53 protein-coding genes (2 of these 53 only partly in view) are annotated in these 57671 nt (G+C 67.2%); 24 read left to right on the top strand and 29 right to left on the bottom strand.

The window, feature by feature from the left end; genetic code table 11:
- Positions 1 to 885: the 3' portion of an HNH endonuclease signature motif containing protein gene (locus tag P3L18_RS03270; protein WP_276113224.1), read on the top strand. 489 nt of this gene lie to the left of the window's left edge; 885 of the gene's 1374 nt are visible here — the last part of the coding sequence; the start codon falls outside the window, past its left edge; it ends in the stop codon at positions 883 to 885.
- Here the strand turns inward: P3L18_RS03270 and glp are convergent.
- Positions 841 to 2082, bottom strand: a complete 1242-nt coding sequence (gene glp / locus P3L18_RS03275) for a gephyrin-like molybdotransferase Glp (protein ID WP_276113225.1) — start codon at positions 2080 to 2082, stop codon at positions 841 to 843. The genes P3L18_RS03270 and glp overlap by 45 nt on opposite strands.
- A gap of 80 nt (positions 2083 to 2162) precedes the next feature.
- On the opposite strand from glp, the gene P3L18_RS03280 reads away from it, so the two are divergent.
- Positions 2163 to 2960 carry an HAD-IIA family hydrolase gene (locus tag P3L18_RS03280; protein WP_006372440.1) on the top strand — a complete coding sequence of 266 codons (798 nt, stop codon included), beginning with the start codon at positions 2163 to 2165 and terminating at the stop codon, positions 2958 to 2960.
- 9 nt (positions 2961 to 2969) lie between these two features.
- On the opposite strand, the gene P3L18_RS03285 is transcribed toward P3L18_RS03280, so the two are convergent.
- The 5 genes from P3L18_RS03285 to P3L18_RS03305 all read right to left on the bottom strand — a co-directional run bounded on the left by P3L18_RS03285 (position 2970) and on the right by P3L18_RS03305 (position 7849).
- A complete protein-coding gene (locus P3L18_RS03285; RefSeq protein WP_020172411.1) occupies positions 2970 to 3425 on the bottom strand; it encodes an SRPBCC family protein in 456 nt (151 codons plus the stop codon).
- Positions 3426 to 3544: 119 nt separating this feature from the next.
- Complete coding sequence (locus P3L18_RS03290) at positions 3545 to 3976, bottom strand: DUF350 domain-containing protein (RefSeq protein WP_276113226.1); 432 nt, start codon at positions 3974 to 3976, stop codon at positions 3545 to 3547.
- Between the two features lie 271 nt (positions 3977 to 4247).
- Complete coding sequence (locus P3L18_RS03295) at positions 4248 to 5360, bottom strand: acyl-CoA dehydrogenase family protein (RefSeq protein WP_276113227.1); 1113 nt, start codon at positions 5358 to 5360, stop codon at positions 4248 to 4250.
- Between the two features lie 49 nt (positions 5361 to 5409).
- A complete protein-coding gene (locus P3L18_RS03300) occupies positions 5410 to 6609 on the bottom strand; it encodes an acyl-CoA dehydrogenase family protein (protein ID WP_006372444.1) in 1200 nt (399 codons plus the stop codon).
- Positions 6584 to 7849 (bottom strand): MFS transporter, encoded by a 1266-nt coding sequence (locus tag P3L18_RS03305; protein WP_006372445.1) that lies wholly within the window; start codon positions 7847 to 7849, stop codon positions 6584 to 6586. The genes P3L18_RS03300 and P3L18_RS03305 overlap by 26 nt, the downstream gene beginning before the upstream one ends.
- A 104-nt stretch (positions 7850 to 7953) precedes the next feature.
- Between P3L18_RS03305 and P3L18_RS03310 the strand changes: the two genes are divergently transcribed.
- A complete protein-coding gene (locus P3L18_RS03310; RefSeq protein WP_079931240.1) occupies positions 7954 to 8547 on the top strand; it encodes a TetR/AcrR family transcriptional regulator in 594 nt (197 codons plus the stop codon).
- Here the strand turns inward: P3L18_RS03310 and P3L18_RS03315 are convergent, their stop codons facing one another.
- A complete protein-coding gene (locus P3L18_RS03315; protein WP_276113228.1) occupies positions 8548 to 9537 on the bottom strand; it encodes an alpha/beta hydrolase family protein in 990 nt (329 codons plus the stop codon). It abuts the gene before it with no gap.
- A 73-nt stretch (positions 9538 to 9610) separates the two neighbouring features.
- On the opposite strand from P3L18_RS03315, the gene P3L18_RS03320 reads away from it, so the two are divergent.
- Together P3L18_RS03320 and P3L18_RS03325 are read left to right on the top strand one after the other, a co-directional pair.
- Positions 9611 to 11026, top strand: coding sequence for an amidase (locus P3L18_RS03320; protein WP_276113229.1), 1416 nt, complete (start codon positions 9611 to 9613; stop codon positions 11024 to 11026).
- 92 nt (positions 11027 to 11118) lie between these two features.
- Positions 11119 to 12789, top strand: coding sequence for a PQQ-binding-like beta-propeller repeat protein (locus tag P3L18_RS03325; protein WP_276113230.1), 1671 nt, complete (start codon positions 11119 to 11121; stop codon positions 12787 to 12789).
- 26 nt (positions 12790 to 12815) lie between these two features.
- Here the strand turns inward: P3L18_RS03325 and P3L18_RS03330 are convergent, their stop codons facing one another.
- From P3L18_RS03330 to P3L18_RS03345, 4 genes are all read right to left on the bottom strand, one after another.
- Entirely contained in the window at positions 12816 to 13241 is a 426-nt protein-coding gene (locus P3L18_RS03330) for an HIT family protein (RefSeq protein ID WP_006372449.1), read from the bottom strand.
- Between the two features lie 70 nt (positions 13242 to 13311).
- Complete coding sequence (locus P3L18_RS03335; protein ID WP_276113231.1) at positions 13312 to 14943, bottom strand: cation acetate symporter; 1632 nt, start codon at positions 14941 to 14943, stop codon at positions 13312 to 13314.
- Complete coding sequence (locus P3L18_RS03340) at positions 14940 to 15323, bottom strand: DUF485 domain-containing protein (protein ID WP_276113232.1); 384 nt, start codon at positions 15321 to 15323, stop codon at positions 14940 to 14942. Before P3L18_RS03340 ends, P3L18_RS03335 begins: the two co-directional genes overlap by 4 nt.
- Positions 15324 to 15517: 194 nt before the next feature.
- On the bottom strand, positions 15518 to 16456 hold the full coding sequence (locus tag P3L18_RS03345; protein ID WP_276113233.1) for an SDR family oxidoreductase: 939 nt from the start codon (positions 16454 to 16456) through the stop codon (positions 15518 to 15520).
- A gap of 192 nt (positions 16457 to 16648) precedes the next feature.
- Between P3L18_RS03345 and P3L18_RS03350 the strand changes: the two genes are divergently transcribed.
- Together P3L18_RS03350 and P3L18_RS03355 are read left to right on the top strand one after the other, a co-directional pair.
- Positions 16649 to 17491: a helix-turn-helix transcriptional regulator gene (locus P3L18_RS03350; RefSeq protein ID WP_276113234.1), complete on the top strand. Its 843-nt coding sequence runs from the start codon at positions 16649 to 16651 to the stop codon at positions 17489 to 17491.
- 68 nt (positions 17492 to 17559) lie between these two features.
- Positions 17560 to 18507, top strand: a complete 948-nt coding sequence (locus tag P3L18_RS03355) for a membrane dipeptidase (RefSeq protein ID WP_276113235.1) — start codon at positions 17560 to 17562, stop codon at positions 18505 to 18507.
- A gap of 12 nt (positions 18508 to 18519) precedes the next feature.
- On the opposite strand, the gene P3L18_RS03360 is transcribed toward P3L18_RS03355, so the two are convergent.
- Genes P3L18_RS03360 through P3L18_RS03375 form a run of 4 tightly spaced genes read right to left on the bottom strand, consistent with a single transcriptional unit; the run spans position 18520 to position 22674 of the window.
- Positions 18520 to 20268 carry a cation acetate symporter gene (locus P3L18_RS03360; protein WP_276113236.1) on the bottom strand — a complete coding sequence of 583 codons (1749 nt, stop codon included), beginning with the start codon at positions 20266 to 20268 and terminating at the stop codon, positions 18520 to 18522.
- Positions 20268 to 20693: a hypothetical protein gene (locus P3L18_RS03365; protein WP_276113237.1), complete on the bottom strand. Its 426-nt coding sequence runs from the start codon at positions 20691 to 20693 to the stop codon at positions 20268 to 20270. The genes P3L18_RS03360 and P3L18_RS03365 overlap by 1 nt, the downstream gene beginning before the upstream one ends.
- Positions 20690 to 21475 (bottom strand): LytTR family DNA-binding domain-containing protein, encoded by a 786-nt coding sequence (locus tag P3L18_RS03370; protein WP_276113238.1) that lies wholly within the window; start codon positions 21473 to 21475, stop codon positions 20690 to 20692. Before P3L18_RS03370 ends, P3L18_RS03365 begins: the two co-directional genes overlap by 4 nt.
- On the bottom strand, positions 21472 to 22674 hold the full coding sequence (locus tag P3L18_RS03375) for a histidine kinase (protein ID WP_276113239.1): 1203 nt from the start codon (positions 22672 to 22674) through the stop codon (positions 21472 to 21474). The genes P3L18_RS03370 and P3L18_RS03375 overlap by 4 nt, the downstream gene beginning before the upstream one ends.
- A gap of 116 nt (positions 22675 to 22790) precedes the next feature.
- Here P3L18_RS03375 and P3L18_RS03380 point away from each other — a divergent pair, with 116 nt between their 5' ends.
- On the top strand, positions 22791 to 23351 hold the full coding sequence (locus tag P3L18_RS03380) for a hypothetical protein (protein ID WP_271354876.1): 561 nt from the start codon (positions 22791 to 22793) through the stop codon (positions 23349 to 23351).
- A gap of 188 nt (positions 23352 to 23539) precedes the next feature.
- Here P3L18_RS03380 and P3L18_RS03385 read toward each other — a convergent pair whose 3' ends face one another.
- The 3 genes from P3L18_RS03385 to P3L18_RS03395 all read right to left on the bottom strand — a co-directional run bounded on the left by P3L18_RS03385 (position 23540) and on the right by P3L18_RS03395 (position 27155).
- Positions 23540 to 25207 carry an AMP-binding protein gene (locus P3L18_RS03385; protein WP_276113240.1) on the bottom strand — a complete coding sequence of 556 codons (1668 nt, stop codon included), beginning with the start codon at positions 25205 to 25207 and terminating at the stop codon, positions 23540 to 23542.
- Positions 25204 to 26169, bottom strand: a complete 966-nt coding sequence (locus tag P3L18_RS03390; RefSeq protein WP_094601839.1) for a cyclase family protein — start codon at positions 26167 to 26169, stop codon at positions 25204 to 25206. Before P3L18_RS03390 ends, P3L18_RS03385 begins: the two co-directional genes overlap by 4 nt.
- A gap of 149 nt (positions 26170 to 26318) precedes the next feature.
- Complete coding sequence (locus tag P3L18_RS03395) at positions 26319 to 27155, bottom strand: TetR family transcriptional regulator (protein ID WP_276113241.1); 837 nt, start codon at positions 27153 to 27155, stop codon at positions 26319 to 26321.
- A 91-nt stretch (positions 27156 to 27246) separates the two neighbouring features.
- Between P3L18_RS03395 and P3L18_RS03400 the strand changes: the two genes are divergently transcribed.
- Positions 27247 to 29001 carry an AMP-binding protein gene (locus P3L18_RS03400; RefSeq protein ID WP_276113242.1) on the top strand — a complete coding sequence of 585 codons (1755 nt, stop codon included), beginning with the start codon at positions 27247 to 27249 and terminating at the stop codon, positions 28999 to 29001.
- Between the two features lie 33 nt (positions 29002 to 29034).
- Here P3L18_RS03400 and P3L18_RS03405 read toward each other — a convergent pair whose 3' ends face one another.
- A complete protein-coding gene (locus tag P3L18_RS03405) occupies positions 29035 to 30417 on the bottom strand; it encodes an aminotransferase class I/II-fold pyridoxal phosphate-dependent enzyme (RefSeq protein WP_276113243.1) in 1383 nt (460 codons plus the stop codon).
- Between the two features lie 194 nt (positions 30418 to 30611).
- Between P3L18_RS03405 and P3L18_RS03410 the strand changes: the two genes are divergently transcribed.
- The 6 genes from P3L18_RS03410 to P3L18_RS03435 are packed head-to-tail and all read left to right on the top strand — an operon-like array spanning position 30612 to position 38300.
- Positions 30612 to 31460 carry a nitrilase-related carbon-nitrogen hydrolase gene (locus P3L18_RS03410; protein WP_006372472.1) on the top strand — a complete coding sequence of 283 codons (849 nt, stop codon included), beginning with the start codon at positions 30612 to 30614 and terminating at the stop codon, positions 31458 to 31460.
- A 26-nt stretch (positions 31461 to 31486) separates the two neighbouring features.
- Positions 31487 to 32908: a dihydropyrimidinase gene (gene hydA, locus P3L18_RS03415; protein ID WP_006372473.1), complete on the top strand. Its 1422-nt coding sequence runs from the start codon at positions 31487 to 31489 to the stop codon at positions 32906 to 32908.
- 7 nt (positions 32909 to 32915) lie between these two features.
- Entirely contained in the window at positions 32916 to 33941 is a 1026-nt protein-coding gene (locus tag P3L18_RS03420) for a TIGR03842 family LLM class F420-dependent oxidoreductase (RefSeq protein WP_079931255.1), read from the top strand.
- 1 nt (position 33942) lies between these two features.
- Positions 33943 to 35274: an aspartate aminotransferase family protein gene (locus P3L18_RS03425; RefSeq protein WP_276113244.1), complete on the top strand. Its 1332-nt coding sequence runs from the start codon at positions 33943 to 33945 to the stop codon at positions 35272 to 35274.
- Positions 35271 to 36767 (top strand): CoA-acylating methylmalonate-semialdehyde dehydrogenase, encoded by a 1497-nt coding sequence (locus P3L18_RS03430; protein ID WP_020172379.1) that lies wholly within the window; start codon positions 35271 to 35273, stop codon positions 36765 to 36767. Before P3L18_RS03425 ends, P3L18_RS03430 begins: the two co-directional genes overlap by 4 nt.
- Before the next feature lie 24 nt (positions 36768 to 36791).
- The gene (locus P3L18_RS03435; RefSeq protein ID WP_276113245.1) at positions 36792 to 38300 is read left to right on the top strand and encodes an NCS1 family nucleobase:cation symporter-1; all 1509 of its coding nucleotides are present in this window, start codon (positions 36792 to 36794) and stop codon (positions 38298 to 38300) included.
- Between the two features lie 21 nt (positions 38301 to 38321).
- Here P3L18_RS03435 and P3L18_RS03440 read toward each other — a convergent pair whose 3' ends face one another.
- The 3 genes from P3L18_RS03440 to P3L18_RS03450 form a co-directional block, all read right to left on the bottom strand.
- A complete protein-coding gene (locus tag P3L18_RS03440) occupies positions 38322 to 40034 on the bottom strand; it encodes a protein kinase (protein WP_253194115.1) in 1713 nt (570 codons plus the stop codon).
- 213 nt (positions 40035 to 40247) lie between these two features.
- The gene (locus tag P3L18_RS03445; RefSeq protein ID WP_276113246.1) at positions 40248 to 40730 is read right to left on the bottom strand and encodes an Hsp20/alpha crystallin family protein; all 483 of its coding nucleotides are present in this window, start codon (positions 40728 to 40730) and stop codon (positions 40248 to 40250) included.
- Positions 40731 to 40839: 109 nt separating this feature from the next.
- Positions 40840 to 42009 carry a nitrate ABC transporter substrate-binding protein gene (locus tag P3L18_RS03450; RefSeq protein WP_276113247.1) on the bottom strand — a complete coding sequence of 390 codons (1170 nt, stop codon included), beginning with the start codon at positions 42007 to 42009 and terminating at the stop codon, positions 40840 to 40842.
- Between the two features lie 340 nt (positions 42010 to 42349).
- Between P3L18_RS03450 and P3L18_RS03455 the strand changes: the two genes are divergently transcribed.
- The 8 genes from P3L18_RS03455 (at position 42350) to P3L18_RS03490 (ending at position 49780) form a co-directional block, all read left to right on the top strand.
- Positions 42350 to 43126, top strand: a complete 777-nt coding sequence (locus P3L18_RS03455; protein ID WP_276113248.1) for an ABC transporter ATP-binding protein — start codon at positions 42350 to 42352, stop codon at positions 43124 to 43126.
- A 149-nt stretch (positions 43127 to 43275) separates the two neighbouring features.
- On the top strand, positions 43276 to 44025 hold the full coding sequence (locus P3L18_RS03460; protein WP_253194116.1) for an ABC transporter permease: 750 nt from the start codon (positions 43276 to 43278) through the stop codon (positions 44023 to 44025).
- A 39-nt stretch (positions 44026 to 44064) separates the two neighbouring features.
- Entirely contained in the window at positions 44065 to 45105 is a 1041-nt protein-coding gene (locus P3L18_RS03465) for a 2-oxoglutarate and iron-dependent oxygenase domain-containing protein (protein ID WP_276113249.1), read from the top strand.
- Between the two features lie 22 nt (positions 45106 to 45127).
- On the top strand, positions 45128 to 45778 hold the full coding sequence (locus P3L18_RS03470; RefSeq protein WP_006372488.1) for a GntR family transcriptional regulator: 651 nt from the start codon (positions 45128 to 45130) through the stop codon (positions 45776 to 45778).
- Positions 45779 to 45809: 31 nt separating this feature from the next.
- A complete protein-coding gene (locus P3L18_RS03475) occupies positions 45810 to 47015 on the top strand; it encodes a nucleotide pyrophosphatase/phosphodiesterase family protein (RefSeq protein ID WP_276113250.1) in 1206 nt (401 codons plus the stop codon).
- Between the two features lie 184 nt (positions 47016 to 47199).
- A complete protein-coding gene (gene groL / locus P3L18_RS03480; protein WP_006372490.1) occupies positions 47200 to 48825 on the top strand; it encodes a chaperonin GroEL in 1626 nt (541 codons plus the stop codon).
- A 102-nt stretch (positions 48826 to 48927) separates the two neighbouring features.
- Entirely contained in the window at positions 48928 to 49605 is a 678-nt protein-coding gene (locus tag P3L18_RS03485; protein WP_276113252.1) for a DsbA family oxidoreductase, read from the top strand.
- Complete coding sequence (locus P3L18_RS03490; protein ID WP_276113253.1) at positions 49598 to 49780, top strand: hypothetical protein; 183 nt, start codon at positions 49598 to 49600, stop codon at positions 49778 to 49780. The genes P3L18_RS03485 and P3L18_RS03490 overlap by 8 nt, the downstream gene beginning before the upstream one ends.
- Before the next feature lie 3 nt (positions 49781 to 49783).
- Here the strand turns inward: P3L18_RS03490 and P3L18_RS03495 are convergent, their stop codons facing one another.
- The 7 genes from P3L18_RS03495 to P3L18_RS03525 all read right to left on the bottom strand — a co-directional run bounded on the left by P3L18_RS03495 (position 49784) and on the right by P3L18_RS03525 (position 57068).
- The gene (locus P3L18_RS03495) at positions 49784 to 50824 is read right to left on the bottom strand and encodes a 2,3-butanediol dehydrogenase (protein ID WP_276113254.1); all 1041 of its coding nucleotides are present in this window, start codon (positions 50822 to 50824) and stop codon (positions 49784 to 49786) included.
- 48 nt (positions 50825 to 50872) lie between these two features.
- The gene (locus P3L18_RS03500; protein WP_079931266.1) at positions 50873 to 51346 is read right to left on the bottom strand and encodes a flavin reductase family protein; all 474 of its coding nucleotides are present in this window, start codon (positions 51344 to 51346) and stop codon (positions 50873 to 50875) included.
- Positions 51343 to 52872, bottom strand: coding sequence for a fatty acyl-CoA synthetase (locus P3L18_RS03505; RefSeq protein WP_276113255.1), 1530 nt, complete (start codon positions 52870 to 52872; stop codon positions 51343 to 51345). The genes P3L18_RS03500 and P3L18_RS03505 overlap by 4 nt, the downstream gene beginning before the upstream one ends.
- A gap of 67 nt (positions 52873 to 52939) precedes the next feature.
- On the bottom strand, positions 52940 to 54097 hold the full coding sequence (locus P3L18_RS03510) for an LLM class flavin-dependent oxidoreductase (RefSeq protein WP_276113256.1): 1158 nt from the start codon (positions 54095 to 54097) through the stop codon (positions 52940 to 52942).
- 218 nt (positions 54098 to 54315) lie between these two features.
- A complete protein-coding gene (locus P3L18_RS03515) occupies positions 54316 to 55062 on the bottom strand; it encodes a helix-turn-helix transcriptional regulator (protein ID WP_020172368.1) in 747 nt (248 codons plus the stop codon).
- Between the two features lie 91 nt (positions 55063 to 55153).
- Positions 55154 to 55999, bottom strand: coding sequence for an NAD(P)-dependent oxidoreductase (locus P3L18_RS03520; RefSeq protein WP_006372497.1), 846 nt, complete (start codon positions 55997 to 55999; stop codon positions 55154 to 55156).
- Positions 56000 to 56198: 199 nt separating this feature from the next.
- Positions 56199 to 57068, bottom strand: coding sequence for a TetR family transcriptional regulator (locus P3L18_RS03525; RefSeq protein ID WP_079931270.1), 870 nt, complete (start codon positions 57066 to 57068; stop codon positions 56199 to 56201).
- Positions 57069 to 57150: 82 nt separating this feature from the next.
- Here P3L18_RS03525 and P3L18_RS03530 point away from each other — a divergent pair, with 82 nt between their 5' ends.
- Positions 57151 to 57671, top strand: partial view of a tyrosine-protein phosphatase gene (locus P3L18_RS03530; protein ID WP_276113257.1) — the 5' portion only. Its footprint extends 286 nt past the window's final position; 521 of the gene's 807 nt are visible here — the first part of the coding sequence; its start codon is at positions 57151 to 57153; its stop codon lies off the right edge, out of view.

A 57671-nucleotide genomic window follows, 5' to 3' on the forward strand; every position in this document is an offset into this window, starting at 1 on the left:
TTGGCCTACGAGCTCGAACCCCGCGCCGTCGTCGACCGCAAGGCGAAGGCCGAGCGTGATCGTCGGGTTTCGGTGCGCCCCGCGCCGGATCTGATGGCGCAGGTGTCGGCGCTGGTGCCGATGGCACAGGGGGTCGCGGTGTTCGCCGCGCTCAAACGCCACGCCGATGCAATTGTCGGGTCCGACGGACGCACGCGGGACCAGATCATGGCCGACACCCTGGTCGAGCGGGTCACCGGTCAGGCGAGCGCCACCGCAGTGCCGGTCGCGGTGAACCTGGTGCTCTCGGCCGAAACGATGCTCGGCGGGGATGCGTCGGCGGAGATCCCCGGATTCGGGCCGATCCCTGCCGAGATGGCGCGGCAGCTCATTGCCGACGGTGTCGGCCCCGACGGCGAGACCGCCTCGACGATCCGGCGACTGTACGTGCGGCCTGCGGAAGGCACGCTGGTGGCTGCCGACGCGCGGTCGCGGTGCTTCCCGTCGAGCCTCGCGCACTTCGTCCGCATGCGCGACCGGCGCTGTCGGGTTCCGTTCTGCGATGCGCCGATCGCCGAGATCGATCACGCCCAGCCGCACCGGCACGGTGGTCCCACCTCGCTCGCCAACGCCGACGGCACCTGCGTGGCGCACAACCGCGCCAAGGAGGCCGACGGCTGGACCTACACACCCATCGACACCGAATACGGGCACATCCTCGACGTCACGACGCCGACCGGCGCCTGGCATCGGAGCCGGGCGCCGCATCTGGTTGGCCGGCAGCCCCGCGCGTCGATGACGTCGACGTGGCGAAAACCCAAACATCCCAATCGGATACGCCCTGCGCGTCGGCCGCGCCGGTCACGTCAGCCGAACCACGTCCACCAGGTCGCCGGCCGCCAGTGACACGGTCTCGGCGGGGATGTCGACCAGCGCGTCGGCGTGGGCGAGGTTGCTCAGATGATGTGATGCCGGCGGCCCGACGGTCGTGACGGCCGGTCCGTCGGGGTGACGGACGAAGACCGCACGCTGGAACTGACGTTTGCCCGCCGGTGAGGTCAAGGCGGTGGTCAGTTGTGCGCGCAGCCGTTGTCGGCGCAGATGCAGGCCCATCGCGGCACGCAGCGGGTCCCGGATGAACACCTCGAAGGACACCAGCGAACTCACCGGATTGCCGGGCAGGGTCACGATCGGCACGGACCGTCCGGCCGGACCGCGATAGTGCCCGCAGCCCTGGGGCATCCCCGGCTGCATTGCGACCTTCACGAACTCCACCCCGCCGGTCATGCCCAGCGCTTCCTTGACCACCTCGAAGGCGCCGGCACTGACCCCGCCGGAGGTGAGGATGAGGTCGGCGTCGGCGGCGATCTCGTCGAGGCGATGCAAGAACTGGGTCGTGTCGTCGGGGACGAAATGCACGTGCCTGGCCTCGGCGCCGGCCTCGATGGCCGCCGCGGTCAGCATGGCGCCGTTGGATTCGTAGATCTGTCCGTGCCGCAACGGAATTCCCGGCGCCACCAGCTCGGAGCCGGTGGACAACACGGCCACCCGCATCGGCCGGAACACGCTCACCGTCGAGAACCCGAGCCCACACAGCAGCCCGATTTGCGCGGCACCGATACGGGTACCGGCCGGCAGCGCGGGCTGCCCGGCGACGATGTCGGAGCCCGCCGGGCGAATGTGCTTACCGGTCGGCACCGCGGTGGTGATGCCCACCTGCGTGCCCTCGACGGGTTCGGCGCCGCTGAACACGGCGGTGGTCAGTTCCACCGGCACCACCGCGTCGGCACCGGCCGGCATCGGTGCGCCGGTCATGATGCGGTGCGCAGTTCCCGGTGCCAGCGGCGGTGGGTCGACGCGGCCGGCCGGGATGTCGGCGTCGACGCGAAGGTGCACCGGCTGCGCCGGCGTGGCCGCGGCGACGTCAGCCGCGCGGACCGCGAAGCCGTCCATCGCGGAGTTGTCGAAGCCGGGTAACGAGATCGGGGCGACGACGTCGGCGGCGAGCACCCGGCCCAGTGCGGCAGTGACGGGCATGGTGACCGGCTCGGGCGGGCCGAACAGACTGGCGACGACCTGCTGGTGTTCGGTGACCGTACGCATGGCCCCAGCATGCCATCGCCCCCACGGCGCGCACGCACCGCCGACGCGCAGGTTCTCCCCACACACCCTAGATTTGTAGGATGACGCTCGGGTTGCTGATGGACATCGACGGTGTGATGGTCACGTCGTGGAAGGCGCTGCCCGGCGCGGTCGAGGCGGTCCGCATCCTCGCCGATCGCGGCCTGCCGCGGATGTTCTTGACCAACACGACGTCCCGTTCGCGCGGTCAGATCGCCGACGCCCTCAACAGCTGCGGGTTCGAGGTGTCGGCCGAGGAAATCCTCACCGCCGCCAAACTCACCGCCGAATACCTCGCTCAGACCTATCCGGGCAAGAAGGCGTGGGTACTCAACGAGGGCCCGATCGCTGACGACATGACCGGCATCGCCCTCACCGACGACCCGGCCCAGGCGCAGGTCGTGGTGCTCGGCGGCGCCGGACCGGTGTTCACCCATCGAGCGTTGTCGATCGTGCTCGAGTTGATGTTGGCCGGAGTGCCGGTGGTGGCGATGCACCGATCGATGATCTGGTCGACCGCCCAGGGACTGGCCATCGACACCGGCGTCTACCTCGAGGGCCTGGAGAAGGCGTCGGGTCGCAAGATCCGCGCCATCGGCAAACCGTCACCACTCGGCTTCCGTGCTGCAGTCGAGATGATGAATCTCGAGCCGACCCAGGTGGTGATGGTCGGCGACGACATGCACAACGACGTCCTCGGCGCGCAGGCGTCGGCGCTGATCGGGGTGCTCGTGCGGACCGGCAAGTTCCGCGAGGAGGCACTCGTCGCCCTGCAACGCGACGAGTTCGGGCCGGTCCCCGACCACGTCATCGACTCGATCGCCGACCTGCCCGCCCTCATCGAGAAACTCGACGGCTGAGGGCGCTACTCAGCCCTCGACGGCGCGCTTGATCTTGCCGAGCGTCTCGGCCATACCGAGTTTCAGCTCGGCCTCGAAGTTCTCGGTGCCGCCCATCAACTTGTCGACGAGCACCGACGACACCGTCGACGTGGTCCCGCCCGGCACCTCGCGACGCTCGGTCACGGTGACCCCGCTCGCCGTCGGCGTGATCGTGTAGCTCCACACGGTGCGGTTCTCGGCGACGCGGAAACCGAGTTCCTGGTTGGGGGAGAAGCGGACGATCTTCGACGTCGTCGGCCACACCAGCGGTCCGCGGCGGTTGACGTTGATCGTCTTGGTGCCCAGGCCCACCGGGCCGCGGACGATCATCTTCACGCACTGCGGACTCCATTCGCCCATGCGCTTGAGGTCGGAGATGACCTCCCACACCTGTTCGGGTGTGGCGTCGATGTCGATGGACTCCTCGATGAGTGGTGCGGCCATGCGGTGATCCCCCTGAGTGGTGTCGGTCCGGCCGGACGGCGCGCGCCGTCCTCTCTGGGGACACTAGGGCACTTATTGAGCAAGCGTCAATAAGCTCATGCGTCAACAAGCCCGGGGCGTCAGGCCAGCAGAACCGCCGCGATCACCGCGCCGATACCGAGGAACACCGTCGCGGTCACCCAGATCGCCGGATGCTCGCCGTCGTCGTCGAGCAGCAGGGTGCCGAGCTTGCCGGGGGTGAGCCAGTCGATCAGGACGAACGACCACATCATCACCGCGATGGTCAGCGCGACGTAGACTATGGTGTCGACCAGCCCGCGCCACAGCTCGAGATAGGCGGTGTCGATCACTGAACAGACCATCACCGCTGCCAGTCCGATCACCATCGAGACGGTCAGGATCGTGGCGTTGCGGTTGTGGTCGACCCAGACCAGCTGCCGCAGCCGGCCCGGGGTCACCAGATCGAGGGCGACGAAGCCGACGATCAGCAGCGCGATCCCCACCAGGGAGAACGACGCACCATGTGCCAGGTTGTCCCGCAAGATCTCCACTGAAACCCTCCCGTTCTCGCACGTCAGCGGCGAACCGCATCCCTGCGGAGAACCCTAGGCCATCACCGGCGCCCGATCGGGCAAGAAGATCAAACCCTGGATGGGCCAAACCCTTCCGCGGGTAGCGGGTCGGTTGTGTACTCCCACACCATGACCTGGTTGTTGCGCCTGCTCGAATCCGAGCACCGGCATCTGCTGAGGGGTGTGGAGAGTTTGTGCCCGGAGGGGGTCGGCGCCACCGATCTCGGCACCGACCCCGTCCGGGTCGAGATCAGGACAGGGCGACCAGATCGTAGGAGTTGACGTTGCGTGCCAGGCTCTGCACGTGCTCGGTCGCGTCGCCGAGGGTGTGGCTGATCGCGGTCAATCGGCTCGTGTAATGGCCGACCGGGTACTCGGCGGTCATCCCGATACCGCCGTGCATCTGGATCGCCTCCTGGCCGATGTGACGGCCTGAGCGGCAGATCTGCAGCTTGGCGCGTGAGGCGATCACCGGGTCGGAGATGCCGTCGGCGAGCGCGGTCGTCGCATACAGGCTCATCGACCGTGCCAGCTCGAGCTGCACGTACATGTCGGCCGCCCGGTGCGTCAGCGCTTGGAAGGTCGCCAGTGTCACCCCGAACTGCTTGCGCGTCTTGAGGTAATCGACGGTCAGGTCGAGTGCGCGTTCCATCGCCCCGACTGCCTCCGCGCACAGCGCGGTCTGGATGCCGACCTCGACGTCGGCGAGCTGTGCCGAGGCGTCGCCGGAACCGAGGCGGGTGGCCGGGGCGCCGTCGAAGACGATCTGAGCGCCTCGACGCCGATCGTGGGTCCGGTAGGCGGTTCGGGTGACGCCCTCGGCGTCGGCGTCGACGAGGTACAGGCCGACCTCGCCGTTCTCGCGCGCCGACACGATCAGCTTGTCCGCGCAATCACCGTGCGGCACCAGCGATTTGGTTCCGGTGAGCTTCCCGTCGGCGGCGGTGGTGGCCACCGCGGCCGCAGGCCAGCGGTCGCCGGCCTCCTGATGGGCGAAGGCCAGGAGCAACTCGCCGCCGGCCAGGCCGCCGAGGAGTTCCTCGCGCAGGTCGCCTTCGGCGGTCGCGACGATCAGCGAGCCCGGGACCAACGCCGCGTCCAGGTACGGCTCGGGTGCCAGCGCTCGGCCGATCTCACCCATGACCGAGGCGAACTCGACGGGGCCCGCTCCGGCGCCGCCGTCTTCCTCGGGAATGGTCAGGCCGAGGATGCCGATGTCGGCCAACGACTTCCAGACGTCGCGGCTCCAGCCCAGCTCGGTGTCGGTGACCTTGCGCAGCGTCTCGACGTCGTAGGTCTTGCTCAGCACGTCGCGGACGGTGTCGCGCAACATCGTCTGTTCTTCGGACAGTTCGAAATCCATGTGTGTTCCTCGTGTGTCGGGAGGTCGAATGGTCGTGTGTGCGGCGCGATTACAGGCCGAGCACGGCCTTGTCGATGATCTGGCGCTGGACCTCCGACGAACCGCCGTAGATGGTCACCTTGCGGTAGTTCAGATAGGTCGGCACCGACAGCTGCGCCCATTCCGGGGCCTCGATGTCGGCCGATCCGTTGGGCGCGGCCGGGTCGAGGCCGGCGACCGGAAGTGAATCCGGGCCCGCGATGTCGGCGAGCAACTCCATCGCCTCCTGCTGCAGCTGGCTTCCGCGGAGCTTGAGCAGCGACGACGCGGGGTTGGGCTTGCCGTCGGCCGACGATGCGACCACACGCAGCTGGGTCAGTTCCAGGGCGAGGATCTCGTTCTCGAGTTCGGCGAGGCGAGCGGCGAGGAACGGGTCCTCGATCAGTGGCTTGCCGTCGGCCGCGGTGATCTCACGGGCGAGTTCCTTGGCGCGGGCCAGTTTGGTCTTGGTGTAACCGACGCGCGCGATGCCGCTGCGCTCGTTGCCCAGCAAGAACTTCGCCTGCGTCCACCCCTGGTTCTCCTCGCCGACGAGGTTCTCCACCGGAACCCGCACGTCGTTGAAGAAGACCTCATTGACCTCGTAACCGCCGTCGATCAACTGGATCGGACGCAGTTCGACGCCGGGGGTGTCCATCGGGAACAGCAGCATCGAGATGCCGGCCTGCTTCTTGACGTCGGGGTCGGTGCGGCACAGGCAGAAGATCCAGTCGGCGAACTGGCCGAGGGTGGTCCAGGTCTTCTGGCCGTTGACGACGTAGTGGTCGCCGTCGCGCACCGCGCGGGTCTTCAGCGACGCGAGGTCCGAGCCCGCCTCGGGCTCGGAAAAGCCCTGGCACCACCAGATGTCGAGATTGGCGGTCTTGGGCAGAAAGCGTTCCTTCATCTCCTGCGACCCGAACTGGGCGATGACGGGCCCGATCATGCCCGCGTTGAACGGCAGCATGTCGGGCACCGACGCGAGGCTCATCTCCTCGCGGTAGATGTGGTGCTGGATCGGGGTCCAGTCCTGGCCGCCCCATTCGGTCGGCCAGTGCGGTACGGCGTAGCCCGCCTCGTTCATGATGCGGGTGGTGGTGACGATGTCCTCGGGGTAGTTCAGCTTCCCGGCGGCCGAGCGTTCGCGCAGGTCCTTGGGGATCGCGGTGGTGAAAAATGTCCGAAGTTCGTCGCGGAAGGCTTCTTCACTTGAACTGAATTTCAGGTGCATGCCTACCTTCATACTCTCCGAGGTCGCGGGCGCAAACCCGGGCCCGGAGATTCGCCCGCCGGCGGGTGCGCGCCGACGCCAGTCCGCCGAGGACGGCGAGTGCGAGCACGTACCCGACGTAGATCGCGACGGTGGCGCGCAGACCGAGGTGGCCGACAACGAGTCCGGCGATCACCGCGGGCACGCTGAAGGCCACGTAGCTGACGATGAAGACCGCCGAGAAGACCTGGCCCCGCGCAGGAGCGGGTGTCTGCGCGCTGATCGAGTCCAATGCACCGAGGAAGGTCCCGGCGAATCCGGATCCGGCGATCAGCGAGCCGACGATGTACACCGGCAGTGACTCGGTGAGCACGCCGGCCAGCGAGATGACCGCACCACCGGCGAGCGCCGGATAGCCGAAGGCCAGTTTGGCCTGCGGCGCCCACGACGTGACCAGCAACGAGGTCAGCGCGCCGGCGGCGAAGAAGGCGAACAGCAGTAGGCCCGCTTCGGCGTGATTGGCGACGCCGAACACGCGCGCCACCACCGATGAGCCGAGCGAGAGGTAGAGGCCACCGAGCGACCATGTGGCCACGAACGCGGGGATGGCCGCCCAGAACAGCGGGCGCACCGCGGCGGGCACCGACGCCTGCGGTGCCAGGGTGCCGAGCAGGTGACGTCGTGACGAGAAGCCCACGCGCTCAGACGTTTCCGGCACGATCAGCAGTGCGATCAGGAGGACGGCGTAGAGGGCGAGGACGATCTCGTAGACCAGGAAGCGAGGGTGGGGAGCGTACTGAACGAGAACGCCGGCCACCGCGACCCCGCCGGCGAGACCGATGGTCGGCCCCGCCCCGGTGATCGCCGACGACAGGCGGGGGCTCGGTGCCATGTCGACGACGGTCGCCGTCAGGGTGCCGATCGCAGCACCGGTCGCCAATCCCTGCAGCGCACGGGCCGCCATCAGGGTGCCGACGCCGTCGGCGACGAGGAACAGCGCCATGCTCGCGATCAGTAGCACGAGGGCAACCGCGAGGACGGGCCGTCGGCCGATGTGATCGGAGAGCGATCCCACCGACAGCAGGCTGATCAGCATCGTGACGACGTAGATCGCGAAGACGCCGGTCAGGGTGAACGACGAGAAACCCCATAGCTGTTGGTAGACGGGATAGAGGGGTGAGGGCGCCGCCGACGCGAACAGCACCATCACCACCGTGGCGGTGACCACCCAGAACGCGCGGTGCGGATGTAGTCGCGACACGGGAACCTCCGAAGTTGACGAGCCGGCAAAAGCAAAGACGTTTGCGTTAGTCAAACTAGCCGGGATGGACCCCTAAAGCAACGCAGTTTGCAATAATCGATTCCATGAGTGCGACAACGGCGACGAATGTGCAGGTGGACGAGGGGCAACACCCACGACGGCCCGGTGGACGCAGTGCTCGCGTGCAGCAGGCCGTCTACCGCGCCGTGGGACAACTCGTCGGTGCCGGCGAGCGCGAGACCATGACCATCCCGCAGGTCGCCGAGCTCGCCGGGGTCAATCCGACGTCGATCTACCGGCGCTGGGGATCGATCACCGCACTCGTCGAGGAGGTGGCGGTCGCCGCCCTCACCCAGGGGGAAGATCTCCCCGATACCGGCAGTCTGCGTGGCGATCTCACCGACTGGGCACAGATCATCGCCGCCGACATCGGGCGGCCCAAACGTCGTTCTTACCTACGGGCGATGATCGTCGCGCGCGATGAACTCGTCGACGAATGCCCGTGCTGGGAGATCCGGCGCGACCAGGCGCAGCAGATGGTGGCCCGCGCCACCGACCGCGGCGAGCCGACGCCGACCGTCGAGCAGATCCTCGACCACATCATCGCGCCGCTCTATCACCACGCGGTGTTCGGCAAGGCCATCGACGACGCGTTCGCCGCGCGACTGGCCGGCGATGTGATGGCGATGATCGCCTGATCAGCCGCCGATCGCGCGTCGGAAGAACGGCCACGACCGGTGGAGCTGATCCTGCCAGTAGCCCCATGAGTGGGTGCCCGGCCGGCCGACGTCGGCGGTGTAGGGGATGCGCAGTCCGTTGAGGCGTCCGAGGAGTTGCTGGGTGCAGATGCTGGTCGCCGCCTCGATCCCGCCGCCGAGCACCACCTGATCGGTCAGCGTGATCGGGTCGCGCACCGCCTGCGGGTTGTCGTGCGGACCGGGCAGACCACTGGAGTTCGAGATGTAGAGCGCGGTGCCGCGCAGCTTGCCCGCATTGAGGACGGGATCGTTGGCACGCCACAGCGGACCGTTGTCGGGGCCCCACATGTTCACGGTGTTGCCACCGCCGCGACCGTCGACGACGAGCTTGATGTACTGCTGCCCCAACGGGTCCGACGTCGAGGCGCAACCGCTGTAGGACGCTGCCGCCCGATAGAGCCCGCGATGAGCGATCGCCAGATTGAGCACCGAGGTCCCCGACGACGAGATGCCGCCGATCGCGTTGCGTCCGCTCGTGCGGTAGGTCGAGTCGATGACCGCGGGCAACTCCGAGCCGAGGAACGTCGACCACTTGTTGACGCCGAGCGTCGGATCACGACGAATCCAGTCGGTGTAGTAACTGAATGCGCCCTGCTCGGGGATGACGACGTAGACGTTCTTGTCGGCGAAGAACGACTCGATGTCGGTCCGCGCGAGCCAGGAGGCGCTGTCCTCACCGCCGCCGGCGCCGTTGAGCAGATACAGCACGCCTCGCGGCTGCGACGGATCGCGCGGCTTGATCACCGTCAGCGGGATGTCGCGGTCCATCGCATCGGAGTGCACGACGATGGTGGTGAGCTTCTCCGACGGCGAGCCCGCCGACACCATGTGCCCGGCCGCATGGGCGTCGGGAGCCACACCGACCGGAACGAGTAGCGCTGCGATGGCCAGCACCGCGATCAGCAATCCACGTCGTGCTCGTCGCGTCATCCCCGGGCCCCGTTTCGTGTCTTGTGGATGGAGTGGACGCTATCAGGGTCGACGCCCGCTAGGGTGGGCCCGCATGAGGCATGTGCATGCATTCGGTGACGACGCACTCGGGCAGTCCGACGCACTCGGCGTGGCGGAGGCCATCGCCGCGGGGGAGATCTCGGCGACCGAAGCCGTCGACGCCGCGCTCGAGCGGATCGACCGGGTCAACCCGCAGATCAACGCGATCGCCGTCGACGACAGGGAACGTGCCCGCAAGCGCGCCGCCGACGACGATTTCGGTGGTGGCGTGTTCGCCGGCGTGCCTTCGGTCATCAAGAACAACACCCTGATGGCGGGTATCCCGACGACCCACGGGTCCGCGGCGGTCCCCGTGCGGGTGGCCACCGCCAACGAGCCGTTCACCGATCAACTGCTCGCCACCGGACTGAACATCGTCGGGGCATCGACGCTGCCGGCGTTCGGTCTGACCGCGACGACCGAATTCGTCGACCGGGACCCCACCCGCAATCCCTGGGACACCGACTACTCCTCGGGTGCGTCCTCCGGCGGATCGGCCGCACTCGTCGCATCGGGGGCGTTGCCGATCGCGCACGGCAACGACGGCGGCGGATCGATCCGGATCCCGGCCGCCGCGTGCGGACTCGTGGGACTCAAACCCAGCCGCGACCGGGTGGTGGCCTCGCCCGAGGGTAAGGCGATGCCCATCGACCTCATCTCCAACGGGGTCATCAGTCGTAGTGTGCGCGATACCGCCCACTTCCTCGCCGATGCCGAGAAGTTCTGTCCGGCACCGGGTCTCCCACCCGTGGGTCTCGTCCAGGGGCCGTCGGAGCGGCGCCTGCGCATCGCCATGCTCACCGAGCCACTGACCGGACAGTTGCTCGACGACGACACCCAGGCCGGCCTGACCGCCACCGCCGAACTCCTCGAAAGCCTGGGCCACCGCACCGAATTCATCCCGGTGCCTGTCGACCGTGCGTATGTCACCCAGTTCACCGATTACTGGGCGATGCTGGCGTTCTCGCTGGACCGATTCGGAAAACGGATGATCGACAAGGGGTTCGATCGCAGCAAGCTCGACCCGTTCACCCGCGGGCTCTCGCGCCTGTACCTGCGCCGCATGTGGCGTACGCCGTCGGTGATCCGCGGACTCAAACAGTCGACCGTCCGTTTCCGGGAGACCTTCGCCCGCTTCGACGCGGTCCTCTCACCGACGCTGGCGCACACCACCCCGAAGATCGGATACCTCGATCCCGCAGGCGATTTCGACGAAATCTTCGACCGGCTGACCCGCTACGTCGCGTTCACCCCGGCCAACAACACCTCCGGCGCGCCGGGTATCAGCCTGCCGCTCGCGCAGACCTCGCAGGGCCTGCCCCTCGGCATGCACTTCACCACCGACTTCGGTGACGAGCGCACGCTGCTCGAACTCGCCTACGAACTCGAGGCGGCACAACCGTTCGCACGAATCAACGACGCCGGCTGACGCCGGGAACTCGGGGGAGATGTCGGATGGGTGTAGAGCTGTGTGGTCGAGCCGTGTCGAAGGGGGCCGCGCTCCTGGCAGCGGGAGGCGGGATGGGCGCGGCTGTGATGGCTGTCGTGGCCTTCTTCAGTCGGCGGCCCGCCACGCTGATCGGAGGTGACTTCGGTTCTGTCACCTCCTTTCTCGGCACGGTAGTCGGAATGGCCATCGTGCAGGCGGTGGTGGTGGTCGCGGCCGTGACCGGGGTGATGGTGAGACGTGTCCGGCGTCGAATCGCGTTCTTGGTGACCCCGGCGATCTCCGTGTTTCTCGCGGCCTCGATGGCAGTGGCCGCATGGGCGTGGCGTGGATCGCCGTCGAACGACGCCGACGACGAGTTGTTGGGCTTCGACGTTGCGCCCGTCATTGCGATCGCGCGGTGGGCGTTGACGTTGATGGCGGCGTCGGTGGCGGTGCTGTTGGTTGGCGCGGTCCGCGCGGGCGGACCGGCGGCCACGACCGGCACCCGAGCCGTGCTCGTCGGCGCGCTTGCCGGCGGTCTGGTCGTCGTGTGCGCCGCTGTCGGCTCGATCGTCGTGGCGACACCTTGGCCGTCCGTAAAATCCGTTGCAGCGGTTCCTATTCCATCGATTCCGGCAAGCCTGGGAACCCGCATCGCCTACACCGTACCTGCACTCGGTCCGTTCTCGGTGACCCCGGCCGGACCGGGTTTCGTTGTGCTGGGCCGGGATTCGGTGGCCGCCTACCACGGTGAGACCGGGCAGCGGCGGTGGGTCCGATCGTTCGCAGATCTACCGTTCGGCTGCCGCACGGTGGGGATATGGGCTGCAGGGCCGGCCGGGCACGAGGTCGTCCTGGTCACCTGTTCGGACGGGGGGTACCGGAATGCCCTCGTCGGGATCGATGCCGTGTCGGGAGAGCGCCTGTGGACCAACGCCGAAGGTTGGCGAGTTCGGGTACCCGGGGCCACCAGGGCGTCGATCGTGGGGGTGATCGCTTACGACCGCAACGACCGCCCAACGACCATCGGAGCGCTCGATGTCCGCACCGGCCACACGCGATGGACGACGTCGACCCGTGAGTGTTTCGGTGGCTTCAGGGTGTCGACGACGTCATCGGCGGTGGTGGCCATCTCGACCTGCGGGGAGCGACCATCGCTCGTGACATTCCATGCGACATCGGGAGTCGCGCGTACGATCGGACTCCCGTCGTCGCCGGACTCCGAGGCGTCGATCATCGCGGTGGACGGCGATCGCGTGGCGATAGTGTTGGAGCGCCAGTTGATCCACGAGCGAAAGTTGGCGATTGTCGATGTGTCACAGAAAGATTCGGTCACGACAGTGCCCGGCGCGACCGATCCACCCGGTCCGGGGTTGTTGATGAGGGCCGGAGACCAAGCCCGTTACCTGCAATCCGACTGGTATGGCACCGACGGCCGAACCATGAGCGGGATGGTCGATCTGCGAAGCGCGTCGTTCTCGACCATCCGTGGTGCCGATCTCTACCCGAACGGGATACCCGACGAGATTCCGGTCGGACAACGACTCGCCGCCGTCGGCGATGGCATCGTGAGCGGGGTGGTGGCCACGACCGGACCGAATGTCGTGGCGGTGATCGCCGCCGATGGGCAGGCAACGACGCGACCCGCGCCTTGCGACAAGCTATCCGGGGTCCTGCCGGTACCCGGCGCCATCCTGATGACCTGCTTCCGCCACGATCGACCGAACACCGTGAACGACGTCGTCGTGCTGGGTATTCGGTAACCCCGGCCGAGGGGCGCGCAGGCCCCTCAGCCCAGCGCGACCGACAGCCGATCCGCGAAGTCCGTCATCACCTGTCGATCTCCCGGGACACCCGGCTGCCAGGGCAGTCGCAGGCGGTCCCGATCCCGATCGGCGTAACGCGGTATGACGTGCAGGTGAAAGTGGAAGACGGTCTGCCAGGCGTCGGCGCCGCAGCAGTTGAGGAGATTCACGCCGTCGGCGTCGAGGTCGCCGACCACGGCGCGGGCGATCCGCTGCGCTTCGAGGGTGACCGCGGTCAGATCCTGCGCGTCGATGTCGAGTAGATCGGTGCTGTGGCGCTTGGGGATCACCAGCAGATGGCCGTCGTTGCCCGGCGCGATGTCCATGAACGCGTAGGTGGCCTCGGTTTCCGACACCCGGACACTCGGCGCCGTACCCGCGACGATCGCGCAGAAGATGCAGTTGGTCATGCCCGAATGGTAAAGGCGTGTCTCCCGAGATCACCTCGGGAGACACGCCTTCGGGTCGTCGGATGGCGTCTTAGTGCGCCACCGCCTCTTCGGCGCCCACGCCGGTCAGGGAGCGAACCTCCATCTCGGCGTTGCGTTCCGGGGTACCGCGATCCGACGGCGAGGTCAGCGTGCCGACGATACCGAGCACGAAGGCCAACGGGATCGAGACGATGCCGGGATTCTCCAACGGGAACCAGGCGAAGTCGGCGCCGGGAATCATCGAGGTGGCCTTACCGGAGACCGCGGGCGAGAACACGATGAGCAGCAGCGTCGAACCGAGGCCACCATAGATGCTCCACAGCGCACCGCGGGTGTTGAAGCGCTTCCAGTACAGCGAATACACAATTGTCGGCAGATTGGCCGCAGCGGCGATGGCGAACGCCAGGGCCACCAGGAAGGCCACGTTCTGGCCGTTGGCGAGAATGCCGAGCACGATTCCGAGGACGCCGAGAGTGATTGCAGCGTAGCGTGATACGCGGACCTGGTCGTCCTCGCTGACCTTGCCGCGCTTGATGACGCTGGCGTAGATGTCGTGGGCGAAGGACGCCGAGGCGGTGATCGTCAGTCCGGCGACGACGGCGAGGATCGTCGCGAACGCGACGGCTGCGATGATGCCGAGCAGGATCGTGCCACCGAGTTCGAAGGCGAGTAGTGGCGCTGCGGCGTTCTCCTTGCCGGCGGCCGCGAGGATGCGGTCGGGTCCGACGATCGCGGCGGCACCGTAACCGAGGATGAGGGTGAACAGGTAGAACGCACCGATGAGCGCGATCGCCCAGACCACCGAGCGCCGAGCCTCTTTCGCGGTCGGGACGGTGTAGAAACGCATCAGCACATGCGGTAGGCCGGCGGTGCCGAGAACCAGGGCGATGGCCAGTGAGATGAAGTTGATCTGCGATTCCATCGACCCGCCGTACTTGGCGCCGGGCGCGAGAACGTCACGGGCGGCGACCTTTTCGCTAGACGATCCGCTGATCGCATCCTGGGCGCCGCCCAGGATGTGGGACACGTTGAGCCCGAACTTGGCCAGCACCAGGACCGTCATGAACGCGGCACCCGCGATCAGCAGTACGGCCTTGATGATCTGCACCCAGGTGGTGCCCTTCATTCCGCCGACGAGCACGTAGACGATCATCAGCGCGCCGACCACGGCGATCACGATCGACTGCCCGGTCCGCGAGGTCACGTCGAGCTGCAGGGCGACCAGGCCGCCGGCACCGGCCATCTGCGCCAGCAGATAAAACAGCGAGACCGCCAGTGTCGAGATCGCCGCCGCCAGTCGTACCGGGCGCTGCTTGAGGCGGAAGCTCAAGACGTCGGCCATCGTGAATTTGCCGGTGTTGCGCAAGAGTTCGGCGACGAGGAGCAGCGCCACCAGCCAGGCGACGAGGAAGCCGACGGAGTAGAGGAAGCCGTCGTAGCCGTAGACCGCGATGGCACCGGCGATACCCAGGAAGCTGGCCGCGGAGAGGTAGTCGCCGGCAATGGCGATGCCGTTCTGCGGTCCGGAGAAGGCGCGGCCACCGGTGAAGTAGTCGGTGGCCGAGGCGTTCTTCTTGCTCGCGCGGATCACCACGAACAACGTGATGGCGACGAAGGCGACGAAGATGGCGATGTTCGCGATGGGATTACCCACGGCGGCAGATGCTGCGAGAGTGGTCATTTGGCTGCCTCGTTGTTCATCGCGTCGTCCATCATTTCGGTGCGGATCGCCTCGGCCCTGGGGTCGAGCTCGCGGTTGGCGAAGCGGACATAGATTCCGGTGATGGCGAAGGTCGTCACGAACTGCAGCAGCCCCAAGACGAGTCCGATGTTGATGTCGCCCCACACCGGCGTCGCCATGAAGTCATGAGCGAAGGCACCGAGCAGCACGTACAGCGCGTACCAGAGGAGGAAGAACGCCGTCATCGGGAACACGAAGCGCCGCAGGGTGCGCTTGAGGTCCTGGAACTGCGGGCTGGCCTGCATCGCGATGTACTGGGCGCCCGTCGGATGCGCGTGCGGCGGCGGTGGCGCCGCCGCGGGTTGGTCGACAGTGGACACGGAATCCTCCCAAGCTGTGATGGTTCGCCGAACTGTGATGGGCGATAACTAATAGCTTTGATGAGGTTCACATCACACACAATGCAGTGGTGTGCGTCACGCGACGAAGCCGGGGATCGATGCGGTGGGCGGTCGATCGGCCCCGATGAACGGTCGCTGAGTGTGCCTGTCGGGAGATCACTCCGTCGGAAACGTCACCCCGGAAACGTCACCCCGGTGAGCTGCTCAGTGAGCTCCCACATCCGAGCCCCGTCTTCGGGACTGCGTAGCCGCGAGTAGAGCGTTTGCTCGGCAGGTCGACCACCGAGACCGCGGATGCCGTTCGGGCCGAAGAACTTCCCGCCCTGGTCGCCGGGGGTGGTTGCCGCCATCAGTGCGGGGAGGCTTGCGCTGGATATGGTGCCCATGACGCCGAGCCGGGAGAACAGGGTGATGAGGCGCCGGGTCGGCACCGCCTGTGTGCGACCGATCTCGGGACGTGCGGCGAGCAGGTTCGTCGGTGCCACCCCAGGATGAGAGAGGTTGGCGGTGATACCCCACCCGTTGGCTTTGCTGCGCCGGTCGAGTTCCAGCCCGAGCAGTCCATAGGCGATCTTCGAATGGCTGTAGGCGCCCATGCTGTCGTAGGACCGCTCCCAATTGGGGTCATCCCAATTCACTGCTCCCTGATTGGCGGCGATGCTGATCTGGAGGGTGACCCTGGCCCGCCCGTCTCGCAGCAGCGGGAAGAGACGCGCGATGAGGGCTGCGTGGCCGAGATGATTGGTACCGAACTGGAGCTCGAAGCCGTCGGCGGTGCTCTGCCTCTCCGGTGGGTTCATCACCCCCGCGTTGCCGATGAACATGTGGATCGGCTTGCCGTCGGAAAGCAGTGTCTGGCTGAACTCGGTGACGGACTCCAACGACGAGAGATCAAGGTGATGCAGTGCGAGGTCGGCGGTGGGTGCGGTGCTGCGAATCGTGTGCGCCGCCGCCTGGCCCTTCTCCATGTTGCGGACCGGCAGGATCAGCTCGGCGCCGGCGTCGGCGAGCCGGCCGGCGATGGCCAGCCCGATGCCGTCGCTGCCGCCGGTGAGAAGGGCGCGGGTGCCGGTGAGGTCGGGGATGGCGAGGTCGGTGGATCGGCATGCCATGAGGATTGTCCTTTCGGGGTATTCAGTGGTCGCCATCGAGTGTGTGTGGTCGGCGAGAAGGTAGCCACTGTCTGGCAATCCGTGGTTGGGCAATGCGTGGGCGCCAGAGCAGCGGATCAGCGAAGGTGGGATCAGCAAGTCCTGGCTGCGCGCAAGTCCCGACGCTACAAAGGACGAAAGAAGGAGGAGTCGATGACCGTTGATCGGACCGGGCTCGCGGAGTTCTTGCGGAATCGGCGTGAGGCGTTACAACCCGAGGACGTCGGATTACCTCGTGGTCAGCGCCGCCGCACCGACGGATTGCGCCGTGAGGAAGTCGCGGCGCTGTGCCATATGTCGACCGACTACTACGCACGGCTCGAGCGTGCCAGCGGGCCCCAGCCGTCCGAGCAGATGATCGCGTCGATCGCTCAGGGCCTTCACCTCAATCTCCAGGAACGTGATCACCTGTATCGGCTCGCCGGGCACTCACCGCGGGCGCGGGGGGTCTCGGGACAACACCATATTTCGCCGGGCCTCCTCCGGGTGCTCGACCGTCTCGATGACACGCCGGCCGAAATCGTCACCGAGCTCGGTGAGACGCTGCGCCAGAGCCCGATGGGCGTCGCCCTCACCGGCGACCTGACCGGGTATCAAGGCCCGGCCCGCAGCATCACCTATCGATGGTTCACCGATCCCGCGACCCGTGCGCGCTACGCGCCCGTGGATCACGAGCAACTCGGTCGAGTTTTCGCCTCCGGACTGCGCGAAACGGTCGCCAGGCGCGGCCGGGACTCGTATGCAGCCCATCTCGTTGATCTCCTCCTGGCAGAGAGTGCGACGTTCCGGGCGGTGTGGGATCGCCACGAAGTCGGTCTGCGGTTCACGACCGGCAAACGGTTCGTACACCCGGAGGTCGGGCTCCTCGAACTCGAATGCCAGTCGCTGATCGACCCCGAGCAGTCGCATTTGTTGCTGGTGTACACCGCAACGCCCGGCTCCGAAAGTCATCAGAAGCTGGCTTTGCTCTCGGTCATCGGCAGTGGCGTGGCTTAAGTGCCCGTCCTCGGCCGGCGGTCCACGATCGGCCAGAATGACCCGATGACGACGTCGAGGATCGCTTCATGACGCTCCTGTGGGATCAGCACGCCTGTCTGCCGTTGCAGCCCGACGCTGACGTGGCCTACCTCGAACGATTCACCCGCGATGCGCCGACGTATGTGTCGGTCAACGTCGGCTACGCCCCGCAGAGCTTCACTGATTCGACGCTGCTGCTCGATCGTTTCGGTGCCGCAATTGCCGCCCATCCAGGGCTGACGCAGGCGTGGACCATCCCCGACATCGACGCCGCGGGAGCGCACGGACAGATCGCCGTCGCCTTCGATCTCGAGGACTCCAACCCGCTCGACGGCGATCTCGACAACGTGGCGCGATTCGTCGAACTCGGGGTTCGCACGATGCTGCCGTCCTACAACCACGCCAACCGCGCCGGGTGTGGATGCCTCGATACCGACGACACCGGACTGACCGCGTGGGGTCGCGACCTCGTCGCCGAGATGAATTCGGCGGGGATGGTTCCCGACGGTTCGCACTGCTCGGTGCGCACCGGCCTGGATCTGTGCGAGGTGTCGAGCAAGCCCGTCATCTACAGCCATTCGTGCATGCGCGGTGTGTGGGATCACCCTCGCAACATCACCGACGATCAGGCCCGCGCGTGCGCCGCGACCGGCGGGGTCGTCGGGATCACCGGTGTCGGGATCTTCCTCGGCCCCAACACCCCGACGCTCGAGGCGATGACCCGCCACCTCGAGTATGCGGTCGAACTCGTCGGCATCGAGCACGTCGGCGTCAGCACCGATCATTCCTTCGACGCCGAGGACTTCCTCGCCGAGATCCGCGACCATCCCGAGGCGTTCGACGAGTCCTACACGCGGTGGGGTCCGATCCGCTGGATGGCGCCCGAGGTCTTCGTCACCCTGGGAAGCCATCTCGCCCAACGTGGTTGGGCCGCCGACGACATCACCGCCGTACTGGGCGGGAACTTTCGGCGGGTCGCCGAGTGCTCGTGGTGACGGTGTGTGACCTCACTGCGCCGATCCGTCGCGGGGAAGGCGTTCGACGCCCATGCCGACCCGTTCGGGGACGTGCATCCGCGCGAAGGTGCGCGAGAGGTCGCCGGGCACGCGGGTGCGGGTGGCGAGGCTGACGAGCATCATCGTCGCGAAGGCGAGCGGTACTGTCACCGCTGCGGGGAAGCCGACGATGACCGCGGGCCATCCGCCCAGCGAGGTGTCGCCGATACCGCCGGCGATCGCCAATGATGTTGCGGTGCCGGACGACAGACCACCGACCAGCATGCCGGCGATGGCGCCCGCGGGGGTCAGTCGGCGCCACCAGATACCGAGGATCAGCAACGGGCACAGGGTTGAGGCTGCGACCGCGAACACCAGGCCGACCGTGCGCGACAACTCCAGAGACGTTGCGGCCACACTGAACACGATGGGGATCACCCCGCCGATCACGGCGGCGACCCGGAAATCACGGATGCGCCCACGCAGGACGTCGGTGGAGATCGCCCCGGCCACACTGACGAGCAGTCCCGACGAGGTCGCGAGGAATGCGGCGATCGCGCCCGCGGCCACGAGTGCGGCGAGCAGTTGGCCGGCCACCCCTCCGATCGCCGCCGACGGCAACAGCAGCACCGCGGCATCGGAGGTGCCCGTGATCAACAGTTGCGGCACATAGAGTCTCGCGAAGACCCCGAGCAACATCGGGAACAGGTAGAACAGGCCGAGCAGGGCGATCACCGTCAGCGCGGTCCGGCGTGCGGAGCGTCCGTCCGGGTTGGTGTAGAACCGCACCAGCACATGCGGCAGCCCCATGGTGCCGAGGAAGGTCGCGATGATGATCGAATACACCTGGTACAGGGGATGATTGCCGCCGAGTCCACCGCCCGGCGCCACCCAGGACGCACCGGTCGTCGGGGCGCCGGCCACCACCGGGGTGGCCGCGCCGGCGTCGAGCCGGATGGTGCTGCCCGAGCTCAATGTGTACTCACCGGGCGCGCGAAAGGCGGCGTCGTCGACGTGTGAGCCGTCGATGGTGCCGGTGACGTGCACCCCGGCGGTCTCCGGGACCGACAGCACGGTGTCGGTGGTGATGTCGACGGTGGTGGCGACGTCGACGCGCGGCGGCGCGGGCTCTCCGACCGGTTCGCGGTGTGCGAGGAACACGATCACCAGGGCGAGCGCGGGCACCCCGATCGCGGTCAGCTTCAACCAGTATTGAAATGCCTGGACGAAGGTGATCGAGCGCATGCCACCGCCGACGACGTTGACGATCACGATCACCCCGACCGCCACTGCGCCCACCCAGACCGGTACGCCCAGCAGGATGTTGAGAGCCAGTCCGGCGCCCTGGAACTGCGGGATCAGATACAACACACACACGACGACAACCACCAGCATCGCCGTCTGGCGTGCGGGTCTCGACGAGAGTCGGAACTCGGCGAAGTCGGGCACGGTGTAGGCGCCCGAGCGTCGTAGCGGGGCGGCCACGAACAGCAACAACCCGAGATATCCCGCGGTGAAACCGACCGGATACCACAGGGCGTCGGCCCCGTACTTGGCGACGAGTCCGGCGACGCCGAGAAATGATGCCGCCGAGAGGTATTCACCGGACACCGCGGCGGCGTTCCACCGCGAGCCGACGCTGCGTGAGGCCACCAGGAAGTCCGAGGTGGTGCGCGCGAAGCGCCCACCGTAGGCGCCGATGACGATGGTCGCCAGTGCCGCGGCGACGAGAGCGAACGCGGTCAGGATCGTCCCCGACATCAGTCGTGCTCCGAGGGTCCGGCGCCCGCGTCGTCGTCGACGACGCCCATGAAGTCACGCTCGGCCTGCTCGGCCAGATGTACGTAGAGTCTGCCGAACAGATACAGCAGCGGATAGACGAGCACCCCGAGGACCAACCAGGACACCCGGATGCCGAACACCGTGTACTCGCCGAGCGCTGGAAAGACGATGCCCAGCAACGGAACCAGTGCGATGATCGCCGTCACGCTCAGGCCCAGCCGCAACGCCAGACCCAGCTGTGCGCGCATCAGGCCGCGCACCAGGGCGTCGCCGACCTCGGTCTGTTCGTGCACCTCCACGCGCGTGCGCACCACGCGTGCGCCGCGTCGGCGGGCCAGCACCACCCGCTCCCGCTGCGGCGGACGCTCCGGGCCCGGAGTTGTCTCGCCCCGGTCCGAGGTCACTGGTCGTCCCCGGTTCGGTAGGCGCGCATCGGGTCCCGGATGAGGCGATCCTTGAGTTCTCGGACCTGCCGGCGGCTCACCGGGAGTTCCACCGCCTCCGAGCGGCCGTTGGCGCGCACCGCCACCATCGTCGTCGAGCCGGAGGCCCGCAGCCCGGTCACCATACCCAGCGCCACCAGATACGACCGGTGAATACGCGCGAATCCCTTGTCCTGCCATCGGGATTCGAGGGTGGACAGCGGAATCCGCACGAGGTGTGCACCGTCCGCCGAATGCAGCCGGGCGTAATCGCCGACGGCCTCGACCCACGAGATCGAATCCCGTCGGATCAGCGAGGTCACCCCGCCCAGTTCGACGGGGACGACGTCGTCGTCACGCGCGGTCGACTCGGGGGTGGTCGTGGGTGGGGCGGCCGCGGCGGCGACCCGATCCACCGCCTCACGTAACCGGTCCTCGCGCAACGGTTTCAGCAGATAGTCCAGCGCGCCGACGTCGAATGCGTCGACCGCGCGGTCGTCGTGGGCGGTGACGAACACGATCTGTGGGGGACTGCTGAGTTTGCGCAGCACGGTGGCCAATTCGATGCCCGAGAGGCCGGGCATGTTGATGTCGAGGAAGACCGCGTCGATCCGGTGGTCGCCGAGTTCACGCAGCGCTCCGGTGGCATCGCCGGCGGCGAAGACCTCGCCGATCCCGGGCGCGCGGCGCAGCAGGAACACCAGTTCGTCGAGGGCAGGGCGCTCGTCGTCGACAGCCAGGACCGACAATGCCATGGGTGTCATACTCGCACCCCGGCACGGAATTTGGGGACCCGCATCCCGACCTTGGTGCCCGCGCCGATACCGGTGTCGACCACCAGCCCGTAGTCGTTGCCGAAAGCTGCGCGCAGCCGATGGTCGACATTGGTGAGTCCGACCCGGGCTCCCGCCGATTCGTCTCGGGAGGCGGGCGGATCGAGCGCGTCGATGTCGCCCGACCGCAGGAGCTCGGGGTCCATGCCGACGCCGTCGTCCTCGACGGTGATCACACAGTCGGTGCCCTCGTCGCGTGCGGTGATCGTGATCGATCCGCCGCCCTTGGCGGCCAGTCCGTGCCGTACCGCATTCTCGACCAGCGGCTGCAGGGCCAGGAACGGCAGCACAACACCCAGAACCTCGGGCGCCACATGCAGTTTCACGTCGAGCGCCGGGCCGAAGCGTGCGCGCTCGAGGGTCAGGTAGCGGTCGATGTTGCGCAGCTCGTCGGAGAGCAGGGTGTACTCGCCCGCCGCGCGGAACGAGTAGCGGGTGAAGTCGGCGAACTCGATGATCAGTTCGCGTGCCCGGTCGGGGTCGGTGCGCACGAATGACGCGATCGTGTTGAGCGCGTTGTAGATGAAGTGCGGACTGATCTGTGCACGCAGGGCGAGGACCTCGGCCCGGTCGAGCCGCGCCCGTGAGGCGTCGAGCTCGGCCAGCTCCACCTGATCGGAGACATACCGGGCGACCTCCGCGATGGCGCCGAGCATGCCCGGGCCCGGGCGGCTCACCGTCGCGACGACGAGCGCTCCCGCGCCGGCGTCCCCGGCGATCAGCGGTTCGGCGACCAGCGCGCGTACCGGGGAGTCCGGGCCGGACGGATCGTTGACGAGTACCCGCCGCTGCTGCGCCAGCGCCGACGCCGCCGCCGCGTCGGCCGCGGTCAGCACACGTGTGGTCCACACCGGGTCGTCGTCGTGGGCGAGTGCTTCGGCGTCCGCGTCGTACAGGGCCACCCCCTGCGCCGCGGTCAACGAACGCAGAGGTGGCAGGGCGTCGCGCGCGGACTCGGCACCGAGCCCGCCCCGTAGTGATCGCGCAGCCAGCGACGCCGTGTGCAAGGCAGTGTGCACGGCACGCTCGGTCGGCGTCGCGACCACCCGCCGGGTCCGGATGAGCACCACGAGGCCGACGACGATCAGCGCGGCCAACACCACCACGATCGCCGCGAGATCACTCGACATCGGAATTCACCGACTCATTGTCGCGCGATCGGCGAGTCCGGGATCGGAACATTGCCGGATGTGTCGTACAGTTTTCGCGGCGATGGCAGGGGGCCAGCGTGAAGGGGGAATCCAGAATGGTGCGATATCTGTCGACGAGGCTCGTGGGTGTGCTCGGGGCAGCGGGGCTGATGGCGATTGCGCTGACCGGCTGTTCGGCGCTGCCGTTCAGCAAGTCCACGCCGGTCTCTTCGGTCACCGAGAGCCAGGACGCGGGCGGCGACGTCGACTTCGACGCCGCGATCGGAGCGTGCGTCTACCTGTCCGGCACGATGATGGATGCCAAGATCGACCACGCGACCTGCGGACAGGCGCCCGCCAACTATGTGGTGGTGGCCAAATCGCCGACCAAGGAGGCCTGCCCGTCGGACGTCGACCAGACCTACTACGTCACCCAGGGCGGCACACAGCAGGGCGCGCTGTGCCTCGACACGGATTGGGTTGTCGGACAATGTATGACGGTGCCGAGCTTCGGCGACCCGGCGCACGTCCCGTGTAGTTCCACCGATTCCGACGCTCGTCGCATCCTTGCCGTACTGCCCGGAGCGACCGACGAGAGTGGTTGCCCGGACGCGACGACGAACTACTACACCTACGATCAGCGCCACAAGGTCGTCTGCGTGGAGAAGCTGAGCTGAGAGTTCGGCGCCGACAGCGCCCGCTAGCACGCCGACAGCGCCCGCCAGACCACTGACAGCGCCCGCCCACACGCCGACAGCGCCCGCCCACACGCCGACAGCGCCCAGTGCAAACGCCGACAGCGCTTTGCTGGGCGCTGTCGGCGGTGAGGAGAGCGCTGTCGGCGCTGGGGAGGGCGCTGTGGGTGTCAGCCCTGGTCGCGCAATTCCCGCCGCAGGATCTTGCCGGTGACGGTCTTGGGGAGATCCCCGACCACCTCCACCGAGCGCGGGTACTTGTAGGCGGCCATCTGCTCCTTGCAGAAGGCGATCAGTTCGTCGGGATCGACGGACTGTCCCTCCCGAAGGGACACATAGGCTTTCACGGTTTCGCCACGATAGTCGTCGGGTACGCCGACCACAGCTGCCTCACGCACCGCCGGATGGGTGTACAGCACGTCTTCGACCTCACGTGGCCACACCTTGTAGCCCGAGGCATTGATCATGTCCTTCTTGCGGTCGACGAGATAGAACCAGCCGTCGGCATCCATGAAGCCAACGTCACCGGTGTGCAGGGCGCCGCCGGGGATCGACTTCTCGGTGGCCTCGGGCTTGTTCCAGTATCCGGGCACCACCTGTGGGCCCGACGTCACGAACTCGCCGACCTCGCCGACGGCGACGTCGTCGCCTGCCTCGTCGACGACGCGCACCACCGTGTTGAACACCGGCACACCCACCGACAACGCACCCGACGCGGGATCGACCGGCGCCCGAACACCCAGCGGCACACCGTGAGACGGAGAATTGGTCTCGGTGAGTCCGTAGATGTTGTGGATGTAGGCCCCGAAGACCTGCTCGAGCCGATCACCCATCGCCGGGGCGATGGGCGCGCCACCGGAGTACAGGATGCGCAGACTCTCGAAGTCGTCGGCGCTCGCGCCCGGCGCCGACGCGAGAGCGTTGAACGCGGTGATCGCGGCGACGGTGAACACCGGACGGTGTTCACGGATGGCGTCGAGCATGACCGACGGCTCGAAGCGATGTGCCAGGATCAGCGGTGAGCGGGCGATCATCGCGAACATGACGTGACCGACCAGTCCGGTGATGTGGAACAGCGGCGCGATACCAAGGATTCCTTCGCCGGGTTTCAGTCCGGTCCAGTCCCGATAGGTTTGCGCGTTGAACGCCAGGTTGCCATGGGTGTTCATGGCGCCCTTGGGATTACCGGTGGTTCCCGACGTGTAGGCGAGGACGGCCAGATCATCGGGGCCGGGGGAGACCTCGGGGAGATCGCCACCGACGAAGTCGTCGATGATGGTCACCAGATCGAGAGTCCCATCGGGCCGGGTGCGCTCGAGCTCGGCGAACAACCGGGGATCGCCGCGCTTCTGGAAATCCAACGCGGAGCACGTGATCACGGTGTGCACCGACGTCGCCCCCGACTCGATGACCCCCTTGGCGACACCGGTGTAGAGATCGTCGAGGGTGAGCAATGCCACGGCACCGGAATCGGTGAGCAGATAGGTGAGCTCGCGGGCCTTGTTCATCGGGTTGATCGCCACGGCGGCGCCGCCGGCCCGCCACGCGGCGAGGAGTCCGATCACGAACGCCGGATTGTTCTGGACGTACAGACCGAGGCGATCGTCATCGCCGAAACCGTGCTCGCGCAACGTGACCGCGACGGCACGCGAGGCGCGATCGACCTCGGCGAAGGTCAACGACTGATCGAAGTAGATCAGGAAGACGTCGTCGGGATTCTCGGCGACGGCGGCGTCGAACAACGCCAGGCCCGACGCGTACTCCGTCGTGATGTCACCGGCGGTGCCCGGTGGGTACAGCGACAACCACGGCCGCGCGGCGTAGAGACCCTCGCTCACTTGATCACCACCGGGTTGACCGGCGAGCCGGTGGCGTTGTGGATCTTCAACGGTGCTGCGACATAGAAGAACTCGTACACTCCGTCGTCGGCGCAGTCGGCGGCGAGCTTCTCGAGATCACAGATCTCGGTGAAGGCGATGCCGAGGTTGCGCATCAACGCGTTGTGCAGCACCAGGGCGACACCGTTGTTGGGGTCGGTGGTGATCTCGTTGGCGATGGTGTCGGTCACCAGGTTGGGGATCTCCTTGGCCTGGAACCATTCCACGAGTTCGGGCGAGTAGACCAGGCCCGGCTCGCAGAAGTCGTCGTAGAACTTGTCGCCCTGCTGGAAGAACAATTCGAGATGGTTGGTCCGGATGATCAGGATGTCGCGCGGCTTGATCTCGATTCCCTGTGCCTGCGCACACTTTTCGAGATCGGTGTGATCGTAGGTCTCGCGCGGGCCGAGGTGGTCGACGCCGCGGTGGCGCGCCATGTCGAGCAGCACGGCCCGGCCGGCGACGCCACGCTCGGCGATCGGCTCGACGCTGGCCTTGTCGAGGCCGCCGATGGTGGTCCGGGCGTCGAAGCCGTTCCAGATCTTGCCGCCGTACCAGACGTGTCCCAGCGCGTCGTACTGTGTGGAGCCCTGCAGGAAGGCGTTGATCTTGTCGTCGGCGTAGTGCAGGCCGCCGGGGAATGCGGGGCCATCGCCACCGTCGTCCCAGTGCGACTCGTCGAGGATCATCTCGCGGGTGGCGGGACTGCGGCCCGGCCAGACCGGGTCGCCCTTCGGGTCGCCGATCAGGCGTTGCAGGGTGAACAGTGCGCCCTTCTTGATGAGCGACGCGCCGGCGATCACCTGTTCGGCGGTCAGGTAGTTGAGGCTGCCGACCTCGTCGTCGGGTCCCCACTTGCCCCAGTTGGTCGGCGCGTTGTCGAGGAGTTCGGTGAGTGCAGGAGCTTCGGGAGCGGTGGTCATCGTTGATCCTCCAGTGATGAGCGAATGTTCTGAACTGTCCGAGCGATCGTTCAGGCCGGGTTCAGTGAGATGAGCATCACAGATGCCCCCGGGGTGCGTCAACCCCCTCGGCACAGCGGTGTTCGGGTGACGAAGTGCGCCGGGCGAGTTCAGTTCTGCTGAACTCGATGGCCCATCATCGCCAGGGCGAGTTCGGCGTATTCGGCGGCGACCTCGGCCGGTGATTGCGGGCCGCCGGGCGAGTACCAGTAGGGCAATGCCATGCACATCGTGGCAATGGCCCGTCCGGTGTTGTGCGGGTTGGGGGTGGTGAACTCGCCGGCCGCCACGGCGTCCGCGGCAACGACGTCGAGGTGCTGTTGGACACGGCGTCGGGAGTCGGCGACACGGGTTCGGTCGGGCTCCTCGAGGCTGCGCATCTCGGTGGCGGCGATGAAGGCGAGGTCGCGCCGGTGCGTGTGGCACAGGGCGAGCGCCTCCACCATGAGCGCGAAAGATGGCACCGGATGCGGATTTTCGTCGGCAGCCGCCGACATCCGCCAATGCACCTCGGTCATCATGACGTCGAAGAGCGCGACGAGTAGCTGCTGTTTGCTCCGGTAGTGGTGATAGATCCCGGCGACGCTGATCCCCGCCGCGCCGGCGACCACGCGCATGGTGGCACCGTGATAGCCGGTCTCGGTGAACACCTCCACCGCGGCGGCCAGGACGGGGTCGAGGTCGAGGTCGGCGAAGTGTCGCCAGTCGTCATCCCCGCGCGCCGGGGTCGGACGGACGAAGGTATCGCCGGCCAGCAGGGCGCCGGCGGTTACCCCGAGCACCGCGGCGACGGCGTTGAGTCGTTCGACGGTGACCGCGACCTTGTTGTTCTCGATCGCGCTCATCGTGCCGACACTGACTTCGAGGCGCCCGGCGAGATCACGCAGGGTCATCCCCGCGCTTTCCCGCGCTCGTCGCACCGCACCGCCCACCGCAGGTTCAGTCACGCTGAACAATCTACGGGCCGAGTCGGGCGCGCGCCGCGATTCGTGCGTTCACCACTGCTGCACGGGTTGCGGCCGTACACTCACGCACGCGATGCGCACACCAAACGACCCCGATCCCCGACGATCGACGAGCGGCCCGGGCGCCGGCGACTACGATCGGCGCCCGTGGCTGGTCCACTATGCGCCGGATCTGGGTGCGCACCTGACACCGGGCGCTGCGAATGCATTGCAGATGTTCGAGGCGACCGTCGCCGACCGGCCCGACGAGATCGCCCTGGACTACCTCGGACAGACGATGACGTGGCGGGAGGTCGACGAGGCTGCCGACGCGGTGGCCGGTCTGCTGGTCGCGCGCGGCTTCGCACCCGGCGATCGACTCGCCCTGCTCCTGCAGAACGACCCCGCGTTCGTCATCTGTCTCGTCGCGGCGTGGCGGGCCGGCGGGATCGCCGCGCTCATCAGCCCGATGGTCACCGCCGACGAACTCCGTCAACGACTCCACGACCACACGCCGACGGCCCTGGTCGCCCTCGACGACCTCTACCTCGACGTCGTCTCAGCACTGCTCTCCGACGGAACCAGCAGTGTGCGCGTCGTGATCACCACGTCACCGGTGGACGGACCGAGCGGTCCGGTCGACGAGCCGAGGCTCTTCGCCGAGGTCACCCGCCGCACCGTCGCCGATGCCGTCGACCTGCGCACACTGATCGCGAATGGGCATGCGCGGCAGGGCTTTGCGCCTCGACCGATCGGCCCGCGGGACATCGCGGTGGTGATGGCCACCTCCGGGACCACCGGGCCGCCGAAGGCGGCATGCCTGACCCACGCCAACGTCGTGTTCAGCGCGCACGTCTACCGACGATGGTGCGCACTCGGGGCCGAGCCGATCCTCGCCGCCTCCCCGCTGTTCCATGTCACCGGTCTGATCGGCGCCGCGGCACTGTCGATGCTGACCGGGTCCCCGCTGGTACTCACCCACCGGTTCCGGGCCGACGTCGTCCTCGACGCGATCCGCCGCACCCGGCCCCGGTTCATGGTCGCGGTGATCACCGCCTACATCGCACTTGCCGACGAACCATCGTTGCTGCCAGAGGATCTCGACTCCCTGGAACTGCGGTTGTCCGGTGGGGCGCCGATCGATCCGGCGATCGCCTCGCGCCTACAGGATCGTCTCGGAGGCTACATCCACAACGTCTACGGACTGACCGAGACGTCGTCGCCGTCGCATATGGTGCCCATCGGCGCGCAGGCGCCCTTCGACTCCGAGACCGGGGTGCTCTCGGTCGGGGTGCCGGTCTTCGACACCGTCGTCCGCATCGTCGGTGATGACGGAACAGATCTACCGCCCGGCCAGATCGGCGAGCTGGTGGTCTCCGGCCCGCAGGTGATCGGCGGCTACTGGCGTAACCCTTGTGCCGACGCCGAGGCCTTCGTCGGCGGCGAATTGCGCACCGGGGACATCGGTTTCATGGATACCGATGGCTGGTTCTACGTCATCGACCGCAAGAGCGAGATCATCAATGCCTCCGGATTCAAGGTCTGGCCCAACGAGGTCGAGCGGGTCCTACGTACTCATCCCGCGGTCATCGACGCGGCGGTGGTCGGCATCCCCGACGACTACCGTGGCGAGTCGGTCAAGGCCTTCGTTGTTGTTGCCGAAATGGAAGCCTCCGAAAAGGATGTCGCCGAAGAGGATTCGGCGGAGACGGTCGCGCCGACCGAGCAGGAACTGATCGACTACTGCCGAGATCATCTGGCGGCCTTCAAATATCCGCGCGAGATCGAGCTGGTCGGCGAATTGCCCCGCACCGCCACCGGGAAGTTGTTGCGGCGCAAGCTGCGGTGAGGTGACCCTGCCCGACCCCACCACCGGCCCCGATCACCGCAACGGGTAGAAATCCGCCTGGTTTCCCGACGCCGCTGCCGCGAGGGTCGCCGCGACCCGCTCGACGTCGTCGCGCAGCGTGGCGATCGTGACGCGCACGTGGTCGCCGCCGCGCTGCGGCTCGACGATGAATGGATCACCCGGTGCGACCTGAATGCCGTTGGCGGCCAGATGGATCAATGCGTTGCGTTCGTCGGAGACCGGCACCCACACGTTGAGGCCGTCGGTGCCGCCCACATCGATTCCTCTGTCCGCCAACGCCTCGACCAGTGCTGCGCGGCGGGACCGATACGCCGCGCGGGCGTTGTCGACGGCGGCGACGGACGCCTCGTCGGTGAGCAGTTCATAGAGCACCCGTTGCAGCAGCCGCGGGGTCCAGCCGGGGCCGAGCATACGGGTGGCGGTGACCCGGTCGATCACCTCGCGCGGACCGGTCATCGCGGCGATCCGCAGGTCGGGGCCGTGTGACTTGGAGAAGCTGCGCACATGGACCACCTGATCGGGAAGCCACCGGCCCAGGCTGATGTCGGGGGCGGCCACGGCGGCGCCGCTGTGGTCGTCCTCGATGACGACGCACCGCGTCCCCCGGACGGCACGCGCGAGATCGCGTGCCCGGGCCGCGGTCATGCTGACACCGGTCGGGTTGTGGGCACGCGGCTGCAGGAGCGCCACGGTGGGCGCCTGGGTCATCGCGCGGGCGAACGCATCCGGATCGGGCCCGTGGCGGTCGACCGGCACCGGGATGTGCTGCAGGCCAAGGGTGTCGAGGAGGTCGAGGAACTGCGGGAACGTCGGGTCCTCGACGATGACGCGGTCACCGAAGCGGGTGACCGCCTGCAGTGAGCGGGTCACCGCGTCGAGGGCGCCGTCGACGACGGTCAGTGCCTGCGCCTTGGACGGCCAACGGGTGCGCAGCAGGTCGCCGAGCTCGGGAACCACGGGATGATCGTGATAGCTGGTCGTCGCGGCCCGCTCGGCCACATTCGACAGTGCGGCTTTCAGTTCGGGGAGCAGCTCGGGGTCCGGTGACCCCTTCGACAGGTCGAGCCCGATGCTGCCGTGGGTGCGGGCCATCGTCGCGGTGCGCGACACCCGGGGCACGTCCGGCGCGATGGCGCCGTCGGCGACGAACGTGCCGCTGCGTCCGCGCGAGACCACCAGGCCCGAGCGGGACAACGCCTTCCACCCGTAACTGACGGTCGCGGGGGAGACCCCGAGCTGGGCGGACAGGTCGCGCACCGTGGGCAGGCGATCACCCGGGACGAGTTCACCATTGCGGATCATCCGTCCGATGGCGCCGGCGATCCCCGCAGGTGTGGGGTCGTCGATCACGATGCGCTGCGGCGTCACCTCGGTGGTGGGGTCGTGCACGGTCATCGGATACCTCGGTGGGTCGGTCGGGGCGGTCGGTCGGGATCGAGAAGTGTCTTGTGAGGAGATTCTGTCGTTTCGGCCCCGCGGTCGTAACACATACTCCATAGTGAGAAATATTCCGGAAATGTTTACTCGCCAGAGTGTCATTTATTCAATCACAAGTTGACGAGTCCCACCGACGACGGAGGAAACAAGCGATGACCGTGATCAGAGCGGCGATCACCCAGGCGGAATGGACCGGGGACGAGGAGTCCATGGTCGTCAAGCACGAAGGCCTGGCCCGCGAGGCCGCGGCTCAGGGCGCGACCATCGTCTGCTTCCAGGAGCTCTTCCACGGTCCGTACTTCGGGATCGTCGAAGACGCCAAGTACTACGAGTACGCGCAGTCCGTCCCGGGCCCGCTGACCGAACGCTTCGCCGCGATCGCGAAGGAACTCGGCATCGTCATCGTGCTGCCGGTGTACGAGGAGCAGATGGCGGGCCTCTACTACAACACCGCCGCGGTCATCGACGCCGACGGCAGCTACCTGGGCAAGTACCGCAAGAACCACATCCCCGACGTCGACCGCTTCTGGGAGAAGTTCTACTTCCGGCCCGGCAACCTCGGCTACCCGGTCTTCGACACCGCGGTCGGCAAGGTCGGCGTCTACATCTGCTACGACCGGCATTTCCCCGAGGGCTGGCGGGAACTGGGCCTGAACGGCGCCGAGATCGTCTTCAACCCCTCGGCCACCAAACCCGGGCTCTCGAACCGCCTGTGGGAACTCGAGCAGCCCGCCGCCGCGGCCGCCAACCAGTACTTCGTCGCCGCCAACAACCGGATCGGCACCGAGAGTGGCGAATTCGGCGACAAGGCGGTTACCTTCTACGGCAGCTCCTACTTCGCCGACCCGCGCGGCAACTACGTCGGCGAGGTCGCCTCCACCGACACCGAGGAGATCGTGATCCGCGACCTCGATCTCGACCTGGTGCGCACGGTCCGCAACGACTGGCAGTTCTACCGCGATCGCCGCCCCGACAGCTACGACGCCATCCCCGCCCGCTGACCGCGCCTTCTCGCGAGAGGATCTCCATGGCAACCACATTCATCCACGGCGGCACCGTCGTCTCGGCCACCGGCAAGGGCACCGCCGACGTCCTGGTCGACGGCGAACGCATCGTCGCCCTGCTCGAACCCGGTTCGACGGTGCTCGGCGCCGATCTGGCCACCACCGCCGACACCGTCATCGACGCCACCGGCAAGTACGTCATCCCGGGCGGTATCGACGCACACACCCACATGTCGATGCCGTTCGGCGGCACGCAGGCCAGCGACACCTTCGAGACCGGCACGCGGGCCGCGGCGTGGGGTGGTACCACCACCATCATCGACTTCGCCGTGCAGAAGTTCGGTGAGCGACTGCAGGATTCGCTGGCCACCTGGCACTCGATGGCCGACGGCGAATGCGCGATCGACTACTCGTTCCACCAGATCGTGGGCGACGTCAACGCCGACTCGCTGGCCGCCATGGCCGGCCTGCAGGACGAGGGCATCACCAGTTTCAAACTGTTCATGGCCTATCCGGGCGTCTTCTACAGCGACGACGCGCAGATCGTGCGGGCCATGCAGGTCTCGGCCGAGACCGGCTTGCTGACCATGATGCACGCCGAGAACGGTCCGGCGATCGACGTCCTCGCCGAGCAACTCGTCGCCGCGGGCAAGACCGATCCGTACTATCACGGCATCGCCCGCGCCTGGCAGTTGGAGGAGGAGGCCACCCATCGGGCGATCATGCTCGGAAACCTCACCGGCGCACCGCTCTACATCGTGCACGTCTCGGCCAAGCAGGCCGTCGGCCAACTCGCCGCCGCCCGCGACGCCGGACAGAACGTCTACGGTGAGACCTGCCCGCAATACCTGTATCTCTCGCTCGAGGATCAGCTCGGCGCACCGGGGTTCGAGGGCGCCAAGTGGGTGTGCTCGACGCCGCTGCGATCCAAGCACGATCACCACCAGGACGAGGTGTGGCAAGCCCTGCGCACCAACGATCTGCAACTGGTGTCCACCGACCACTGCCCGTTCTGCATGAAGGGCCAAAAGGACATGGGCATCGGGGATTTCACCAAGATCCCCAACGGCATCGGCTCGGTCGAACACCGGATGGACCTGCTCTACCAAGGGGTGGTCGACGGCAAGATCAGCCTCGAACGCTGGGTGGAGATCACCGCGACCACCCCGGCCCGGATGTTCGGCCTCTACGGACGCAAGGGTGTCATCGCACCGGGCGCCGACGCCGACATCGTGATCTACGACCCCGCCGGGCACACGTCGATCGGCATGGGCAAAACCCACCACATGAACATGGACTACTCCGCGTGGGAGGGATACGAGATCGACGGCGCCGTCGACACCGTCCTGTCCCGCGGTTCGGTGGTCGTCGCAGACCGTGACTACGTCGGCACCAAGGGCCACGGGAAGTTCGTCCGCCGAGAACTCAGCCAGTACCTCATCTAGGAGCATCATGGATTTCGGAGTTGTCCTGCAGTGCCATCCGCCGTCGGCGCGCACCATCGCGCTCACCCGCCTCGCGGAATCGCATGGCTTCAGCCATGTCTGGACGTTCGACTCGCACGTGCTGTGGCAGGAGCCCTACGTGCTGTTCGCCCAGATGCTCGCCGAGACCCGGCGCGTCACGGTGGGGCCGATGGTCACCAATCCCGCGACGCGCGATTGGACGGTCACCGCATCGCTGTACGCCACGCTCAACGAGATGTACGGCAATCGCACCATCTGCGGTATCGGGCGCGGTGATTCGGCGGTCCGCGTCACCGGCGGCAAGCCGACCACCCTGCGTGATCTGCGCGAGTCGGTGAACGTCATCCGCGAACTCGGCAATTCCCGTGAGGTCGAGATCAACGGCTCCACGGTCCGATTCCCGTGGAGCTCCGGTTCGTCACTGCCGGTCTGGGTGGCCGCCTACGGCCCGAAAGCGCTGGCGCTGACCGGTGAGATCGCCGACGGATTCATTCTGCAACTCGCCGATCTCGACATCGCGTCGTGGATGATCGACACCGTCCGCTCCGCGGCCTCGGATGCCGGCCGCGACCCCTACGACGTGAAATTCTGTGTGGCAGCACCGATGTACGTCGGCGACGACCTCGATCACCAGCGTGATCAGTCCCGGTGGTTCGGCGGCATGGTCGGCAATCACGTCGCCGACATCGTCGAACGCTACGGCACCGACGGCTCGGTCCCGGCCGCCCTCACCGACTACATCAAGACCCGCGAGGGATACGACTACAACCAGCACGGCCAGGTCGGGAACACCCACGCCGACTTCGTCTCCGACGAGATCGTCGACCGCTTCTGCGTGCTGGGGACCGTCGAGGACCACCTCACCAAACTCGAGGCGCTCGGCAAACTCGGTGTCGACCAGTTCGCCGGCTACCTCCAACACGACAACAAGGAGGAGACGATGCGCATGTACGGCGAGCACATCATCCCGACCCTCACCCGCGGCGGCGTCGCCGTGCGAAAGGAGCAGTGAGATGAGCACTCTCGAGAGCTCGGTGCACGAGCGCGCCTATCAGCTCGACCGCCAGTACGTCTTCCATTCGTGGTCGGCGCAGGCCGATCTGAACCCGATGGTCATCACCGGCGGCAGCGGTTGCCGGGTGTGGGACGATGCCGGGCGCAGCTACCTGGACTTCTCCAGCCAGATGGTCAACACCAACATCGGGCATCAGCATCCGCGTGTGGTGGCGGCGATCGCCGAGCAGGCACAGACGTTGTGCACCATCGCCCCGGCGACGGCCAACCTCGCCCGCGGCGAGGCCGCCAAACGGATCGTCGACCGTGCCCCCGACGGGTTGAACAAGGTCTTCTTCACCAACGGCGGCGCCGACGCGGTGGAGAACGCGATCCGCATGGCCCGCCTGCACACCGGCCGTGACAAGGTGCTCAGCACCTACCGCTCCTATCACGGCAACACCGGTGCCGCCGTCGTCGCGACCGGCGACTGGCGACGCGTGCCCAACGAATTCGCGCGCGGCCACGTCCATTTCCACGGTCCCTACCTCTACCGTTCGGAGTTCTGGGCGAGCACCCCGGAGCAGGAATGCGAACGGGCACTGGCACATCTGGAGCGAACCATCGTCGCCGAGGGGCCCGCGAGCATCGCGGCGATCCTGCTCGAATCGGTACCCGGGACCGCGGGAATCATGGTGCCGCCGCCCGGCTACCTCGCCGGCGTGCGCGCGCTCGCCGACAAGTACGGCATCGTCTACATCGCCGACGAGGTCATGGCCGGATTCGGCCGCACCGGAACGTGGTTCGCCTTCGAACCGCACGACGTGGTGCCCGACCTCATCGCCTTCGCCAAGGGCGTCAACTCCGGATACGTGCCGATCGGCGGGGTCATCATCTCCGACGCCATCGCCGAGACCTTCGCCCACCGGGTCTTCCCGGGCGGACTGACCTACAGCGGGCACCCGCTGGCGGCGGCGTCGGTCGTCGCCGCCCTCGACGCCATGTCCGAGGAGGGCATCGTCGAGAATGCCGCACGCGTCGGCGCCGAGGTCATCGGACCCGAACTCGAGGCGCTGGCAGCGCAATTGCCGATCATCGGCGAGGTCCGCGGCGTCGGCGTGTTCTGGGCGATCGAGCTCGTCACCGACCGTGCCACCCGGGAACCGCTGCCCGCGGCGCAGGTGGCCGGACTGAAGTCCGAACTCGCCGCGCGCGGGCTGCTCGCGTTCACCGCCGAGAACCGCATCCACGTGGTCCCGCCGTGCATCGTCTCCGACGACGAGGTCCGCGAGGCCATGGCCATCTATCGAGAAGTACTGTCCAGCACGACGATCGAAGGAGTGACGAAGTGACCACCACGGTGCTCGACCATTACGTCGGGGGCAAGGCATGGGCGGGGGATTCCGAGCGCACCTCTCCGGTCTACGACCCGGCGCTCGGTGAGGTCAGCAAGCAGGTGCGGTTGGCCAGTGCCGCCGACGTCTCGCAGGCCGTCGCCACCGCCGTCGGCGCCTTCGACGGGTGGGCCAACGCCTCCATCGCGGCGCGTCAGGCAGTCATGCTCCGCTTCCGCGAACTGCTCGCCGCGCGGCGCGACGAGCTCGCCGAGATCCTGACCGCCGAGCACGGCAAGGTGCTCTCCGACGCGGCCGGCGAGATCGCGCGCGGACTCGAGGTCGTCGAGCTTGCCCTGAGCATGCCGCAGCTGTCCAAAGGTGAGTTCTCCCAGAATGTCTCGACCGGTGTCGACGTGTACTCGGTGCGCGAGCCGGTGGGCGTGGTCGGGATCATCAGCCCGTTCAACTTCCCGGCGATGGTGCCGCTGTGGTTCTTCCCGCTGGCCATCGCGGCCGGCAACACCGTGATCCTCAAGCCCAGTGAGAAGGACCCGTCCGCGGCGAACTGGCTCGCTGAGCTGATGACCGAGGCCGGTCTGCCGCCCGGAGTGCTCAACGTCGTACACGGCGACAAGGAGGCCGTCGACGCCCTGCTGACCCACCCGGACGTCCCGGCGATCTCCTTCGTCGGGTCCACACCGATCGCGCGGTACGTCTACGCCACCGGCACCGCACACGACAAGCGGGTGCAGGCACTCGGCGGTGCGAAGAACCACATGCTGGTGCTGCCCGACGCCGACCTCGACCTGGCCGCCGACGCCGCGGTCAACGCCGGATTCGGCAGTGCCGGTGAGCGATGCATGGCGGTGTCGGTACTGCTGGCGGTCGACTCGATCGCCGACGAGCTGATCGAGCGCATCGCCTCCCGGATGGCCGGCCTGCGCACCGGCGACGGCCGCAAGGGCTGCGACATGGGTCCGCTGATCACCGCGGCCCACCGCGACAAGGTGTCGGGCTACATCGACATCGCCAAGGCCGACGGCGCCCGCGTCGTCGTCGACGGTCGCGACGGCGAGTTCGACGGCGGCGCCGACGGATTCTGGCTGGGCCCGACGCTGCTCGACGGGGTGCCGCTCGACTCGGCGGCCTACACCGACGAGATCTTCGGACCGGTGCTCTCGGTGGTCCGGGTGCCCGGCTTCGCCGAAGGCGTCGAGATCATCAATGCTTCTCCCTACGGAAACGGCACGGCGATCTTCACCAACGACGGTGGGGCCTCCCGACGATTCCAGCGGGAGGTCACCGTCGGGATGATCGGGATCAACGTGCCGATCCCGGTTCCGGTGGCCTACCACAGTTTCGGGGGTTGGAAGGCGTCGCTGTTCGGCGACGCGAAGGCGTACGGCAGTGCCGGTTACGCCTTCTTCACACGGGAGAAGGCGGTCACATCGCGGTGGCTGGATCCGTCACACGGCGGCATCAACCTGGGTTTCCCCCAGCATGATTGACCCACTTCACTTTTCGGAGAACTGATGACCGACACAACAATTCAGCAGACGCCGGAGCGTTCGGCGCTGCTCAATGCAGATCTCGCGCCCACCGCGGAGGGCAAGGCCACCTGGCGCTCGTGGGATCTGTTCTGTCTGTGGATGACCTCGGCACACAGCCTGGGTAGCTACACCTTCGCCATCGGCATGCTCGCCCTGGGCCTGTCCGGGTGGCAGACGATGCTCGCGCTGTTCGTCGGCGTGCTCGGACTCTGGTTGGGCTCCAACCTGATCGGTGTCGCCGGGCAGAAGGTGGGCGTACCGTTCCCGGTGTTCGCCCGCGCCACCTTCGGCATCTTCGGCGCCAACATCCCCGCCCTGTTGCGCGGACTGGTCGCGGTGTTCTGGTACGGCATCCAGACCTACCTGGCATCGCTGGCGGTGATCGTGCTGATCGTGCGCATCTGGCCGGGCATGGAATCGTGGACCACCGGTGGTTTCCTCGGGCAGAGCCCGCTGGGCTGGATCACCTTCATGGTGCTCTGGGCGGTGCAGTTGCTGGTGCTCAGCTACGGCATGGAAATCGTCCGCAAGGCTTCGGATTTCGCGGGACCGGTGGTGTGGATCGGCATGATCGCGCTGGCCATCTGGATGTTCGAACAGGCCGACTGGAGCATCAACTGGCATGCGCGCGTCGGCGACGTGTTGTCGCTGCCGAGTACCATCGCCGCCTTCGTCGCCGTCGCCTTCCTGATGATCGCCTACATGGCCGGCCCGCTGGTCAACTATGCCGACTTCGCACGGTTCGCGCCGTCGAAGAAGGCGATCAAACGCGGCAACGCCCTGGGCATCCCACTCAACGAGACGGCATTCGTGGTGCTCTCGATCATCATCTCCTTGTGCTCGCTCAAGGTGTTCGGCGACGGCACCCTCGACCCGGTGGCGCTGGTGTCCAAGATCGACTCGAACGTCGTCGTGGTGATCGCCGCGGTGTTGTTCGCGATCGCCACCGTGGGCATCAACATCGTGCTGAACTTCGTCTCGCCGTCCTATGACATCAGCAACGTCGCGCCCAAGTACATCTCGTTCCGGACCGGCGGCATCATCACCGCGGTGCTCTCGATCGTGGTGTTGCCGTGGAAGGTCTGGGGTAGCGAGACCGCGATCGTGTACTTTCTCGGCGGTGTCGGTTCGTTGATGGGCCCGGTGTTCGGCATCCTCATCGTCGACTACTACCTGCTGCGCAGGGAGAAGACGAAGGTCGCCGATCTGTATTCGGTCGACCCCGACGGTGCCTACCACTTCACCCGGGGATTCAACCCGGCCGCGGTGGCGGCATTGGTGATCTCGGGTGTGGTGGCCGCGCTGGTGGCGCTGGTGCCCGAGTCGCAGAACATCACGGCGTTGAGCTGGCCGGTCGGCGCGGCGCTCGGCGCGATCCTGATGCTGGTCCTGAGCCGGTTCACCGGTGCGGGTCGGGTCGCGGGTCGCTCGACCGCCGACGTCCCGGTGGAGTCCGAAGTCGGAAGCGAGGTCACCGGCTCACAGGCGTGAGCCGCTGCGGCACCATCGTTCTCAGGCCCGCGTCCCCGTCGACACCTCGTCGTCGGCGACGCGGGCCTTGCCGGTGATCACGGCGTCGCCGAACACCACCGCATCGCCACCGACGTGGGCCTCCCCACTCACCTGGGCATTCCCGTGAACCCGTGCGCGCCCGTCGATCACGGTGCTGCCGCCGATGGTGGCCGCTCCGGAGATCCGGACGTGCCCACGCACCCGCGCATGACCGCCGACCCGGCAGTTCTCGGACAGGATGGCGTACTCGTCGACCAGTGCGTTCTCGGCGACCCGGCTGTGGCCGCAGACACGGGCGTTGCCGATGGCGCCGGCGTCGCCGTCGATGACCGCCTCCTCGTACACCCACGCGGTGCCCGATACCCGTGCGTGCCCGATGATCTCGGCATCACCGGAGATCCGGGCGCCGCCCGAGACGACGGCGTCGGCGAACACCGATGCATTGCCGTCAACCCGTGCGGTACCGCGGATCTCGGCACGATCGCCGACGAAGGCGTTGTCGCGGACGGCGGCATTGTCGGCGACCCGGGCCTCGCCGACCACCCACGCCTGGTCGCCGACCCACGCCTGATCGACGACGTTGTCCGCCGAGGCGACCCATCCGCCGAGATCACCTGCGCTCACCCGGTGTTGGGGGAGATCGCGGATCGCGCGAATCCGGCGGAGCGCCACGGTGTGCGAGGTGCCCGAGAGTGTGTAGGTGAATTCCTGTGCCGCACCGACGAATTCGATGTGCGAGGGCACCAGCGTCGGTATCGAACCCGACGAAACCTGGTTCTGGGCATAGGCATCGGCGGGCGAAGGCGCAGGTGGCGGCGCAGCGACCGACACCGGTGCAGGTGTAGCCGGCGTCGGAGTCGACAGGGCCACCGACAGTGCGTGAACGAATTCCGCGCACGATGGGTACCGCTCGCCGGGGGTCTTCGCGAGGGCGCGCAGGAAGACGGGGTCGATGGCCGGCGACAGGTCGGGACGCATCGCCGAGATCGACGGCGGCGGATCGACGAGGTGTGCCTTCATGATCGTCGCGACGGTGGGCCCCTGGAATGGTTTGCATCCGGTCAGCAGTTGGGCGGCCATACACGCCAGGCTGTACTGATCGGATCGGCCGTCGAGCTCGTGGGCCGAAAGTTGTTCGGGCGAGCAGTAGTCGAAGGTGCCGATGAAGGTACCGGCCGCGGTGAGCCCGTCGTCGGCACCGATCTGACGCGCGATGCCGAAGTCGCCGAGCAGGGTCTGGTCGATCTCGGTGTCGATGAGGATGTTGCCGGGTTTGACGTCGCGGTGCACGATGCCGCGGCGATGCCCGAAGTCCAGGGCGCGGGCGGTGTCGCGCAGCACGGCGAGCACGGTCGGCACCGGCATGCCCTGCGGTGCGTCGGCGACGAGTTGGGCGACCGACGTGCCGCGCACGAGACGCATGCTCATCCACAGCAGTCCGTTGTCGTCACCGCAGTCATAGATCGACACGATGTGCGGATGTTCGAGGGTCGCGGCGAGGTGCGCTTCGCGTCGGAACCGTTGGCGGAATCCGGGGTCGGCCGATACCGAGGCGTTGAGCACCTTGAGCGCGACCATGCGCGGTAGCCGCGGGTGATGGGCGGCGTAGACGGTACCCATGCCGCCTTGTCCGAGGATGTCGGCCACGCGGTATCCGGCGATCTGTCGCTCACCGGATCGTTGCATTCCCCGCGCCTCCACTGCATCGAGCACCGCACTTGTTGTCGGCGCGCGCCGCTTTTTCCCGCCGCACCGCCGTGCGTGACGTTAGCACCGGTATTGCGGAGAATGCGTGCTCGAGCGAGGGAGATGACACCGATCGAATGAGCACACCATTCCAGTGAGCGACTGTGCCGATCATGCAGCGGCGCCGCCCGGAAGAGTTCCGGGCGGCGCCGCTGGGGAAGGGTTGATGGGGCAGGGACGTCAGCTCGCGTCGGACGAGCCGTCGGTTATCTCGATGCGCCGGGCGACCGCGGGTGCGGCCTTGGTGAGCTCGAGACGCAGGACGCCGTCGGTGAGGGTGGCCTCGACCTTGTCGGCGTCGACCTCGCCCGGTACCCCGAGGCGATAGTCGAACTTGCCGGTGCGTCGGGTCTGATGGCGTACCTCGCCGGTGCGTTCGACCTCGGTGGTCTCACCGTGCACATGCAGGACGTTGTCGTCGAGTTCGACGCTGATGTCCTCACGCTTGATGCCCGGCAGCTCTGCCTCGACGATGTAGGCGCTCTCGGTCTCCTCGACGGTCACCGCCGGGGTCCACGCGTCGGCGAACCGCGTGGGTTCGAGCCCGGCGAAGGCGGTGTCGAAGAAGTCGAGCAGTCCGCGGTTGTCCTCGAACATCCGGAGCGGGCTCAAGAACGGGGTCGCGGCGCGACGGGCGGGAACGAGACGGCCGTTGGTTGCCATGATGATCTCCTTTGACTCGGGGGTGCTCCGTGTGGAGCAATATTATGTCAAGTTGAGCGCACCACTATCAAGTTTTATTCCCGTCGGCACCAACTGACATCGCCCCTGGTCAACGGACGTTCTGGTCGATGAACTCGGTGGTGTACAGCTGCGAGGCGGGCAGGGTGGCCGGCAGGTTCGCACCCGTCTTGTTCAACACCGGGATCAGCTCGTCGATGGAGGTCTGGGCCTTGGTGAGGTCGTAGCCACCCCAGACGCCCGCGGAATCCGGACCGATCACGCCCTTGTCCTTGAGCAGTTGCGCCGAGTAGGCGGCCTCGCCCTTGCTGTAGGGGGTAAACGCGACGTCCTGGCTGACCCAATCGGTGATCGTGGTGTTGATGGCCTCGGGTGCGGAGACATAGTTCTTGCCGGTCTGCTGGATCATCGGGACCAGCTTGGTCAGGCAGGCGCGCAGTGAGTCGAGTTTGTCGGCGCGCACGGTGACGTTCGAGGCGTACACGTCGTAGCCCGCGTCCTTGACCATCGCGTACGCGACGCGCTTGTCCCAGGACGGCGTCTCGTGCTCGTAGGTGTACGGCTCGGAGTTCGCGAAGCCCTGCTGTGCGATGGTCGGGTCGCCGACGAAGCGGGCCGGGGCGCCGTCGTATCCGGTGTCGAGCTGGCTCTGTTTGAGCAGGCCCTTGGCCACCAGCCACTGCGGGAAGACCTGGTCCTTGGACACCACGACGGTTGCGTCGGAGCGGCCGATATCGGCGATGGTCTTCCACGTCGGATGTGCCTTCGGGTCCCACATGAGGATCGACGGGTTGTACTGCAGCAGCGGTGTCACGCCGACGACGCGCTGGGCGGTCGCCGCCGAGACCATCTGATCGCCGTGCACCAAGCCGAGATCGATCGAATCGTCGGAGTACATCACCGAGGGCACCGATTGGAATCCGATCGCCGGCCCGCCGGCGCGCAGGGTGATGTCGACGCCGGTGTCCTTGCCGTCGAAGACGAGCGGGCCGGTGGCCGACTTCTGATCGGTGTTGACGCTGTAGCCCGGGCCGAGCAGGCCGATGACGCCGGCCATGTCGGATTGTGGCTGCCACTGGAGTTGCACCACAACATCTTTCGGGCACGATGCGGCGAGGTTGTACTGCGGAGGTGCGGGCGGAAGGCTCGACGCGGCGCCGGAGGTGCTCGACGAGTCGGTGCAGCCGGTGATGGCCGCGAGGCACGTGGCCACCGCGGCGGTGGCCACGGCGGCGCGGAGGGAAACGGTCGGGATTCGCAAGGGGTGCTCCTGGACTGGTTGGACCGAATGAACTGGGTGGAACGGATTGCATGTAAACGTAGGGCACGACGCCGTGTGGGGTCACTTGGCTACATGTAGTCGCCGCTGACCGTCCCTGATCCGTCAGAACGTCCACTGAGCTGGTAATAGTCTGGATTCGAACTGGTGGAGCCCACCAGTATGGGGCTGTGCGACACACAGAATTCACAGAGGGTCACGCGATTGCAATACATGTAATCAAGAATCATCACCACGCAGCCGATGTGGTCGCTACATGTAACGCGACCGCATCTCGACCTCGTCCACCCGCCAACTCGCCGGCCCAGCACCAGGAGCGCCCATGAGTCTCATCGACACCGTCAACGAGCCGGACGCCCGGCACCTGCGCAAGGGAGTGGTCATCTCGGTGGCCGGGGCGAGTAAACGATTCGAGTCCGGGACCGAAGCGCTTGCCGAGGTCGATCTCGACATCGCCACAGGCGATTTCGTCGCCGTGGTCGGTCCGTCGGGCTGCGGTAAGTCGACGCTGCTGCGGATGGCCGCCGGCCTCGAGTCGCCGACCTCCGGCAGCGTCGCCCTCGCCACCGACTCGGTCGGCGTGATCTTCCAGGAACCCACCCTGCTCGGGTGGCGTTCGGTGCAGGCGAACGTCGAGCTGTGTGCCGAACTCGCCGGAATGCCCAAGGCGCAACGCAGATCCCGCGCCGCCAACGCCATCGAGGCGGTTGGGCTCACCGGGTTCGAGAAACAGCTGCCGCGCATGCTCTCCGGCGGTATGAAGATGCGGGTGTCGTTGGCGCGCATGCTCGCCAAGGACCCCGAGGTGATGTTGCTCGACGAGCCGTTCGGCGCGCTCGACGAGATGACCCGCCTCGACATGCAATCGGAGTTGCTGCGGCTCTACACCGCACACCGATTTACCGCGATGTTCATCACCCACTCGATGTCGGAGGCGGTGTTCCTGGCCAATCGGGTCATCGTCATGTCCGCGCGGCCCGGCCGCATCGTCGCCGATCTGCGCATTGACTTCCCCTATCCGCGCGACCCCGAACTGCGATTCGACCCGGCCTTCACCACTCACGTGGCCGAGGTCTCCACAACCTTGCGAGGTGCATGATGACCCTGACAAGCGCTGTCCCGAGGAAGAACTCGCCCCCGAAGAAGAACTCGGCCCCGAAGGAGAAAATGGCCCCGGCGACGGATTCCGCCGCGGTGCCGCGCGCGGCGTCGCCGGGAACTGCGGCCCGCGCCCGCAAGGTCCTGGCGATGGTGGCACCCCCGGCGCTGTCGTTCGGTGTCGGGATTGCCCTGTGGTACCTCGTCAGCTACCAGATCCTGAGCCCTGAGCGACGATTCCTGCTGCCCCCACCGCATCAGGTGCTGACCACCTCGCTGCTCGACAAGGCCCACGTCGACCCCATGCTCGACGCGCTGCTCGTCACCGCGCGGGTCAGCCTGGTGGGATTCGTGGTGGCTGCGGTGCTCGGCGTGGGCATCGGCGTCGTGATGAGTCGCGGGGCATTCCTCGAACGCGCCATCTACCCGTGGGCGGTGGTGGCCCAGGTGATCCCGGTGCTGGCCATCGTGCCGCTCATCGGATTGTGGTTCGGCTACGGCATGACCGCCCGAACCATCGTGTGCGTCGTCATCGCGATCTTCCCGATCATCGCCAACACCCACTTCGGGCTGATGTCGGTGGACCGCGGAGCCCACGAACTGTTTACCCTGTCGCGCGCATCGATGCCCGCCCGGCTGTGGAAACTCGAACTGCCCTCGGCACTTCCGGCGATCATGACCGGTTTCCGTACCGCGTCGGGTCTCGTCGTCGTCGGTGCGATCATCGGCGACATGTTCTTCGCCAAGGGCCAGCCCGGCATCGGTACCCTGCTCGACATCTACCGCTCGCGACTGCAATCGGAGGATCTCATCGCCGCGATCATCCTCGCGTCGCTGTTCGGGATCGCGGTGTTCGCCGTGTTCAGCGTGCTCAATGCGCTCGTGCACCGGCGCCGCTGATCAGACCCGCTCACATCCCACTTCCGAAAGAGGCTCACCATGTTTCACGTCCCCGTCATCGACATCTCCGCGTACCGGGACCCGCACGCCGACCCGTCGGCGCGTGCCGAGATCGCCCGTGCCCTCGACGAGGCCTGCGCCGGAGTCGGTTTCATCCAGATCGTCGGCCACGGCGTCGCACCGGAGGTGATGACCGGCCTGGCCGATGCACTCGACGAGTTCTACGCCCTGCCGCTGGAGGTCAAGAAGCGCTACACCCGGGCGGGGGAGAATCGCGGTTACAGTCCGCCCAAGAGCGAGTCGCTGAGCATGAGTCTCGGTGTGGCCGCAGCGAATCAGATGAACGACTTCTACGAGGCGTTCACCGTCGGCTCCGAACGTGACTGGTATCCGGGGGTGTCCAGGCTGCCGGTGGTGAGCTATCCCGACAACACCTGGCCCGACGCGGCACCGGGGTTCCGGCCGGCCGTCGAGCGGTGGTTCGACGAGGCGCGCACCGTGTCCCGAATCCTGTTGTGCGCGTTCACCGATGCGCTCGGTCTTCCCGATGGGTACTTCGCGTCGATGGTCGACCACTCCATCGACGCGCTGAAGATGAACAACTACACCCTGCCCGAGGGGGAGATCGACCTGATCGGTGAGCTCACCGGGATGGGCGCGCACACCGACTTCGGGATCCTCACCGTGTTGTGGGCCGATCAGGTGCCCGGGCTACAGGTCCTCGACCACGACGGCGTCTGGCACGACGTCGAGCCCGCCGACGGTGCGCTCATCGTGAATCTCGGCGACGCGATGGCACGCTGGACCAACGACCGGTGGCGTTCGACGATCCATCGCGTCGATCCGCCGGTCGTCGACGGTCGTATCCTGCGCCGGCGTTCGGCGGCGTTCTTCTTCGACGGCAACCACGACGCCGTCATCGAGACCCTGCCCGGATGTGCTCGCACCGATCAGCCCGGATACCCGCCGATCACCATCGCCGACAACATCAATGCCAAGCTGGCCGGCATGAAGTCGGGGATCGCACCGCAGGGTGCCGAGCGGGAGGCGGCGCGCGTCGGCGCGGCACGCCCGGCGTGAGCGCCGATTACGCTGCAAGACGATGAGCGTCGACAACAGCGATGGGGCACTGCTGACCCAGGCCGTCCTGCGTCGGCTGCGCGACGAGATCTTCGACGGGACGATGGCCCCGGGGACGCCACTGAGCGTGCCCGGGCTCGCCACCCGGCTCGAGGTGTCGCGCAGCCCGGTGCGCGAGGCGGTGCAGCAACTCGTCGTCGAGGGTCTCGCCGAATACACCCCGCGCGTCGGGGCCAAGGTCGCGGTGCTCGACGAGGACATGCTGCGCCAGGTGTTCGAGGTTCGCGAGGTGCTCGACGGCCTCGCCGCCCGGCAGGCCACCGCCCGCGTCACCTTCGCCGACCTCGAGATCCTGTGGGAGCACGTGCGCCGTCAGGAGGAGATGCTCGACAGTCCCGCCGACCATCGGCGCGACGCCGAACTCGACCTCGACTTCCACACCGCGGTCCGTACGCTCTCGGGCAACAAACCGCTGTGCGACGCCCTGCTCAAACTCGACACCCAGTCGCACCTGTACCGCTCGGACATGTGGGCACTCGAGGTCAACCGCCGGCTCGCGGTCACCGAACACCGCCGGATCGTCGCCGCGCTGGAGGCCGGTGACGCCGACGGCGCGCAGCGCGCCGCATGCGCGCACGCGGCGGGCGTACTGGTACGGCTGTTGCGGTCCTGACCGCGCGCCGGTTCGTGCACAATGGCGGGTCATGACCACCGACATCCCCGGCGAGTCGCTCGACGAACTCCCACCGACGCAGTGGGCCGGCCACCCCAACACCCTTGCCGGTGTAATGGGTTGGGCCGCAGGTGTGTTGGGTGTCGGTCCGCAACCGGTTGCGTCGATGCCGCAAGTCGCGGCCGCCGACGTCGTACTGCTGCTCGTCGACGGTCTCGGTGATCGGCTGCTGCACCGTCATGCCGATGTCGCGCCGACGCTGTCGGCGCTGCACGCCACCACCCTGCGGGCCGGGTTCCCGGCCACCACCGCCACCTCCATCACCAGCCTGACCACCGGTACCGCATGCGGCCTGCACGGCATCATCGGTTACGCCTTCCGGCCCGACGACCATTGCCGCACCACGGGTCCGCGCCGGATGCTCAACGCGTTGCGTTGGACCATGGACGCCGCCGACGGACCATCGGCCATGGCCACCTATCCACCCGATCTCGTCGCCCCACTCGCCGGTGCGCTCGCCGGACTCGCCGAGCACGGGGTGTCGATCAGCTACGTGATGCCCGGGGAGTTCCGCGGAACCGGCTTGACCCAGGTGGCCTTCCGCGCCACCGGACGCCATCTGGCCGCCAATACACCCGACCTCGTTCGTGAGGGTGTGGGCACCGCGCTGGCGCGGCGGTCGGGTCGACGGGGCTTCGTCTACGCCTACCTCTCCGACCTCGACGCCGCCGGACACCGATACGGCCCCGGCTCGGAGGAATGGGTGCGCACCCTGTGCACGGTCGACGCGCTCGTCGCCGACCTGGTCGCCGATCTGCCGGCCGACGCCGTGCTCGCGGTCACCGGTGATCACGGCATGCTCGCCGCGGGCCGGCGCGTCGACCTCGACGCGGACCCGCTCTGGACGGCCGGGGTGGAGATGATCGCCGGGGAACCGCGGGTGCGCCACCTCTATGTCGCCCACGGTGCCCGCGACGACGTCCTCGCCACGTGGACGGCCGAACTCGGCGCCGAAGCCCGCGTCGTCACGCGCGAGCAGGCCGTCGACGAAGCGTGGTTCGGCATCGCGGTCGACCCGGACATCGCGCAGCGGATCGGCGATGTCGTGGCCGTCGCCCGCGACCGCACCGTGCTGGTCCGCGGCGACGTCGAACCGCTCGAGGCGAGGATGATCGGGCACCACGGCGCGTGGACCGCCGACGAACAACTCGTGCCGCTGCTCGTGGCTCACGGTTGACGGGTCCGACCAGACCTTGCACTCGCCATGGTCGAGTGCTAAAACGGACGTTGGCACTCACGGACCGTGAGTGCCAGGTCGGGACGGTGAGATCGGTTCCGAATGACACACCGGTCGTCCGTCGCGGGCACCGAGTCCGGCCATAGATACCTGGTGTCACCCCCTATCGGAGGATCACTTACCCATGGCCAAGCAAATCGCGTTCGACGAAGAGGCCCGCCGGGGCCTCGAGCGGGGCCTCAACAGCCTCGCCGACGCTGTCAAGGTGACGTTGGGCCCCAAGGGTCGCAACGTCGTTCTGGAGAAGAAGTGGGGCGCCCCCACCATCACCAACGATGGTGTCTCCATCGCCAAGGAAATCGAGCTCGAGGACCCGTACGAGAAGATCGGCGCGGAGCTCGTCAAGGAAGTTGCCAAGAAGACCGACGACGTCGCGGGTGACGGCACCACCACCGCCACCGTGCTCGCCCAGGCGCTCGTGCGCGAGGGTCTGCGCAACGTCGCCGCCGGCGCCAACCCGCTCGGCCTCAAGCGCGGCATCGAGAAGGCCGTCGAGGCCGTCACCGAGTCGCTGCTCAAGAGCGCCAAGGAGGTCGAGACCAAGGAGCAGATCGCTCAGACGGCCGGCATCTCCGCGGGCGACGCATCGATCGGTGAGCTCATCGCCGAGGCGATGGACAAGGTCGGCAAAGAGGGCGTCATCACCGTCGAGGAGTCCAACACCTTCGGGCTGCAGCTGGAGCTCACCGAGGGCATGCGCTTCGACAAGGGCTACATCTCGGGCTACTTCGTGACCGACGCCGATCGTCAGGAAGCCGTCCTCGAGGACCCCTACATCCTGCTCGTGTCGGGCAAGGTCTCGACCGTCAAGGACCTGCTGCCGCTGCTGGAGAAGGTCATCCAGGCCGGCAAGCCGCTGCTGATCATCGCCGAGGACGTCGAGGGCGAAGCCCTTTCGACCCTGGTCGTCAACAAGATCCGTGGCACCTTCAAGTCCGTCGCCGTCAAGGCCCCGGGCTTCGGTGACCGTCGCAAGGCCATGCTGGCCGACATCGCCATCCTCACCGGTGGCGAGGTAATCAGCGAAGAGGTCGGCCTCTCGCTCGAGGGTGCAGGCGTCGAGCTGCTCGGTACCGCCCGCAAGGTCGTCGTGACCAAGGACGAGACCACCATCGTCGACGGCGCCGGTGATGCCGACGCGATCGCCGGTCGCGTGGCGCAGATCCGCACCGAGATCGAGAACAGCGACTCCGACTACGACCGTGAGAAGCTGCAGGAGCGCCTGGCCAAGCTGGCCGGCGGTGTTGCGGTCATCAAGGCGGGCGCGGCCACCGAGGTCGAGCTCAAGGAGCGCAAGCACCGCATCGAGGACGCCGTCCGCAACGCGAAGGCTGCCGTCGAAGAGGGCATCGTCGCCGGCGGTGGCGTGGCCCTGCTGCAGTCCGAGCCGGCCATCGACGCACTCTCGCTCGAGGGTGACGAGGCCACCGGCGCCAACATCGTCAAGGTTGCGCTGTCGGCTCCGGCCAAGCAGATCGCCTTCAACGCCGGGCTCGAGCCGGGCGTCGTCGCCGACAAGATCCTCAACTCGCCGAAGGGCACCGGCCTCAACGCCGGCACCGGCACCTACGAGGACCTGCTGGCCGCAGGCATCAACGACCCGGTGAAGGTCACCCGCTCGGCGCTGCAGAACGCAGCCTCGATCGCGGCGCTGTTCCTCACCACCGAGGCCGTCGTCGCCGACAAGCCGGAGAAGAACCCGGCCCCGGCCATGCCGGGTGGCGACGAGATGGGCGGCATGGGCTTCTGAGCCCGGTCTCCCTCTGACGCACGACAGTACGAAGGCCGGTCACCCCACGGGGGTGGCCGGCCTTCGGCGTTGTCTGCCGCGCGTGGCCGGAATGCCGGCCCGATGACGACGGTTGAACGGCTCGTGAGTTCAACGATCCCCGTCGACGTGTGGTCCGACATCGCCTGCCCGTGGTGCTACATCGGGAAGCGGAAGTTCGAGGCCGGTCTCGCCGAATCCGGTCTCGCCGATCGCGTCACCGTCACCTATCACAGCTTCGAGCTGGCCCCCGACACCCCGGTCGACTTCGACGGCACCGAGGTCGACTTCCTCGTCGGCCACAAGGGCATGCCGCGCGATCAGGTCGGGCAGATGCTGGCGCAGGTCACCGCGATCGCCGCCGAGGCGGGACTGACCTACGACTTCGACGCGCTACAGCACACCAACACGCTCAAGGCGCACGAACTGCTGCATTTCGCGAAAGCCCGAGGGCGCCAGCTCGACATGGCCGAACGACTGTTCCGCGCGTACTTCACCGAGGGCCGGTATGTGGGACGGGCCGCCGATCTCGCCGATCTCGCGGCCGACATCGGACTCGACCGCGACGCCGCGCTTCGCGCCCTGACCGACGGCACCTACACCGACGCCGTGGCCGCCGACATCGCGCAGGCCCGTGCGTACGGCATCAGTGGCGTCCCGTTCTTCGTGATCGACGGACGTTACGGTCTCTCGGGCGCGCAGTCGCCGGAGACCTTCGCCGACGCATTGCGCACGGTGGCGCGGGAGCGCGCCGATGCCTGAGGAGTCACGCGTCGAGGAAGAAGGCGTGACGCACAACGAATCCGCAGCCCCTGCACACGGGTTCGCCATGCTCGGTGGGCACGGGGCCGTGTGCAGGGACGGCGTCTGTGAGATCCCGACGGCAGCAGGCGACGAGTCGGGCGCCCGACGCGCAGTCCTGGGAACCGACCGCTGAGCCCTACGGCTCGATGAGGACCTTCATTTTCTTCCCGGCGTGCAGTGCGTCGAAGCCCTCGGCGACGACGTCGTCGATCGGCACCGTGGTGACCCAACCTGTGGTGTCGTAATGCCCGGCCGCCATCAGTTCGATGACCGCGTCGAAGTCGGCGGACGTGTAGCCCAGTGAGCCCTGCATGCGGGACTCGCCGAACAGCAGGCTGAGCAACGGGGTCTCGATCGGCTTCTCGTAGACGGCGACACAGATGAAGGGCGAACGTGCTGCCAGACATGCCAATCCGGTCGCCACGGTCGCGGTGACGCCTGCGGCGTCGAACACCGCGTCGGCGCCACGGCCATCGGTGTCCTTCGCGATCACCGCGACGACGTCGTCGGTGGTCGGATCGAGCACGCGCGCACCGAGAGCGGCGATGGCCTCGCGACGCGGGGCCGACGGTTCCACGACGGTGACGTCGGTGAGCCCCAGCCCGCGAAGTGCGTACCACAGCCCGATGCCGATGGGCCCGGCCCCGAAGACGAGGGCGTGATCGCCCGGGCCGACCTCACCGAGGCAGGCGGCGTGGTAGGCCACCGACATCGGCTCGACCAGTGCGCCGAGTTCCAGCGGCAGATCGTCGGGCAGCTTGTGCAGCATGTGAGTGGGTACGACGGTGTACTCGGCCATCCCGCCGTCGGCCATCAACCCGTGGAAGCCTATCTGGGCGCAGGTGTTGTAATGCCCGCTCGTGCATCGGTCGCACGTGCCGCAGGAGTAGATGGGCTCCACAGCAACCCGGTCACCGACTGCGAATCCCTGGACATCCGAACCGATTTCGGTGATGGTCCCAGAGAACTCGTGGCCCAGGATCAGCGGTGCCTGCTGCCCGGTCAGCGGGTGCGGTTCGGTGGGGATGTTGAGGGGGCCGGCATAGTATTCGTGGAGATCCGACCCGCAGATCCCGTTGAATCCCACCTTGATCTTGACCTGGCCGGTCGAGGGTGTCGGTTCGTCGGCATCGACGATCTCGACGTGTTGTTGTCCGTAGAACATTGCTGCGCGCATGATGTTTTCCTGCGATTCGGTTTCTCGGGAGATGGGGGAGTGTGGGGGTCACGCACAGTTGAGCTGTGCGAACTCGCCGCGATGAAAGATCAACGGCGCCACCGAACTGTCGGCGGCGAGTTCGGACACCCGGCCGTGGACGACGACGTGATCGCCGCCGTCGCCGATCGATGCGACCTCGGCCTCGATCCAGGCGCAGGCGCCCTCGACGCGCGGTGCGCCGTTGTGGCCGGGCGCCCATGTGACACCGGCGAACTTGTCGCCGCCGGAACGGGCGAAGCCGAGTGCGAGGTCGGCCTGATCGTGGCCGAGGACGTTCACACAGAATCGTCCGGCAGCCTCGATCCGCGGCCACGTCGTCGACGTCCGGGCAGGCAGGATCAGCACCATCGGCGGGTCGAGAGACAGGGACGAGAACGACTGGCAACAGAATCCGCTGGGACCCTCCTGCGTCATCGCGGTCACGACGGTCACCCCGGTGGGGAAGTGCCCCAACACATGTCGGAAATCCTCGAGGCTCATCGGGCCACCTCGCCGACCGGTGCGTCGAGGACGTCGCGACGGATCTCGCGTTTGAGGATTTTGCCGGAGGCGTTGCGCGGAAGGCTCTCGACGAAGTGGATCTGCTTGGGCACCTTGTATCCTGCCAATTGTTCGCGGGTGTGCGCGATCAGTTCGGCCTCTTCGACCTCGCCGGAACGCACCACGAAGGCCGCGATCGCCTCGATCCACTTCTCGTCGGGGACACCGATGACCGCCACCTCGGCGACCGCCGGATGGGTGTAGAGGGCATCCTCCACCTCACGCGAGGCCACCAGGATTCCTCCGGTGTTGACGACGTCCTTGATGCGGTCGACGACGGTGACGTAGCCCTCGTCGTCGATCGTGACCAGGTCACCGGAATGAAACCAGCCGTCGCGGAAGGCTTCTGCCGTTGCGGTGGGATTGTTCCAGTAACCGTCGCACAATTGCGGCGAGCGGTAGACGACCTCACCGCTGTCTCCCGGTGCCACGTCGTTGCCGTCGGTGTCGACCACCCGTAACTCCACGTTGAGCACCGGAAGGCCGCACGAGGCGGGCCGGGCGGCATGGCCCTCGGGCCGCAGAACGGTTGCCAGCGGACCGATTTCACTCTGACCGAAGGCGTTGTAGAAGCCGAGATCCGGCAGTCGTTCCTGTAGGCGCGCCAGCACGGGAAGCGGCATGATCGACGCACCGTAGATCGCCTTGCGCAACGACGAGAGATCACGCGTCGCCAGATCCGGGTGCTGCGACAACGGAACCCAGACCGTCGGCGCGAGGAAGATCGACCCGATCCGCTCGGACTCGATCAGACGCAGAACCGTGGGAACATCCGGGGCCTTGATGAGGCGATTGGTCGCGCCGATCGCGATGTAGGGCATCATCAGGACGTGCATGCCGGCCGAGTGGTAGAGCGGCATGGCATGCAGTGGGTTGTCGTCCCGGGCGTAGTCGAGTGCCTCGATGGAGGAGAAGTACTCGTGGATCAGCGCCCGATGCGACATCATCGCTCCCTTGGGGCGCGAGGTGGTCCCCGAGGTGTAGAGCAGCTGCACCAGATCGGTGTCGGCGATCTTGATGTCGACCACCGGAACCGCGCCGGTCGTCGAGGATTCCAGCAGGCCGTCGGGGCCACCGTGCAGCGGGCTGTGTGCCACCGACGACGCCGCGCTCACATATGTCGCCAGATCCGGATCGACGAGTACCAGTGCGGCGCCCGAATCGTCGATCAGATACCGCAATTCCTCACCGGTCAGCGCATAGTTGACCGGGACGTGGACGAGGCCGGCGCGTGAGCACGCCAGGAACGCCACCAGATACGCATCCGAATTACGGCCGTAGGTGGCCACCCGATCGCCGTGGACGAGCCCCCGCGACAGCAGGGCATGCGCCGCGCGGGTGACCATGTCGTCGAGTTCGGAGTAGGTCCACGAACGCTCGTCGAAGACGATCGCCGTGACGTTCGGGTAGCGCCGTGCGGTCCGCCGCAGAATCGCGTCGACGGTACTGGATCGCAAGTCAGTCATGATGGGAGACAACTCTTTCCATAGAATTTCCAGACCTGGGTTGCCGTGGTATCGCTCGGTCGGCCGGTCAGCGGGCCTGCGTCTCCTCCTGGTACTTCTGCGTCATGTGCTCGACCGCCTTGAGCTGGGCCTGTGCGTGGGATTCACGCACGGTGCGGGCGTGCTCGGCGGCGTCGACGGTCGGCTGGTACTGGCCCTGGAAGTGCGGGACCACATCGCGCATGAAGATCTCGTACGAGCGTTTGGTGGCGGCGACGTCGGCCCAGTCATGGCCCATCAGCAGCATCGAGCCGAATCCGCCGGACTGATCGACCAGACGCTGGACCTGGGCGCGCGCCTTTTCGGCGGTGCCGATGACGCCGATCCCGGCATTGTTGATGAAGTCGATCATCTCGCGAAGGTTGCTGCCCGACACCGCCATCTGCGGGAAGGCGGCGATGTGCTGGAAGTACTCGAACCAGTGCTCGATGCCGTATTCGACGTCGCGGTAGGCCTGCTCCTGCGTTTCGGCGATGTGGAACGGACCGACCAGCCGCCAGCCGGAGCGATCGACCTGTGTACCGGAGTGGGCTGCGCGCTCGTTGACGACGTTCCAGTGATGGGCCAGGGCGTCGAAGCCGTCGGGGGTCAACGTCGCGCCGATGCTCAGTAGTCCGAGCCCGTAGGTGCCGGCCAGGCGGGCGCCGGTCGGCGAGGCGACCGCGGCGACGGCGACCTCGATGTCGGAGTACGGGCGCAGCTGCAACCGGGCGTCGATCAGCTCGTGGGTGATCGTCTTCTCCGTCACCGTCTCCCCGGCGAGGAGCCGGAGGATGATGCTGAGGTTGGGCTCGAGGATCTCCCGCGTCTGAATGGGATTCAGGCCGATCATCGCCGAGTCGGTGGGCAGGGATCCGGGACCGACGCCGAGCATCACCCGGCCGCGGGTGAGGTGGTCGAGCAGCACCATGCGATCGGCGACCCACAGCGGGTTGTGGTAGGCGATCGAGGTGACACCGGTGCCGAGCTTGATGTGCTTGGTGCGCTCGGCCGCGGCGGCGATGAAGATCTCCGGCGACGCGACGATCTCCGATCCCGCGGAATGGTGTTCGCCGATCCACGCCTCGTCATAGCCGAGCCGATCGAGATGTTCGATCAGTTCGAGATCTTGTGCGAGGGCGAGCGTCGGGTTCTTGCCCGGCTTGTGGACCGGTGCGATGAAGGTTCCGAACTTGAGTCGAGACACGAGACTTCCTCCGAGTGTGGCCGGCGTCGAACGGTGGCCGGGCTGTAACCAGGCTCACACCGGCCGGCGCGCCGCGATATTCCACGAAGGTGGAGTTGTTCTGGGCCTGTTCGGGGAGTCGTGCGCACGTGTGGCGTGTGCTGCGGCGTGATCTACGCCCGTCACGGGGACATTCCTGACCGAAAATCGCCGGCTCACACGCGACTTTCGGGCCGGGCTCAGCCCAGGCAGAGGGCGAGCTCGGTCCGGGACCGGCAACCGGTGACGGCCAGGATCTGGCTCATGTGTTTCTTCACGGTGTCCTCGGCAACCACCAGGACGGCCGCGATCTCGGCGTTGGTGAGGCCCTGCGCGACCAACTGCGCGACCTCCTGCTGACGACGGGTCAGTTTCGTCAGGGCCGGTGCCCGATGCTCGGGCAGGTGGCGGGCGATGGCGGCGAGTTGCTTGCCCAGGAGTCGCAGCACTGCCATGTCGGCCTTGGGCGGGTTGGCCTCGTGCGAGAACAGGCCGATCAGACTGTGCCCACCGGGATGGCGCAGATAGATGGTCCGCACGCCGTCGAGGTCGGAATCACGCAGGCGTGCCAGATAATCCCGCGTGGGTGTGGGTAGATCCTTGAGCTCATGGGCCGACAGGGCCGCGGTGCGGGCGAGGATCGCGTGAGCCTCGGGGAGCCGGAACACGTCGTCGTAGCGCAGACCGGCGTGATAGATCCGGAACAGCGGCAACATCCGGCCCTGAAGTACGGGCTGCGGATCGTCGAAGAGCGCATCGTAGGTCGGTCCGGTGAAGCAGGTGGTGTTGCGCAGATCGAACCGGGTACCGAGGGCTTCGTGCAGTTCGCCGGTGAATTCGGTCAGTGATTCGGCGTCCTGGACGCGTTCGAGGACGCCGAAGATCCGGTCGTAGTCCTCGACCTCGAGATGGGTGTGATCACGTCCTGTGGAGCGTGCTCCGGGCATGCCCTACCTCCTCGACACCGCCGACGCTGGCGACGATCCTAGCCCGGGCTGCGTCCTGCTGAGACCGGATTCGCCGATCTCACCGCAACCCTTATCGGCGGGTCGTCCAGAAATCGAGCTCCAGCTCGTCGTCACTGTCGACGGTGCGGTACTTGGCGAAGTCGGTGACGCCGTTGGCGGAGAGCACCTCGTCGTCGATGTAGCACTGGCCGGTGGCCGCGGACGGGTCCTTCGACAGGATCGCGTACGCGGCGTCGGACATGATCTCGGTGCTGCGGCTGCGGGCGATCAGTTTCTCGCTCAGGATGTTCCGCACGGCCGCGGTGCTGATGGTGGTGCGCGGCCACAGGCAGTTCGACGCGACGCCGTCGGCGGCCAGTTCTCGTGACAGGCCCAGGGCGACGATCGTCATCGAGAATTTCGACACGGTGTAGGCGGTGCCGATCTCGTCGAACCAGTGCGGCTCCAGGGAGATCGGCGGTGACAGGGTAAGCACATGCGCGTGGTCGGACTTGCGGAGGTGGGGGATTGCGCTGCGGGACAAGGAGAATGCGCCGCGCGCATTGATGTCCTGCATGAGATCGTAATGCTTCATGTCGATCTCGGCGGTCGCCGTGAGGTTCAGTGCGCTCGCGTTGTTGATGACGATGTCGATTCCGCCGAAGCGTTCGGCGGTCGCGGCGACGGCGTCGGCGACCTGCTGATCGTCACGGATGTCGCCGACGATCGGCAGTGCTTGTCCGCCGGCCTCTTCGATGGCCTGCGCCGCGGTGTAGATGGTGCCGGGAAGCTTCGGATGCGGCTCGGCGGTCTTGGCCAGCAGGGTGATGTTGGCGCCCGCGCGGGCCAGCCGGACCGCGATGGCCTCACCGATTCCACGGCTGCCGCCGGAGATGATGGCGGTGCGTCCTTGCAACGTCTTCTCGGATGCGGTCACGGGTGGGTCCTCTCGGTGGGGGTGCTCGACGCCCATGACAACTGAGCGATCGATCGGTCACGATAAGGGTGCCTGTTGGTCATGTGCCTGTCAATACTGTGATCAGACACCAGAACCGGCGACCGTCACGGCTTTGCCGGGAGCACATTTCACCGCGAGCTGTTCGGCTTATCCGAACAATGTGGGTCGAGCCTGCTGACTACGGGCGTGCACCGACGAGATTGAGGGCGTACCGGGTGTAGAGCGCGGCGATCCGCTCGGGGGTGTCGGGACCGTCGGGGTCGTACCAGTCGGCGACGCCGATACACAGTCCGACGACCGCGCGGGAGGCGTCACGGGGGCGCGGGGCGCCGAACCGGCCCTGCGCGGCGGCGCGATCGACCTCCGTGTCGAACATGCGCTGCAGCGCTACTCGCCGATCGGCGATCCGGCGCCGGTTGGGTTCGACGAGGCTGCGCATTTCGGTGGCGCCGAGAAACGACAACCGTCGACGGTAACTGTGATACAGGACAAGGCTTTCCACCATGAGGGTGAAGGCGCGCACCGGGTCGCCGCCCGCGTCGTCCCGCGCTCCTGCCGCGCGATCGAGCAGTTCGGTCATCGTCTGGTCGAACAGATCGACGAGCATGGCCTGCTTGCTCTCGTGATGGTGGTACAACGATGCCACCGACAGCCCGGCGGCGTCGGCGATGTCGCGGATGGAGCACCCGTGATATCCCTTGGCCACAATGCAACTCAGCGCCGCATCGAGAACGGGGTCGGCGACCTCGGCACCGCCGAAATCGCGCCACGCCCGTGAGGTGCCCGCGTCATCATCGGTGTTCGCGGGCTCGTCGAAGGCGGGCGGGGGGCCGTCCTCGAGCAGTGTCGAGGGGTGGATGCCCAGTGCCGCGGCAATGGTCTCGAGTCGTTCGACACTGATGCCCGTCCGCTCGTTCTCGGTGGCGCTCAGCGTCGCAGGGCTGATCCCGATCCGGCGGGAGAATTCGCGCAGCGACACCCCGCTCGTCATGCGGGCGCTGCGGATTCGGGCGCCGGGGTGACGTCCGGAGGGGGAGTGCTCGACCACGGCGTTCAGGATATCCGAACAGGAGATGAATTCCCGGACGCGCTCGATGCTTCGGCGGGTGCCGGTTTGGGATACTCGTGCGATGACCTCGTCGCCGGGTGCTCCCAGTCCCGTCCAGACCCTGCCCAACCTGCGTGATCTCGGCGGGTGGGCGACCGCCGACAATCGGACGGTCGGGTCGGGACAGCTGTACCGGTCGACGGACTTCTCCGCCATGGCAACCGCCGACCTGCCGCACCTCGAAGCGCTGGGCCTGCGCACGATCTACGATCTGCGCTCGGCCACCGAGCGGAAAGCGTTGCCCGATCCCCAACTCGACGATGTCATCGACATCCACCTCGACGTGCTCGCCGACGCGGCCATGGCGATCCCGGCCAACATCGGGGCCTTCCTGTCGGATCCGAAGACGGTGGCGATCGCCGGTCAGCAACTGTCCGACGGCAAGGCGCGGAACCTGATCGCGGGCACCTACCGGGACCTGGTGTCGCTGCCCAGCGCGCGCTCGTCCTACCGGTCCTTCTATCGCGGGCTGCTCGGCGAGCATCGAGCGCCCGCGCTTTTTCACTGCACCACCGGCAAGGACCGGACCGGCTGGGCGGCGGC

The sequence above is a fragment of the Gordonia sp. N1V genome (genome assembly GCF_029269935.1).
GTDB lineage: Bacteria > Actinomycetota > Actinomycetes > Mycobacteriales > Mycobacteriaceae > Gordonia > Gordonia polyisoprenivorans.

Bases quoted from the DNA above. Each gene is read 5' to 3' on its own strand.
- glp (WP_276113225.1), bottom strand. From the start codon at position 2,082: ATGCGTACGGTCACCGAACACCAGCAGGTCGTCGCCAGTCTGTTCGGC.
- P3L18_RS03280 (WP_006372440.1), top strand. From the start codon at position 2,163: ATGACGCTCGGGTTGCTGATGGACATCGACGGTGTGATGGTCACGTCG.
- P3L18_RS03285 (WP_020172411.1), bottom strand. From the start codon at position 3,425: ATGGCCGCACCACTCATCGAGGAGTCCATCGACATCGACGCCACACCC.
- P3L18_RS03295 (WP_276113227.1), bottom strand. From the start codon at position 5,360: ATGGATTTCGAACTGTCCGAAGAACAGACGATGTTGCGCGACACCGTC.
- P3L18_RS03300 (WP_006372444.1), bottom strand. From the start codon at position 6,609: ATGCACCTGAAATTCAGTTCAAGTGAAGAAGCCTTCCGCGACGAACTT.
- P3L18_RS03310 (WP_079931240.1), top strand. From the start codon at position 7,954: ATGAGTGCGACAACGGCGACGAATGTGCAGGTGGACGAGGGGCAACAC.
- P3L18_RS03315 (WP_276113228.1), bottom strand. From the start codon at position 9,537: ATGACGCGACGAGCACGACGTGGATTGCTGATCGCGGTGCTGGCCATC.
- P3L18_RS03320 (WP_276113229.1), top strand. From the start codon at position 9,611: ATGAGGCATGTGCATGCATTCGGTGACGACGCACTCGGGCAGTCCGAC.
- P3L18_RS03325 (WP_276113230.1), top strand. From the start codon at position 11,119: ATGGGCGCGGCTGTGATGGCTGTCGTGGCCTTCTTCAGTCGGCGGCCC.
- P3L18_RS03330 (WP_006372449.1), bottom strand. From the start codon at position 13,241: ATGACCAACTGCATCTTCTGCGCGATCGTCGCGGGTACGGCGCCGAGT.
- P3L18_RS03335 (WP_276113231.1), bottom strand. From the start codon at position 14,943: ATGACCACTCTCGCAGCATCTGCCGCCGTGGGTAATCCCATCGCGAAC.
- P3L18_RS03345 (WP_276113233.1), bottom strand. From the start codon at position 16,456: ATGGCATGCCGATCCACCGACCTCGCCATCCCCGACCTCACCGGCACC.
- P3L18_RS03350 (WP_276113234.1), top strand. From the start codon at position 16,649: ATGACCGTTGATCGGACCGGGCTCGCGGAGTTCTTGCGGAATCGGCGT.
- P3L18_RS03355 (WP_276113235.1), top strand. From the start codon at position 17,560: ATGACGCTCCTGTGGGATCAGCACGCCTGTCTGCCGTTGCAGCCCGAC.
- P3L18_RS03360 (WP_276113236.1), bottom strand. From the start codon at position 20,268: ATGTCGGGGACGATCCTGACCGCGTTCGCTCTCGTCGCCGCGGCACTG.
- P3L18_RS03370 (WP_276113238.1), bottom strand. From the start codon at position 21,475: ATGACACCCATGGCATTGTCGGTCCTGGCTGTCGACGACGAGCGCCCT.
- P3L18_RS03375 (WP_276113239.1), bottom strand. From the start codon at position 22,674: ATGTCGAGTGATCTCGCGGCGATCGTGGTGGTGTTGGCCGCGCTGATC.
- P3L18_RS03380 (WP_271354876.1), top strand. From the start codon at position 22,791: ATGGTGCGATATCTGTCGACGAGGCTCGTGGGTGTGCTCGGGGCAGCG.
- P3L18_RS03390 (WP_094601839.1), bottom strand. From the start codon at position 26,169: ATGACCACCGCTCCCGAAGCTCCTGCACTCACCGAACTCCTCGACAAC.
- P3L18_RS03400 (WP_276113242.1), top strand. From the start codon at position 27,247: ATGCGCACACCAAACGACCCCGATCCCCGACGATCGACGAGCGGCCCG.
- P3L18_RS03405 (WP_276113243.1), bottom strand. From the start codon at position 30,417: ATGACCGTGCACGACCCCACCACCGAGGTGACGCCGCAGCGCATCGTG.
- P3L18_RS03410 (WP_006372472.1), top strand. From the start codon at position 30,612: ATGACCGTGATCAGAGCGGCGATCACCCAGGCGGAATGGACCGGGGAC.
- hydA (WP_006372473.1), top strand. From the start codon at position 31,487: ATGGCAACCACATTCATCCACGGCGGCACCGTCGTCTCGGCCACCGGC.
- P3L18_RS03420 (WP_079931255.1), top strand. From the start codon at position 32,916: ATGGATTTCGGAGTTGTCCTGCAGTGCCATCCGCCGTCGGCGCGCACC.
- P3L18_RS03425 (WP_276113244.1), top strand. From the start codon at position 33,943: ATGAGCACTCTCGAGAGCTCGGTGCACGAGCGCGCCTATCAGCTCGAC.
- P3L18_RS03435 (WP_276113245.1), top strand. From the start codon at position 36,792: ATGACCGACACAACAATTCAGCAGACGCCGGAGCGTTCGGCGCTGCTC.
- P3L18_RS03445 (WP_276113246.1), bottom strand. From the start codon at position 40,730: ATGGCAACCAACGGCCGTCTCGTTCCCGCCCGTCGCGCCGCGACCCCG.
- P3L18_RS03455 (WP_276113248.1), top strand. From the start codon at position 42,350: ATGAGTCTCATCGACACCGTCAACGAGCCGGACGCCCGGCACCTGCGC.
- P3L18_RS03460 (WP_253194116.1), top strand. From the start codon at position 43,276: ATGGTGGCACCCCCGGCGCTGTCGTTCGGTGTCGGGATTGCCCTGTGG.
- P3L18_RS03465 (WP_276113249.1), top strand. From the start codon at position 44,065: ATGTTTCACGTCCCCGTCATCGACATCTCCGCGTACCGGGACCCGCAC.
- P3L18_RS03470 (WP_006372488.1), top strand. From the start codon at position 45,128: ATGAGCGTCGACAACAGCGATGGGGCACTGCTGACCCAGGCCGTCCTG.
- P3L18_RS03475 (WP_276113250.1), top strand. From the start codon at position 45,810: ATGACCACCGACATCCCCGGCGAGTCGCTCGACGAACTCCCACCGACG.
- groL (WP_006372490.1), top strand. From the start codon at position 47,200: ATGGCCAAGCAAATCGCGTTCGACGAAGAGGCCCGCCGGGGCCTCGAG.
- P3L18_RS03485 (WP_276113252.1), top strand. From the start codon at position 48,928: ATGACGACGGTTGAACGGCTCGTGAGTTCAACGATCCCCGTCGACGTG.
- P3L18_RS03490 (WP_276113253.1), top strand. From the start codon at position 49,598: ATGCCTGAGGAGTCACGCGTCGAGGAAGAAGGCGTGACGCACAACGAA.
- P3L18_RS03495 (WP_276113254.1), bottom strand. From the start codon at position 50,824: ATGCGCGCAGCAATGTTCTACGGACAACAACACGTCGAGATCGTCGAT.
- P3L18_RS03500 (WP_079931266.1), bottom strand. From the start codon at position 51,346: ATGAGCCTCGAGGATTTCCGACATGTGTTGGGGCACTTCCCCACCGGG.
- P3L18_RS03505 (WP_276113255.1), bottom strand. From the start codon at position 52,872: ATGACTGACTTGCGATCCAGTACCGTCGACGCGATTCTGCGGCGGACC.
- P3L18_RS03515 (WP_020172368.1), bottom strand. From the start codon at position 55,062: ATGCCCGGAGCACGCTCCACAGGACGTGATCACACCCATCTCGAGGTC.